Source organism: Shewanella sp. Sh95 (assembly GCF_001308045.1).
GTDB lineage: Bacteria > Pseudomonadota > Gammaproteobacteria > Enterobacterales > Shewanellaceae > Shewanella > Shewanella xiamenensis.
Window position 1 is genome coordinate 1 of sequence record NZ_LGYY01000028.1, and the last position, 49,373, is coordinate 49,373.

The window sequence follows — 49,373 nt, forward strand, 5'->3', positions numbered from 1 at the left end:
GTCTTTGTGTACGTCTTGGGTCGTTGAGGTTTGCGTGCCCAAATTGACATTGCGCCCACTGCTCTGGATCCATCATCTTCATCATAATCGCCTCGAATATTTAGCCCTAGACGATCTGATCACAATGCGGGGAATGAGTTCAAAAAAAATCCCTGAGCATTGTTCAGGGATTTGTGTATGAGAGACAGGCATTTAGCTGGCTTTCAGTGTTTACACGAACACAGATGAGGTATCGATAGGTTAAATATCGTCCATCCGGATAGTGCTGTGAACTAATCGTTGCTGTTGAGTTTTCTCAACTCGAATTAAGCCTTCTAATGCCGCACGCGCATCTTCAGCGGTGGTTGAGTTGACGGTTTTTTCCAATAAGCCAATCAGACGATTTTCCAAGTCGAGATGTAAATTCAACACATCATCTTCGTTCATATTGGCGGGTAACATGGTATCTTGGCAACGCTTAGTAAAATCTTCAAACACAAAGTCTTTATACCAAGTATCGAGAACCCTCGCTGGCGCCTCATCCATATAATCACGCAATTTTTCAGCGACATGCTTTTGATGAGATTCAAAATACTCCAGCATCATCTTTACTCGAGCGGAGTCAGCATGATTGTTCAGTCGGCCATAGAGTTGCGCCATATCTAAGCGGCAGTTCGCCACATACTCAAGTAAATCACGTAATTGTTGAATACGCATATAATGCACTCCAGTGTTAAGCCAACTACTTGGCGCTATTAACTTTGTCTGGATTCATTATGTAAGTAAAAGCGTTACGAATATTTGAACAAGGTCATAATTTAACTTTCGCAACGCCATCTAATTTAGGAAATCTTGAAGAAACAAGGTGCAGATCACGCATTAACCTTGCTGTTTTATTTTTTACAAAATAGAAAACATCATCGACAACAGCCGCAGGGCAGGTAAATCCTGCAACACTTAACCACATTAGTATTAAAAATAACCACGAAAACAAAGGTTAATAAATTGCAGCGATGAACGTGCTCAAAAATGCTTGGAATAATCAACAACGGAACAGACATGTTAAGTGTACAGAAAAGTAAAATAGCGCTATGTCAGTTGCGATAACTTAGTTTGAAATGATGAAGATTTTATGGGGAGACTAACGAGAAAAATTGGAGCGACATATCAGGTTCGAACCGATGACCTATACCTTGAAAAAGAAAGGTATCGCAATATCAAAAGCACAACTGAGCTAATGCTAATTGAGTACTTGATTATGGGGAGATTTAGAAAATTGGAGCGACATATCGGGTTCGAACCGATGACCTATACCTTGGCAAGGTATCGCTCTACCAACTGAGCTAATGTCGCATTTACATTTTAAGACTGTAACCGTCTGAAATTGGAGCGACATATCGGGTTCGAACCGATGACCTATACCTTGGCAAGGTATCGCTCTACCAACTGAGCTAATGTCGCATAATTAGTGCTTCACATTCGCCTTCAACATCGACAAAGGTATCGTCTATCAACCTTTATCAACTGAGCTAATGTCGCATAATTTTGTATTTAATGACTTGGTGAATCACTAAATTTGTATTTGGAGCGACATATCGGGTTCGAACCGATGACCTATACCTTGGCAAGGTATCGCTCTACCAACTGAGCTAATGTCGCATTTTGTATCGCTGCTAAATTTGCCTTCAACATCCACAAAGGTATCGTCTATCCACCTTTGCCAACTGAGCTAATGTCGCATATCCTGCATTTAATGACTTGGTAAATCACTAAATTTGTAATTTGGAGCGACATATCGGGTTCGAACCGATGACCTATACCTTGGCAAGGTATCGCTCTACCAACTGAGCTAATGTCGCCTTTACTTATTTGACTAGACAATCATGCCCGCACCAAAAAGTTGAGGCCGCATTATATGAAAAATTTATGCGGCTGCAACCCCTTCTTGCAGATTTATCTGCTGATCGGTCAAATTTTAAATACTTTGCTGCGGTAATACTGTAATTCAGCGATCGACTCTTGGATATCTTGCAGCGCTTGATGAGTGTTTTGCTTTTTGAAACCTGCCATAGTTTCAGGGCTCCAACGCTTCACTAGCTCCTTAACCGTGCTTACGTCTAGATTGCGATAATGGAAGTAGTCCTCCAATTCACGCATATAACGATTTAAGAAGCGACGGTCCTGACCCACGCTGTTACCACACATAGGCGAGACACCCTTAGGCACGTATTGCTCTAAAAATGCGATGGTTTGTGCAACAGCCTGCGCTTCGTTCACTTGGCTGGCACGCACTCTATCGATGAGGCCCGATTCACCGTGATGTTTTTGGTTCCAATCATCCATGGCCGCCAGTACTTCATCCGATTGATGAATAGCAATCACTGGCCCCTGACCGATAATATTGAGTTCTTGGTCTGTTACTAAGGTAGCAATTTCAATGACCCTATCGACATCGGGTTCTAACCCAGTCATTTCGAGATCGATCCAAATGAGATTATTTGCGTCTGCCGCCATAATTGCGCCTTATCATGTCAGTTAGCCTAAATTCAGGCTTTTTTATTCAAGAGCGTGTATCATACTGCTTTTTTCAAACACAAAATATCACCTAATTGACGAAGACAAACCAGTGAGTAAAAAGAAACCCCTAAGCCAAGGCCAATTACGCCGTATGCGCGCCAATCACGAGAAACGCCTCAATCGTGACAATGGTGATAAAAATGCGCCTGAGTTACAGGATAGCTCACTCGGCCCAGAACAGAGCGGAACCGTGATCTCCCGCTTTGGTCAACATGCCGATATTGAAACCGAAGATGGCCTGATTGTGCGCTGCAACATTCGCCGCACCATTAGCAGTTTAGTGACTGGCGATAAAGTGATTGTACGCTTAGCTATTGAAAGCCAAGCAAATAGTGGTATAGCTGGCATTGTGGAAGCAGTGCATCCAAGACGCTCTTCCCTCTCGCGCCCCGATTTATACGATGGCGTGAAAATTATCGCCTCGAATATCGACCAAATTTTGATTGTGTCTTCCGTATTACCTAGCTTTACCACCCAGATTATTGACCGCTATTTAGTGGCAGCCGAAGACACGGATATTCCGCCGATCATCATTTTGAACAAAATTGATCTGTTAACGCCGGAAGAAGCACCCGCCATCGAAGCTGCCTTAAAGCGCTACGAAGCCATTGGATATCCAGTATATAAGGTCAGCAGTAAGTTAGGCGAAGGCTTAGATACCATTAAAGCCCTGCTGAAAGATAAAGTGAGCGTATTTGCTGGCCAGTCTGGTGTGGGTAAATCCTCTCTGGTCAACGCCTTACTGCCCGAAGCCGAGCTACTGGTAGGCGATGTCTCCGACAACTCTGGGCTTGGACAACACACCACGACCACCGCTAAGTTACTGCATTTACCGAGTGGTGGTGATTTAATCGACTCCCCCGGCGTGCGCGAATTTGCCCTCTGGCACTTACCCGCCCAACGTGTCGGTTGGTGCTTTATCGAATTTCGTGACTTTTTAGGTGGCTGTAAATTCCGCGATTGTAAGCACGGCGATGACCCAGGCTGCGCCTTAAAAGCCGCAGTCGAAGCGGGTAAGATTAGTGAAGATCGCTTTAATAACTACCATCGTATTATCGCAAGCCTTGATGAGCAGCGTCACGCTCGGCAATTTCGCGCCCAAAGCGATGAATAACGAGTACAACAAAGCCATCACAACGAATAGAATTAACGCAAAACAAGTCTCAACCTAAGTTGAGCAACATAAAGGAAAGGAACACAAATTGGATAAAGTTAAAATTGCGCTGCAGTACATGCTGCCAAAGCACCTGTTATCTCGCTTAGTCGGTAAACTTGCCGCTTCCGAAGCTGGCGCATTAACGACTGCCGCGATTAAATGGTTTATCAAGCAATATAAAATCGATATGAGCGAAGCGGCTCAGAGCGAACCTGAGGCTTATAAAAGCTTCAACGACTTTTTTACCCGTGCACTTAAGCCTGGTATTCGCCCAATTAATACTGCGGCCAACATCATGGTGCACCCCGTTGATGGCGCCGTCAGCCAACTTGGTCCCATCAAGGATGGGCGTATTTTCCAAGCTAAAGGCCATCACTATTCTTCACTCACTTTGCTTGGCGACCAAGCCGAAGATGCCAAACGCTTCGAAGGTGGTGATTTTGCGACAATTTATCTGGCTCCTAAGGATTATCACCGCATCCATATGCCGATTAAAGGCACCCTGTCGAAGATGACCTATGTGCCAGGTGAGTTGTTTTCCGTTAACCCATTAACGGCGCGCCATGTACCAGGCCTGTTTGCTCGCAACGAACGTGTTGTGGCGATTTTTGAAACCGAGCTTGGCCCACTGGCTATGGTATTAGTGGGTGCAACTATTGTGGCGAGCATCGAAACCGTTTGGGCAGGCACTATTACGCCGCCAACCGGTAAGCAAGTATTCACTTGGGAATATCCAACGGTAGGCCCTGACGCGATTACCTTAGAGAAAGGCGAAGAAATGGGTCGCTTCAAGCTTGGCAGTACCGTCGTCATGCTGTTTGCCAAAGATGCTATCGATACCTTCGCCGAAGGCGTTGAACCCGAAGCCGTAACGCGTATGGGTCAAGCCTTTGCTAATCTGAAAAACCAGGCGTCAGCCGACTAACTACGGCGACCCAATTGAGCCAGACCAGTAAACCTTCGGGATTAATCGAATTACACTTAGCTGTGCTGATGTTTGGCGGCACAGCGTTGTTTTCAAAGTTAATCCCCTTAAGCGCACTCGATATTACCTTCCTAAGATGTGTCGTCGCGGCGTTTGTGTTGGCATTGCTCATCAAATTCCGCGGTAAATACTTAAGCCTTGCCAGCAAACAGGATTATTTGGTTGCTATCGGCTTAGGTGTGATAGTCAGCTTGCACTGGGTCACCTACTTTGCCGCGATGCAACTCTCATCGGTCGCCATCGGCATGATCGCCTTCTTCACCTATCCAGTGATGACGGTGATTGCCGAGCCATTATTAACGGACAATAAAATCAAGCTGATGGATATTATCAGCGGCATTTTCGTGCTGATAGGTGTTGTACTGCTGATCCCCGAAGCCAATCTTGGCAACGACACGACTTTAGGAATTGCGATCGGTATTCTGTCGGCAATGTTATTTACCGCCCGTAACCTACTGCAAAAACGCTATTTTTCCCAATATAGTGGCCCCCACGCCATGTTTTATCAGACCCTAGTGGCGGCGGTGTTTCTTATGCCTTGGCATAAAACCGAGTTACAGACTATCTCCCTCGAGACCTGGGGCTTGATTGTGCTGCTCGGGGTCGTGTTTACTGCCGCGCCCCATGCGCTGTTCACCTCGGCATTGCGCCAATTAAGTGCTAAAACAGTAGGGCTAGTCTCCTGCCTTCAACCCTTTTATGGGGCCATGTTGGCTTTGCTGATTTTAGGTGAAGCACTGAATGTAAATACTTTGATAGGCGGAACCATCATAGTCGCCACCGCCATCTTTGAAACCCATCAATCCCACCAGTCACAACGGCGAAAAAAGAACATTTGAAACATACCAATCTTGGCCCAAGTTGGCTAAGATGAGTGCGTCTTTCGCCTCTAATTGCTTTTGCCTATATGCCACGTATTTTATTGTTCGTTATTGCTTTTTTGTCTTTTTCTCTCCATGCCAATTCGCCCTTGCAATTGGACAAGCGTCTTGGCCTAAACAACCAAAATCAGCAACAAAATATTAGCATTGACGATCAAATTGTTGAGCTTAAAAACAACATTGACAGACTGGCGGCCAATGCGAGCAGTTTTCAGCAGGCGCAGCTGGATTTTGAAAAAAATAAAAAGGTCATCGATCAGGGCTTAAAAGAGGCCACTAAGCCATTAAAGCTGGATAAAGGAACAGATCTTAACCAGCAAGCCTCGATGGCTTATTTACGCCTATCTGAGTTAAAAGAGAGCGAGGCGGCTCTCGGCAATCAAGTCAACGAACTACTACAGCGGCATAATCTACTGCCTTCCGTCATTGCCAATGCAAGACAAAATGTGCTGCAAAATAAAAAAACGGAATTGGCGCCTATCGATACGCCTGCGGGTGAATTACAACAAATACAGCGGATTTTCTTCGAACAGAGCCTAGCCACACATGAGGCCGAGCTTGCCAGTAGCCAAAAGCGTATCGAACTTACCCAGCTACAGTTACAGTTAGTTCGCCAGCAATTGAGCCAGCAAGAAGCCTTTATTGAAACTATCAATAAGGCGATCAACAAGCAGCGCCAACAACAAACCGATGCCACGCTGGCCAAGAATTTAGTTGATACCACTAAAGTCATCGATCCGATTACACGCAATATCGCCGATACCAATCAAATCTACGGCCAAAAACTGCAAACCTTAACCTTGCAAATCAATAACGTGGTAGAGCAGCAAGAACAGGCTGAGCTCCAATATCAATCCCAAGCCAAGCAACTCGCTAATATCCAAGAGCAAATTACTTGGGTCAAAATGAATTCCGCCTTTGGCGAACGCTTTTTGCAGATGTTGCAATCGCTGCCCAAACCGCCAAACCATGAAAAACTACAAACTCTTATCGCCGATGCGCGTCTCGACAGGTATCACCTAGAGCAACAGCAGGCACTCAACGAACAAGAACTCGAACAAGCCAATCTCTATAATGAGGGGCAGATTAAGTTGCTGCGCTCACAGCAAGCATTGCTGACTCAGCTAATGCAGAGTTATGACCAGTATTTGAGTGAACTAGGCAAGCTTAAAGTGAATTATCAGCAGCTTAGCCAACAGCACCTGACGCTAAAAAACACCCTAAACGAACATCTATTTTGGGTACCTAATGCCGCGAGCATTAACAAGCTCTGGCTCACCGATATTCAACGTAGCGCCCTATGGCTAATCCAACAGGCACAATGGGGACAACTGAGCAAAGCTTGGCAGGAGCAAAACGACTATTGGTCATGGTGGATCATTCTGCTAGTGCTCTGTTTAGTGGTTCAAGATTTAATAAAACCTAAATTCAATCGATTACTCGGCAACTATGCAACCTATGTGGGTAATGTGACTCAGGATAAATTTATTTATACCTTCAAATCCTTAGTCCTTAGCCTAGGTTATGCCTTAATCAAACCGCTCCCCATAGTGGCAGCAGGATGGATTTTCTATCAATCAGACCGTAACTTTGTGCAAGCGGTCGGCATGGGAATTTTAGCAATAGGATTGGTTTACCTATTGTATCGATTGATTTTTATTCTTGCTCTAGATAAAGGCGTATTGGTAGGTCACTTCAAACGCCCCTCAAAACTGATTCAGGCAGGCCAGCTCAGGCTCAAACACTTTGTATTTGTCGCCAGTCCCTTGCTTGGCATTATGGGCTTTACCGAAATACTCGATGCCTCGCTTATCCGCAACAGCATTGGCCGCGGCGCATTTATCTGTTTTTGTGTGGTGTTATTCTTGTTATACAAGGATATTTTGCTATTAAGCCGGCAAAATAGCGTTGCTCAAAAAGAGGGGAAGAACAAACGGCTGATCCAAAAAATGCTCTGGGCATTGTTGATCGCTGTTCCCCTGCTGAGCGCTGGGCTCGCCTTTAGGGGCTACTACTTCACCGCATTCCAAATGCTGTTGCAATTACAGCTATCGATCATATTGGGATTAAGCTTTTTACTTCTCTATCAATTAATTAAACGTTGGATGTTGATTGAGCGCCGCCGCATTGCCTTCGACCGCGCGAAAGCGAAACGGGCTGAGCGTTTAGCCCAACGGGAAAAGGGCGAAACACACCATAGCTCCAATGATGGCTTAGATACCTACGAAGAACCCGTAGTCGACCTCGAAACCATTTCGAGTCAGTCCCTTGGATTGGTGCGTTCCTTATTGCTACTGGCGTTTTTAGCCAGCTTGATTGGCCTGTGGACGCAAACCCATACAGCGCTGTTTTCCTTCTTGGATGGCATCACCCTCTGGACCACCAATACCAGCGTCAATGGTGTCGAGCAGCAGCTCCCCATCACCATGAAATCGCTGTTATTCGGCTTAATCGTCGTTGGCTTCTCGCTGATGATTGCGACCAATTTACCCGGTTTGCTTGAGCTGATGATCCTACAGCGTCTCGACCTGACACCGGGCACTGGCTTTGCTATCACCACAGTAAGTCGTTATTTAGTGGTATTTTTAGGCCTGCTGATTGGCTTTTCAAATCTCGGGATGGAATGGTCAAAACTGCAATGGTTGATTGCAGCCTTGTCACTGGGTCTCGGTTTTGGTTTGCAGGAGATTTTTGCCAACTTTATCTCGGGTTTGATTATTCTATTCGAAAAGCCAGTGCGTATTGGCGATACGGTGACAATCCGCGATCTCACCGGAACTGTGAGTAAAATCCAGATCCGTGCCACCACTATTATCGATTGGGACAGAAAGGAAATTATCATTCCTAACAAGGCTTTTATTACCGAGCAATTGATTAACTGGTCGCTGTCGGACCCTATTACCCGTGTCATTGTTTATGTGTCGGTTGCCCGCGATTCGGATCCAGCTAAAGTGGAAGCAACGCTTTATCAAGCGGTGCAAGAATGTGAAAATGCGCTGCCGAATCCAGAGCCAGAAGTGTGGTTTGCGGGCTTTGGTAAACATACTCAAGACTATGAAGTACGAGCCTATGCAAAAGATATGTCGGCACGCTGGCCACTACGCCACGATCTGCATAAACGCATTACCCGTAAGCTTAAAGAAAACAACTTGGAACTCGCCTATCCGCAAATGGAAATCCATATTAAAAATGGCCAAACTCGCGATCAGGTCGGCATAATCCGCAGTTAATAGGAAAAATCACATGCTTATTTTTGCTCACCGTGGTGCCAGCGGTTATGTGGCAGAAAATACCTTAGCCGCCATGGCCAAAGCGATTGAATTAGGCACCAAAGCCATTGAGTTGGATGTGCACAATGTCGAAGGTGAGTTAGTCGTATTTCATGACCGCAGGCTCGACAATAAAAGCTCAGGCCAAGGCATTATCCATTTAGTAAATAAGGGCTACCTAGAGCAAGTCACGGTTAAAGGCGAACCCATTCCCACGCTTTGGCAAGTGCTCGAACTGGTCGCAGGTCGCGCCACGGTAAACATTGAACTTAAAGGCGTAAATACAGTAACGCCACTCCTCGAACTTTATCCAAAAGCCATCACCGAGCTAGGGTTCAGTACCGAGCAATTACTGATTTCCTCCTTTAATCATCCTTATTTACAGCAAGTTAAACAGGCTCTGCCACAGGCATTAGTGGCGCCCTTGCTCGCCAGTATTCCCCTCGATGGCGCAGCGGTCGTAAGCGAGCTAAACGCATATTCTTTGCATTTAGATGTGAGTTTTATCAGCCAAGCTCTAGTGGATGACGCCCACCAAAGAGGTGCTAAGATTTATGTTTACACCGTCGATCACAGCGATGATATTCATGCACTTAAGCAACTTGGTGTCGATGGCATCTTCAGCAATTACCCCGATCGTGCGATGCAGGCGCTAGCACACCCGACCAATACAGACTATCGCGGTTATTTCGAATAACCGCATTTCACGGACTTAACGCCTTAAGCTTGGCTATTTCGCTGTGCCCAATAGCCGATAAAAATAAACATGGCGACGATCAGCAAAAACATCCAATGGGATGGCATGGCAACGATTTGCCTTGCCACCCAAGGCGTAGCTTTAACGATCAATAGGCCATAACCAAAGGCATTCACAATGATAAAAACCAAGGTTCGCAGGATAAAAGAGTGACCAACTAAATACCGTCTGATGATGCGATTCATATCGGCTGAAAACACTAAAATCAAACACACCACCATGGCCGTGGCGATATCGAAGGACCAAGGACGCAACATATTTCCTAAATGGCCAATAATGGCGACTAACTGATCAAACATAAGATTCAACCTAAATAGCGCTGCAAAAATAAAACAAGACAGCAGCATATTGAAAAATAACGACAACCAAGCATAAAGGGAGACGACATGGGGCACAAGTTACTCTTACTCACTAAGGCGAATGAACAATATCGCCAGCTCATTGAGGCGCAGCAGTTGCCCGGGCTTGAGTTGCTTGATGATAATCCCACCAATATTGCACAGGCCGATATCTGGCTTGCCGAGCCCAAACTTGCCGCGCCACTACTGCCGCATGCAAAGCAGTTGCAATGGCTGCAATCCAGTTTTGCGGGCATTGATGCCCTGATGGGGCCAAGGGCAAGAAAGGATTATCAACTCACCAACATCAAAGGGATTTTCGGCCCCTTAATGAGCGAATATCTATTCGGTTATCTGCTCGCCCACGTGCGAGGACACCATTTCTACCAAGCGCAACAGCGGCAAAAAATTTGGCAAATACAAAGTGCTACGCGCACCAGTTTACAAGGGATGCGATTATTACTCTTAGGCACAGGTTCCATCGCCCAGCATGTTGCCAAGACGGCTAAACAGTTCGGCATGCATGTCACAGGGATAAATCGCAGCGGCCGTGAGGTCGAAGGCTTTGATGTAATTTTGCCGCTCTCACAGCTCGCACAATGCTTAAGCCACAGCGATGTGGTCACTAACTTACTGCCAAGTACACCAGAAACGCGCCAGCTTCTGAATGAGTCAATGATCGCTAAGCTCAAAGCCGATGCTATTTTGGTAAATGTTGGCCGCGGTGATGTACTCGATCTCGATGCCCTCAATGCCCAGCTGATTGCCCAACCTGCGCAGCAAGCCATTCTCGATGTATTCATGCAGGAGCCACTCCCTGCAACGCATCCGATTTGGGAGAGGCCAAACGTCATTATCACGCCCCATATCTCAGCGCCGAGTCAACCTGAGCAAATCGTCGGTATTTTTAGCGATAACTATCGCCGCTATATAGCAGCAGAGCCGCTACAAAATCAGGTGGATTTTACTCAGGGTTATTAATCGAGGCTCAATCCCTATGGCAGAAAAGAAAAGGCAATCAAAGATTGATTGCCTTTTGATTCAAACTTTGGATAGCGACGATACTAAACTTTAAAACTGCGTTTTAAAAACTGCCCAACCAACACGGTATGGGAATCCATTTCGCTAATCACTTCATCATTGAGGTCAACCATTTCACAGCCGAGTTGGTGGCTGGAATGGGTAAACTGTGACACATTAACCACGCTTCGGTTCATCTCATTTGCCACACTCGATTGCTCTTCCACCGCGCTAGCAATATGGTGATTCATATCGGTAATGGTCACTATGGCCTCACGTATGGTACGCAGCGCCGCACCCGCTAAATCCGCTGTGGTAATACATTCGGAGGCAGCTTCAACCCCTTCATGCATACTTTGCACAGCTTTATTTGTCCCCTGCTGCAACAGATTAATCATACTGTGGATTTCCTTTGTTGCATCATGGGTACGTTTCGCTAACGCCCGCACCTCATCGGCAACAACCGCAAAACCACGTCCTTGCTCCCCTGCCCGTGCAGCTTCAATGGCGGCATTTAATGCCAATAGGTTTGTTTGCTCTGCAATGCTTTGAATGACATCCAGCACCCTACCAATATCTTTACTATGCCCTTCTAATTCGCTGATAACTTTCGAGGTTTCGTGCAACTGTTGCGCCATGGCCTGAATAGATTGAATCGTACTCAGCACAGTTTTATCGCCGTTGATTGTTTGCTCTGATGCCATCTGTGAAGCGCTCGCCGCATCGGCACAGTTAGAAGACATATCACCAAGGGTCGCTGTCATTTGCTGCATTGCAGTTGCTACTTGCTCGATCTCAGAAAGCTGTGACTGGCTTGTATTTTGAATTTCTTCGCCTTTTGCCGCTGATACTTTGGCTTCTTGAGTCACCTTATCGCAGGAATCACGGGCACGACCGAGCACAGATTTTAACTCTGAGTTTTGCATTTGCAGTGCAAGTTCTATCGAGCCAACATCATCGGATTGTCCAGTGTAGATATATGCCATTAAAGGGTTATCGTAGATTTTCTTCGCCTTAGCGACCAAAGCCCGATAGCGACCTAAAATCAAATTACCGCCAATAAACAGCACTAAGGCACTGATGGCTAGCGCCATAAATCCCACCACTCCCACTTGCAGCGCCAAATACAGCATGGGCAACAAAGCCGCAAACACTAAAAGCGCTAACTTAGTTGGCATATCCAAGATTCGTTTTAACGCGTTAACATGGCCGCTTTTATTTAACTCGGCGTAGGCCGCCTCTGCTCTGTTGATCTGTTCGCGGCTGGGTTTAGTACGTACCGACTGAAACTCGGCCACCTGACCATTAATAACAATGGGAGATACATAAGCATCAACCCAATAATGGTCACCATTGGCACAGCGGTTTTTAACAATGCCTTTCCAAGGTTCACCTTTACGGATAGTTTTCCAGAGGTCTTCAAACGCTTGAGGGGGCATATCGGGGTGACGCACCATATTGTGGGGTTGCCCCAACATCTCATTGAGGGTATATCCCGCTACAGTGCAAAAGGATTGATTGGCGTAGGTTATATGACTCTGAGTGTCAGTGGTTGACAGTAAAATCCAATCCGCTGGATAGTCATATTCACGTTGTGTTACAGGCAAATTTTTTCTCATGATAACCCTTGGATCTATTATGAATTTATTATTCAGTCATCCATGAGCTATCCTTCCCTGATACCAATTCAATCATCCATTTTGATCTAAACACTCAGCCTTGATTCACGCTCTTTGAGATTAGCTCAAAAAATGTGCTAAAGGTAACAAAATAGAAAATTGAGAAAACAAGACCACCAACAATATTGCATTTGATAAGCGTTTTCATTTAGAATTAGCCCAACTTATGTTGGAGTTCCAAAAATGTACGTTTGTCTTTGTCACGCCATCACAGATACTCAGATCAAAAACGCAGTAAGCCAAGGCGATACAAGTCTTGCTGACGTTAAAAAGCGTTTAGGCGTTGCCGATCAATGCGGCAAATGCGCAAGAATGGCCGTACAAATCATCCAAAACCAACTCGAAATCGAACCTAATTACTACGAAGTCGCTTAACTTAGAATCTTCAACCCCTTTAAGCAAAACATCATTTTTGTGCTCACTGCTATTCCTAATCGCTAACATCCACATCGTTTTGAGATATTGCACAATATCAAGCTTAAAAACAGATATTGCCGCACATCCCCTTAATGGGACATCCCACTCAGTCAACAGCACAAATGCTTGTCGCTCAATGGGATGCACTCTGTTTATCGGCGTTTTAATAAATACGCAGCTTCATTCAACCAAGGGACTTCTTTCTTAACAAACCTCGGGTTGTCCGCAAGCACGTCCTGACAATCCAAGAGCTGGATTTCAAAATCGTCACTTAAATGTGTTTCTACCCAAGTTGGCGACACCGCAAAAGGTGGCCCACTTAAAGCGTCCTGCGGGTAGTCTAAGGTCACCAATAAACCAACACTGCCCGAAGGCAATAACTGCGCTAATTGCTTGGCATATTGCGCCCGCATACTCTCAGGCCAGGCAATCAAGGCCGCGCGATCATAAAAACCACTCACTTGCGCCGTAATAGACTGATGTAAGGTGAAGATATCGCCTTGATACAAACTTATCTGTTCGGTTTGGTAATGCTGATGTTCGCCTTCTGCACTTTGCTGCATTGGCAATTGGTTATCGCTAAAAAACTGTTGCACAGCGAGTTCATTCAACTCACAACCAATCACTTGATGCCCCTGCTCGGCTAAAAAACACATATCCAAAGACTTACCACACAGGGGAACAAAAACCTTGGCATCGGCGGGAAGCGCCAATTGATGCCAATACGTGACGAGGAAAGGATTAACGTCTTGTTGATGAAAACCAATCTGTTGTTGCTGCCACTTCTCGTGCCAAAAACCAGGTTCCATAGGTATATCTCAAAAGGCTAAAGTTATCCTTACTCTAATGGCATTTACGAGTGGATGCAAAATCTCAAATACGGCAAGTTAATCATAGCGATGGAAATAGTTAATGATTAAGACAATGCTTCTTGCACCCGGCGTAACCAAGCACAGTTATCACATTGGCATTGGCGACGGGAAAGATGGTGTGGGCTGAGTGAAGAATCAATAAAGTCGACGGCAATAAGCAATTGTTGCTTAAGCTCGGAGATGGATTTTTGTTCGACGGCCACCAGCTCATCATTCTGGTTCATCCAGATACACTCCATGCCTTGGTGGCATGTTAGACACTGCTCATCGCTATCATTAAAAAATACCGCATGTGGACAATGAGTCACTTCCATTGACTGTAAAATTCGCTTACGCGGAAACTCTAATAACTCGATCAATAAAGCCTTATCTGGGGCGGGCATATGCCCTCCTTAAATCCACTTTGTCCACGGGAAATTTAACAAAAATATATCCCAATCCAATGTGCTTAAGATTACCTAGACTCTATACGATTTAACTTGATATAAATCAAAGTCAGCGACGAAATGATGGGATAGGTGAGCCGCAAACAGTGCGCATTTTATCCTCTTAAAATAAATCTCCGCTCCTATTTGCTTAACATACCCGCTTGCTGTTTAAATAACCCAAACAAGGAGCCTCGCATTGCAAACACCCCAACTACAACATTTTTACATTTCCGAAGAGCAATCGATTTATTTGCTCAAGGCTAACGATGCCCGCAAGCACAAGGCGTGGATCCGTTTATGTAAACAACAGTTAAGTAAGTTGGGTTATCGAGAGATTGAGTTTATCGGTAAGGGGGCTTATGGCTTTGTGTTTGCGGGAATTAATCAGGCCGACGAAGCCCATGTATTTAAATTCTCAAGAATTAATCTGCCGCAGCATATTCAAGACCGCTTAGAGGAAGAAGCCTTTATGCTGTCCTTGCTCAAACACCCCAATATTCCGGGGGCGATCAAATTTGAGCGGGTCGGCAAACAAGGGATTTTAGTGATGGAGCGGGCTAAGGGCGAAGATCTCGAGCAGCTTTGCCGCCGCTTAGGCGCTCTGCCCCCCGCGATGGTAATGAGTATAGCCCGCCAACTCGCCGATATTCTCTACTATCTACGCACTGGCAAACCCTTAGTACATGGCGATATTAAGCCTTCAAACCTTGTCTATGATATTGAAAGCCAACACTTATCCTTAATCGACTGGGGCTCCGCCGTGTTTGCGCAACGGGATGAATATAACAAGGCCGTCGAAGACAATGTGATGACGCTGATGTCGAGCGATCAGCAACACACCAATGCTCGCATGGGAGATGTGTATTTTATTGGCGAAGAACAGCTAAACGGCGCACTCTCCAGCCCACGCTTTGACGAGCAAGGCGTGGCGGCGACCTTGTATGCCTTGGCCTCTGGACAGGCGAGTCGCTTCGGTGCGCAGGTTATCCCGCCCACCAGCATTGGCTTACCGATGGAATTAGCGCGCACCTTGGAAGGCATGCTCAGTAGTGATGCCGTGCAGCGCAATCTAGCGGGAGATTATTTTCTCAAAAGCATGCGCCACAGCCATAGATTGCACTTACCTGAATTGCCAAAAGCAGAGCTGATGGGGGACATCCCCGTCTGGGTCCAATCCCGTGAAAAAGATGTCGAAACCGTCAGTTACAGTTCGCGTAAATCATTCTTAAAAGAACATAATGCTTACGATCCCATCGCCAAGATGGACGATATTCAACTCGAAAAATACTATCGGAACTTCTTAGCTGGCATGGGCGACACCGAAAAAGGCTTTATCGCCGCCGTGGGTCGTCTAGGCCAATATCCGATCGTGGGCGGACTAGCGATTCATTGGCAAGAAACCGGCGTGTTTATTGATTCTAATCTTGCCATTTACGATGCCAAACAAAAAAGCGCGCTCATCATCGCCGTTAATAATATGGTGACCCTCGCACGGGGAATTAAACGGATCGGCGTCTTTAAGGCCTGCTTTTTTAACGCCAGGGATACGCTGCATATCGAGCGTGAAAACATTTACGAACCTTTTGTCGCCAGTGCCGATTTACAACTGCCCTTTGAAGTGGGCGATGTGCCAACCCTCGAGGATAAATCGCGGCTGCATTCTTACTTTGAAGATGGTAAGGATCCGGATGAAAACCTTGAACTACCGAACGAAATTATGGAGGAATTGGCACGCATCAACCAAATCCACCATACGGGTTGCATTATTTTTGAAGCCCTACCGAACCACTTAAAGATCCACAGCTACTTAAAGTTGCTCAACCCGCGTAAACAGGCGGCGTTTCGCGCCAGCCTCGACCGCATTTTGCATTATGTCGGTAAAATTCAAGGTCATGGCGTTTCCGGCTTTATGAAACTGCCCTATAAAAATACCCGTCGCTTTACCCATATTGAACGTAAGCCCGAGTATTTTTATCCTAAAAATCCAAAAGAAATAGGCGCTTAACGATTCTATTCGCTAGCGCCTATTATGCTGATAGCCAAACCAAGACTAGATAGGCGAGCCTGGCGGTAAAGTTAAGGGCTTAGGGATAAGCTTTTTATTAGCATCCAAGAGCCCCGCACTAAGGCCCTGCTCCAAACCGTTATAGTGGGCAGCCACTTTAGCATTGGCTCGGTTAGCTTTGGCTTTGAGCTGCTTTATCACAAATTGAGCACGTTCAAAGAGCGCAGCCTTAACCTCTGGCGCAGTTTGCGGATCATGGTAGGTCGACAAGAGTTCATCGATCACCACCGCATTAACGCGCATCCACACACCTTCAACTAAGCCAAGCTTATCTTCCTGATATAACGTCGCGGCAAACAACTTATTCAGTAGGGTCTCAACCGAGAGTTGCTCATTATCGGCCATCGCCGCTTGGCTCACACGATTTAAGCGTTTTGGCATGAGCAGTAAGCTTACAGTGTGGCGAGCAGACACTTCTGCCATGCCAAGGGGATCGCTCGCCACCCCAAGCCCCGATTCAAACGACTCCCGCGTTGGCTGATAATTACCCGCTTTAGGGACTAAAGTGTCTAACAATGTTTGTGGGACCGTTAGACTGGCTGCATCTAAGGTGCTTAACAACGCATCGAGACCCGACAATTGTAATGGCGGTGCAATATAGCTCCAGCGACCGCCCTCACCGATAGACAAATAGTGATAGTCGGTGCCGCCAATAAATTTTGCGACAGCCTCGATTTGGTAACGATTGAGTAAATAGATAGGTACAAAAGCATCGACCAATTCACCAAGCGGCTCGCCTGGCAATAAGGCCGCTCGACTGAAGCCTTCAATCGCCTTGGCACGAATGCGATTTAGCTCCAATAGTTGAGCGATTGGATCATCACCACTGTCCCACAAACTTGCATAGGCGTGACTGGCATCCTTTTGGCGTGAGTCGGCTTCACCGATGTAACGCAGTCCCTTACGCGCGACCTCGGCCAACAACTGATTTTGCAGCGCCAACTGGGCAGTCACATCGCCTTCATCGCTATAACCGTAGGCGATGGCAAAGTTATCCCACGGCCCGACACCAACGCCATAAGGTGCTGAAATATCAATATCATTGCCTTTCAGCTGGATCTTGGGATGGGGGTAATCCATCACAGAGGCATCCTGATTGGTTGAGGCAGCAAAGTTATGATCTAACCCTAAGGTATGACCGACCTCATGGGCAACAAGTTGCCGAATACGCGCTAATGCCAGCTCATTAGCGACCTTCTCTGCCGCCGCTCTATCCTGCCACCCTGCGGTTAATCCTTTGGCAATCAAATAATCTTGGCGTACCCGTAAGCTCCCTAAGGTCACTTGGCCTTTGATGATTTCGCCAGTACGCGGATCGTTGAGCGCTGCGCCATAGGACCAGCCTCGCGTCGCACGGTGGACCCACTGGATCATGTTGTAACGGATATCCTGCGGATCGGCATCGGGCGGCAACAGTTCAACCTTAAAACCGTTGATAAACCCCGCTTGGGTGAAGGCCGTTTCCCACCAGCGTGCGCCATCGAGCAGTGCCGAGCGAATAGGCTCAGGCACACCGGGGTCGAGGTAATAGGTGATAGGTTTAACCACCTCACTAGGCGCAGGGCCTGGGTTCACCTTTTGCAGGCGGTGGCGCAAAATAAACCGCTGCACCAGAGGCTCAGAAAAATCTGTCGCATAGTCGCGGTACTCATCGGATAGATAGCCGCTCATCGGATGATAGGCGCGAACTTGATAGCCTTCGCCTGGCAATTCAACAAAAGAATAACGCATCCGTACAGACATAAAGGTGCCATCGGGCGTGACCTTAGCGACTTGCTCGCCAGCAACATCGCCCTTAAAGGTCAATTGCACATCTACATCGCTATTGTTTTCAAAGGATTTAACTCCTGCGGGCAAAATCGCCGAGCGGGTTAAGTCGAGACGATAATTGCCCTGTCCCGTCTGTTGCAGCACATGTGAGACACCGTGCAGATCATTAAGCACTAGCTCACTGATCGCCACCATATCCGGCTTACCTTCGAGCAATTTTCCCTGCCACAATACCGAATCGGCAAAGGCTTCCTCTACTGCTCGTTTTTCGGCGGCATCTTGGGTATTGGCGCGATACTGGGTGTTTAGTTGCTTAAGTTGGATATAAGGGCCTTGGCGCTCAAACTGCACCATGCGGGTTTGACCTAACTGGCCACGATCTAAGCCGATATCGTTAGAACCGACCCCTTCAGGCAAGCTAGTCACCAAGAGAAAGGGCTGATTGAGGCGACTCACCTCAAGGTATAACTCCCCTTCGCTCGGTTCATAGTAAAAATTGAGAAATCCCTTGGCTACTTGGCTTTGTTTAACAATTTTAGTGCTTGGCAGAGTAGCGGCAAAGCTAAGGGCTGGCAAACCTAAGAGCAGGATGGCGAGGGCTAGGCTATGGGGTTTCATCTTTCCTCCTGAACTGGCTGTCTACGTGGTCACGCTATGAAACTAACCACGCGGGGCCATCACTGGCCCCGGGCGAACAATTAATGGTGATTATGTTTGTGCTTAATCCAATGGGTTAAGGTTTCAAATAATTCGGATAGCACGATAGGCTTAGTAATATGGGCATTCATCCCTGCGGCGAGACTCTTTTCCCGATCTCCAGACATCGCATGGGCTGTCATGGCGATAATCGGTAAGGCATCAGCGCTGTAACGTTCACGCAGTGCCCGCGCCGCCGTTAAACCATCCATTACTGGCATTTGAATATCCATTAATACCGCATCAAAGGGCCGCGAGTCGATAATATCCAACGCAATTTGGCCATTTCCTGCGACGACGACTTCGTAACCCGCACTCTTTAACAGCTCTGTCGCGACCTGTTGGTTGATAAAGTTATCTTCAACCAAGAGCACTAAACCTGTGTGCTCACCTTCTTCGACAGCCACTTCAGCAATAGGCTGTGCGACATTGAGCCTTGGCTCGTCGGCAAAGGCGGCAATAATCTCATCGAACAAGCTCGAGGCCTTAAAGGGCTTTTGCAACACAGCAAACACATTGGCACTATCGACTTCAAGTTGCAAAGGTTCAGCCGCATAGGCCGTCATCATAATAATGATTGGCCGTTTCGCGATCCGACCTTCGGCCACCATGGTATCGATGGCGCTAATAACATCACTGCCATCCATTTCTGGCATCATCCAATCGAGCAACAATAAATCGATAGGATCACGCGACAACTTGTACAGCGCCTCGGCGCCGCTCGCGGCAGTATCCACCTCAAAGTGGAAATCGCGCATCAACGCTGAGTAAATTTGCAGTGCCGTTGGGTTATCATCCACCACAAGTGTACGTAAATTATTGAGTTTTTCAGGCACGACTAAGGGCTCGACTTTAGCTTCTTCGGCAATTTCAAAACTGATGGTAAAGCTAAAGGTACTGCCGACGCCTAACTCACTCTGCACTTGCATCTTGCCACCCATCATGGAGACCAAATGCTTACTGATCGATAAACCTAAGCCTGTGCCGCCGTATTTACGGGTCGTCGAGCCATCGGCTTGGGCAAAGGCATCGAATAACTTTTCCTGCTGATCTTTACTGATCCCAATACCGGTATCCCGCACCCAGAATTTTAAGGTAATCCGGTGATCACGCTCGCCGACATCTTCACATCCCAGTTCAATCTCGCCGGATTGGGTAAACTTCACCGCGTTCGACAACAAATTGATCAGCACTTGGCCTAGACGCAGTGGATCGCCCTTAAGAATGAGCCCTGCCGTCACTGGCGCATACAGCAATAATTCAACGCCTTGTTCCTGCGCCTTAAGCGCGTTGAGATCGAGGGCATGATCGAGCACTTTATCCAGCGGAAACGGCACCCGCTCCAACTCTAACTTACCGGCCTCAATCTTAGAGAAGTCGAGAATATCGTTAATAATTCGCAGTAACGACTGCGCCGAGAAACCGGCTTTTTCGAGGTAATCCTTCTGCTGCGCCGTCAGCGAGGTACGCTGCGCCAACTGCAACATACCGATAATAGCGTTCATTGGCGTGCGGATTTCATGGCTCATATTCGCCAAAAATTCACTCTTGTACAGGTTGGCCAATTCCGCATCCTGCTTCGCCTCCAACAGCGCCACTTCGTTACTCTTATGACGCGTGATGTCCTTATGGGTACCGACCATACGCTTAGGCTGACCATCGGTGGTAAATTCCACTACCCGTCCACGGGAAAGCACCCAGTGATAACTACCATTTTTACCTAAAATCCTAAACTCGATCTCATACGCATCGACGGGATTTTGCAGATACTGATTACGATATTCTTCGACCCGAATTCTATCGTCGGGGTGTGTTAGCTGGTCGATAGCCGACACTAACGCTGGGAATTCATTGGGTTTATACCCCAGCATCGAATAATAGGATGGGTTGCAAATAATATGTTCCGAATCCAGATACCAGTCCCATAGACCATCCTCTACCGCATCCATCGCTAAATGGTAACGCTCCTCCGACAGACGTAACTGTTCGGCGGACTCGTACTCACGCGTGACATCGCGCCACACGGCAATTAAGCCTTGCAGCTCACCACGGCGGTTATAGAAAGGCAGTTTCAGGGTGTCGAGCAACACAGGTTTGCCCGCTAACTCGACCTTCTCTTGATAACGCAGCGGCGTGCGATCTTTTAGGATCTGCTCATCCTCGGCACGAATACGAATGCCCATCTCTGGCGAGGTTAAATCCTCCGACGACAGACCGATCATCTCACTTTCGGTGTAACCCAACATCCGCTCGGCGGCCTTGTTACAGCCGAGGTAATTGCCCTCTTTATCTTTAAAGACAATGGCTTCTGGGATGGAGTCGAGTAAGGATCGCAATAACGCATATTCACGTTCGCGGCGCTCGGTAGCATCTTTTAACCGCTCAGTACGACGCGCGACCAGTTTATCGAGTCGTTTATTTTGCTCGGCCAGATGGTGAGTATATTGCTTGTTTTCCTCAAAAATGCGGCTGACCAATAGGAACCAAGGCTCCCAACCAGGGGTGATTTTTTCCGGCGGTTTACGCGGTTCTTGGGAGCAGCCCTCTAAGTGGGATAACAGCCGCGATGCAGGGCTCACAAAAGAGCGGCGCGTTTGCCAGTGCACTATGGTCACCAGCACCGACAGAGCGATGACCACAAGGATAAAGGTCAGTTGCAGTTTTTCGACCGAATCTTGGAACAGATCGTCTTCATTTTGCAGATACAACAAGCGCCAAGGCGCATTATGCAGCGCAACCGAGTGGATATAGTAACCGTTACGAATAATGCCTTCGTGGGCGTCGAATAATTCAGACTCAGGCAACGAATGCAGCTCAGAAGGAATGCGCTGGCTGATGTGATACACCCGATTGATATCAGAGCCATCAAAATCACTGTGGGATAAAATATTATTCTGCTGATCGAGCAGGATCACAGTCCCCGGCATTTTGAAGTACACCCGAATTTGCCGCGCCAATGAGGCTAAGGTCATATCGAGGTTTATCGAGCCCATAAACTCATCGTCGAGATAAACGGGCACACCTAAGGTGGTCAATAAGCCTTTACCTGTGGAGTCGACGTAGGCCTCACTCCAAAACACGCTGCGTTGCGGGTTCATCGCTGGCGTCGCGTATTGGAATTGTTTTTTATTGAGCAACTCGTCTCTAAAACGTTGATCATCATTGGTCCAAGGGAAGTAGGACATCATCCGCTGGCGCGATAAATAATAAATCGCCGAGGCTTTAGGTGCCGCTTCTTTGGCGACAGGGAAAGACAGCGACAACTCGAACAGCATTTCAAGCTCTTGGTAGAACTTATCACTGCGACCATCCAGGGAGCCTGCACCTGTGATCCGTCCCATGTTGGTAAAGGGTTTACCGCCCTTGGCGTAGTTAGGCTCTAAGGTAAAATACTGACCACTCTCGTTAAATTTGCCGTATTGGGGTAAACGATCCTTACGCACTAGCTCACCTAAACGTAGGTGATCCACGGCCACATCCCGCAGACTCTTGACCGCGCGGATGCTCGACTCCAACAGCAAGTCAATTTGCAATACGTGGCGCTCGACCTGCTCTTCGCGCTGCTCCATTTGCTGGGTTTTCTGGCGATCGAAAAACATCCACGCCGTCAGCAACGACAGGACAATCACGCCGATATAGGTATAAAAAACGGCGCGGTTATAGTTCTTTTGGATCGGCGATTTTAATTGGAGATCCGGCTCACTCGATTTCATCCACTACCCTTGATTGCAGCGCTTGATTTTAGCCATCGGTGGCAAAAGTGACTGAGTACATTTATGGCTTCATATATTAGCAGGAAGAAACCCCGAGTCGCATCAAATAATTGCCGTACGAAGGCTGTCAAAGTCTATGATTAGTTGCTTGAAAAATCATAGAAATGCGTAAAAACAAAGGTCCCACGAGTGAGACCTTTTGTAACAATAAAGTAAATAACTAGAGATGTTCTTCGGCGTATTCGGCCAAGCGTGAACGCACCACCCCATTCAAGTACAGGTTGGCACTGCCTTCAAAGTCTTTAAAGCGTTCGACTATGTAGGTTAATCCCGAGGTCACTGCGGTGAGATAATTCGAATCGATCTGCGCTAAGTTACCGCAACAAATCAATTTTGTGCCTTCTCCCATCCGAGTGATCATGGTTTTGATCTGCGACGCCGTCAGGTTTTGACATTCATCCAAGAGCACGATGGAGTTTTGGATAGAGCGGCCGCGCATAAAGTTGATCGACTTAAATTGGATATTCGCCTTCTCCATGATGTAGTTCAAACTGCCGGTCGGATTCACATCATTCTTATGTAGCACTTCTAAGGTATCGGTAATCGCCGCCAGCCATGGCATCATCTTCTCTTCTTCGGTGCCGGGTAAAAAACCTATCGATTCAGCGATTTCTGGCGTATTACGAGTCACAATTACCTTATCGTAGCGATTACGCTCCACCACCAGCTCCAATGCCGCCGCCATTGCCAGTAAGGTTTTACCGCAACCCGCTGGCCCCGTTAAGATCACTAGATCGATATCGGGATCGAGCAGCGCCTGCAACGCCATACCTTGGTAAACATTCTTAGGTTTAACTCCCCACGCCTCGAGGTTTTTTAAGCGCTCGCGGCCCAGATCTAAAATATGCAGATGGGTATCGCTACGCTCGGTGACGCGGCCACAAAAATCAGATTCGGTATCAATCAGATACTGGTTTATGTAGAAGGGTTCGTTATCTAAATCTTTCAGTGGGACTTCGTGAATCGTATGTCGACCATGGCGCTCGGTGGATACCTTGTTTAAATGCTCCCAAAAATTCCCTTCGAATTGATAAAAGCCCTTGCTAAGGAAACGAATATCATCGATCAGCTGGTCGGTTCGATAATCCTCAACCAATTGAATGCCCGCGCCCTTGGCCTTAAGACGCATATTGATATCTTTGGTAACTAACACCACGGTACGTGGATGGTGGAGGTTTTGCAGGTGCAGAGCGGTATTGATAATGCGGTTATCGTTGCCATCCCCCGGCAGGGCGCCTAGGGTAAAATCGACAAGATGGTCAGGGAAAATAGACAGCGCCCCTATCGCATCGGCATGCCCTTCTCGACTCGGTAAAGGGACACCATTAATGATTTGTTCCGGTGTAGTATCACCGCCTAAGGTATCTTCCAGCGCCCGTATGGCGACCCTAGCATCCCGACTCACATCACTCTTTCGATCTTTAATCTGGTCTAGCTCTTCTAGCACTGTCATCGGAATGACCACATCGTGCTCTTTAAACGAATAGATCGCCAAAGGTTCATGTAGTAACACATTGGTATCCAGTACAAACAACTTTCTGTCGTCTTGTTCCATGGCGCCTCCAGAGTGCTCGATTATTTTATGTTATATCTCGTTCCCAGTGAGTGGATATGGCTCCTTTACTGATTGGCGTTAGGTTAAGAATGATCTTTAAGTTCAAGCCTCTACCGAATAAAGATAGCTAGCGGCTTACACTAATATTGGCACCATTCTCAATGAATGCCAACCAAATCATCAGAGACTCGAAAGCAGTGTAGGTCCCTCGATATGACAGAAGCATGACAAAACCTCGAGCTGCAACAGAGAATTTTCTTCACTGTTCAATTTGTAATCTGCTGTGTGGAGAATTAGTCTCTAACGGTTGAGAGGGCGATTCAAATATCCCTAGTATTGATATAACATACGCGCCCTTTGTTAGAGTCCGCCCAGAGATGAGAATTTAAGATGCCGTTTGCCTTAGGACAACGTTGGATAAGTGATACCGAGTCAGAGCTTGGTTTAGGAACAGTCGTACAAGTTGAAGGCCGCATGGTCACAGTGTTATTCCCTGCGACTGGTGAGAACCGTATGTTCTCGCGTAACGAAGCCCCGCTGACCCGCGTCATATACAACCCTGGCGATACGGTTGAAAGCCATGAAGGCTGGAGCCTCTCGGTCGAAGAACTCACCGAAAAAGACGGCCTCGTCGTCTACCACGGTATCCACAGCGAAACAGGCGAAAAAGCCAGCCTGCGTGAGACCCTGTTAAACCACAACATTCGTTTTAACAAACCGCAGGATCGCCTGTTTGCGGGTCAGATTGACCGCCTCGACCGTTTCGGCATTCGTTACCAATGCCAGTTACTGCGCAATCAACTGGCGACCTCTGATTTACTCGGCTTACAAGGGCCACGCGTCGGTCTTATCCCCCATCAAATGTGGATCGCCCATGAAGTGGGTCGCCGTTATGCGCCGCGGGTGTTACTGGCCGACGAAGTGGGTTTAGGTAAAACCATCGAAGCAGGGTTAATTATCCACCAACAACTGCTGACAGGCCGTGCCGAACGAGTATTGATTATTGTGCCGGATACCCTGCGCCATCAGTGGTTAGTGGAAATGCTGCGCCGCTTTAACTTGCGCTTCTCCGTGTTTGATGAAGACCGTTGCGTTGAAGCCTTTGCCGACCATGACAACCCTTTCTATACCGAACAGTTAGTGATTTGTTCACTCGAATTACTGCGCAAAAAGAAACGTCTCGACCAAGCACTCGATGCCGATTGGGATCTGTTAGTGGTTGATGAAGCGCACCATTTAGAGTGGACAGAAGACGCCCCAAGCCGCGCCTACCAAGTGGTTGAAGCCTTAAGCGAAGTCGTACCGGGCGTATTATTACTGACCGCAACACCGGATCAACTCGGTCACGAGAGCCATTTTGCGCGCTTGCGCCTACTCGACCCAGATCGTTTCTATGACTACGACGCCTTCCTTGCTGAAGAAAACAGCTACAAAGATGTCGCCATCGCCGCCGAAGCTTTAGCGGGCGAAAGCAAATTATCCGATACCGCTATCAACAGCTTAACCGAATTACTCAGCGAAAAAGACATAGCGCCGAGCATTCGGTTAATTCAAGCCGAAGGCATCGACAGCGAATTGCAACAAGCTGCCCGCAGCGAATTACTGCAAGAACTGCTTGATCGCCACGGCACTGGCCGCGTGCTTTACCGCAACAGCCGCGCCTCGGTAAAAGGTTTTCCGAAACGTATTTTCAACGCCTATCCCCATGCGATGCCTGAACAGTATCTTACCGCTGCACGCGTGAATGAGATGATGGGCGGTCGTAAAACCTTAGAAGCGAAAGCGGCACAAGCCTTAAGCCCTGAAAAACTCTATCAAGAATTTGAAGACAACAGCGCCAGTTGGTGGAAATTCGATCCTCGCGTGGATTGGCTAATCGAGTTTTTAAAGTCGCACCGCAGCAAGAAAGTGCTGATTATCGCCAGTGGCGCCGATACCGCTCTGAGCTTAGAAGAAGCCCTGCGCACCCGCGAAGGCATTCAAGCGACCGTATTCCACGAAGGCATGTCGATCATCGAGCGCGATAAAGCGGGTGCTTACTTTGCCCAAGAAGACGGCGGCGCTCAGGCGTTAATCTGTTCAGAAATTGGTTCTGAAGGTCGTAACTTCCAGTTTGCCAGCCACTTAGTGTTGTTCGATCTGCCATTAAACCCAGATTTATTGGAGCAACGTATCGGCCGTTTGGACCGTATTGGTCAAAAGAACGATATCCAAATTCACTTGCCTTATCTGCAAGATACGGCGCAGGAGCGTTTACTCCAATGGTATCACCAAGGTCTAAATGCCTTCGAGCTTACCTGCCCCGGCGGCCATATACTTTTCAGTGAATTTGCCGAAGATCTGTTAAATGTCCTTGTCGGCGGTGATGAAGATGAGCTAACCAATCTGCTCAACCACACCCAAAGCCGTTACAAAGAACTGAAACACGCCATGGAGCAAGGCCGTGATAAACTGCTGGAAATCAACTCCCATGGTGGCGATAAAGCCAAGGCGATTGTCGAGCGTTTAGCCCAAAGCGATCAAGATACTAAACTGATTGGCTCAGTGATCCGCTTGTGGGACATTATCGGTGTCGACCAGGAAGATAAAGGCGAAAACTCGATTATCCTACGTCCGAGCGAACATATGATGTTCCCGACTTATCCCGGCCTGCATGAGGATGGCGTTACCGTCACCTTCGACCGTGATACTGCACTCTCCCGTGATGATATTGCCTTGATCACCCAAGAGCATCCACTGGTGCAAACCGGCCTCGACTTAATCACCAGCTCGGATACCGGTACTACAAGTGTTGCGATATTAAAAAACAAGGCATTACCTGCGGGCACCCTGTTTTTAGAACTGATTTATATGGCAGATGCCTCGGCGCCTAAATCGAGCCAGCTCTATCGTTATCTACCGCCTACGCCTATCCGTATTCTGCTGGATAAAAATGGCAACGATCTGTCAGCCAAGGTCGATTACACCAGTTTTGACAAACAGTTAAGCGCGGTAAACCGTCATATTGGTAGCAAGTTAGTCACTGCATCACAGCCAATTCTGCATCCGTTATTTGCTAAAGGCGAAGAGTATGCCCAAGTGGCCGTCAATGAGTTAGTGGCTCAAGCGCGCGAGAAGATGACCAGCCAACTCACAGGCGAACTCGAACGTTTAGAGTCCCTCAAAGCGGTCAACCCCAATATCCGTGAGGAAGAATTAGAATACCTACGCAACCAAATGCGGGAGCTGACCACTTACCTCGATGCGAGTCAGTTGCAGCTTGATGCGATTCGTATGGTGCTAGTTAGCCATGTTTAATCTTGATTGGCATTAAACTGAGCCTGATCCGGCTCGCTTAAGCTAAAACACAAACGCCCAGCCAATTGCTGGGCGTTATTATTTTCTCTGTTGTATAAACATTTTTTTCGCATAAGCCTGTCCAGGCGCCGCACTGCGCGGTCGCCGTCACGACCTTAAGCAAAAATTGCTTCTGCTACGCAGCTTAAGGTTATACTCTAGCTAATTGAATTTATAAGACTACACAGGTGGTTATCAATTCTATGGCGCGTATCATTCCCTCGGTATTGAGCCTCACCTTAGCTCTCGCCAGTGCGAGCTTACTCGCCGCCGATCCCAGTAACCAAACTCCCGAGCCTAGCGCCGAAGCCGCTCAGTCTAATCCCAACAAACCGACGCCCGCTAAAAGAGCGAGCAGCTATTTACCCGCCAATGAGATCAAACAAATCACCATAGATGACCAACCACTTGAACTCTTAGTCCGCTCGTGGGAAGGCCGAAAAAAACTCGGTGCAGCCATTATTTTACCCGCCACTAATGGCACCGCCGATGCGCCCGGATTAATGGCCTTTGTCCGACGTAATATCAATGCTGCCGGCTGGGCGAGCTTAAGCCTCACGCCGCCAACAGAACCACCAGCGCCCAATTTTGCCACCCCAGCAACTGAAGTCGCGACTGCGGGGTCAGCGCAATTAACCGCGCCTTCCAATAAACCAAGTCAAAAGGTAAAGCCGGAAGACAGTAATAAGCATCTCCTTGAGCAAGAAGACTTTCTCGTTAAAAGCATGTCACAGCTCGACAGCGTTGGTAGCGATTATCCTGGTAAACGAGTGCTGATCACCGCCGATCAAAGTGCTGGATTATTGATAAGCCTATTAAGCCAAAAGAAAATTGCCGATCCCGATGTATTGATTGTCATCAATCCCTACAGTGAAGACGAAACGCGCAACCAAGCCATAGCCGAGAAGCTCGCTAAACTCACGATGCCGATACTCGATATTCAATCACCCGATGGTCACCCCGCCTCATTAGAAACGGCTGCACAACGTAAAACGCTGGCAGTGACCTTAGAGGCACCCAATTATCGGCAGACAACGCTGGCATTGAATCTGGATAATGAAAGCGCTTGGCAGAATTGTTTAACGGCCATAAGAGGATTCGCCGCCCGAATGAGCGGCGCCTATTGAAATTTGAATCCCCTGATTTTACGAGCACGGCTTGCTAGTACAAAATAAAGCTCGACACATCAACGCTGCCTCAGCATTAAGGAAGTCTTTACCATGGCTTTCTCGCTAAGGGCATCAACTAAGTTACCAGCCAGACTGGCGATCCTTGTAGGGTTTAGTGGGATCTTTTAGCTGGCGAACTGCCGCAATAGTGCGATTTTTGCCTAGCAGCAATCTCACTTGGCTCCATGACTCGCGGCAAAGCAAAGAACGGACCGATGCAGTCCAACTACGGTTAATACTCAACTTAATTGCCGCAGCCGCATCGGGGGAGGTATTGAGGAGTTCTTCCGCCAATTGCTGCGCGCTTAACATTGGGTTATCACTTAACTGAGTGACTAATCCTAAGGCTTTAGCCTCTTCGCCAGAGAGCACTTTTGCCGTGAGACTGAGTAACATCGCTTGATCCTTTGGCATAATTTGCCGCAATGCCACTAGGCCTGCCATATCGGGCACCAGCCCCCATTTGGCCTCCATAATGGATAACTTACTGTCAGGGCTTGCAATCCTAAAATCCGCACCTAAAGCGATTTGCATTCCTCCACCATAACAGCAGCCTTCCAATACCGCGATAACGGGTACAGGTAAACGCTGCCAGCCAAGGGATACTCTTTGGGCTAGGTTGGCATTGCCTGGCAACCCTTTAAACAGCAATTTAACTGCTTGCATCGGCGCAGACATCACGCTTTTGACATCCAAGCCAGAACTAAAATGACCTCCGGCGCCAGATAAAATTACTAGCCGAATACGCGGATCTGATTTAATCCTTTTGATGGTTTTATCGAGTTCGCTAAACATCAAATAATTAATTGCATTGAACTTTTCTGGACGATTAAGCACAACATTTGCGATGCCATTCTCAACCGTAACTTGCACACAACGCTCACCCATGAAATATCCTGCTACTGGTCAGTCCAGACCAAATGTTAACATGTTTGGCATGATTAACCAAAACATGTAACATAAGGCCGAATTTTGACTTTAGTCAAAATATTGTCAGTCACCGTTAAGTATTAGTGTGCGATTATGTTAGGCTGCAATCTAAAACCTAACAAATTCTGATTTATGAAGCTGTTAGAATAAATTTACGATGCTGTTCAGCCCATGCCAGCGTCTAATTTGAACAAAATGCATCTCTAGCAACTCCGCTTACCTACAGCATGTATACCTGTGCAGATAGAGAATCGATACTGTAGACATCTGTTGATGGATTAAGCATATAGATGGTCGCAAAATCGAGGTATTTTTTGCGATAAATAACGAAGTTAACTTAGCTAACCACAATTTTAATCGCACTATGCCTTTAGAATTTAATGGCAAGATAAATAAAATTAGCTAATTAAATCTATAAGTTATATATAGATGATGTAAATCAAACTTGCCCGAAGCACATAATTCGTCACTCAAACATGAAGAATTAGTGTTATCTTCAATAAATGGGCAAATAAGGATCTGTAGTCAGCATGACAATCTCTGTACTCATCTGTGACGATTCCGCTATGGCGCGTAAACAAATGGCTCGCACCCTTCCCAAAGAATGGGATGTCGAGATTACCTACGCGACCAATGGTGCCGAAGGGTTAGATGCCATTCGCGCAGGTAAAGGCGAAGTGGTCTTCCTCGATCTCAATATGCCCGTAATGGATGGTTATGAAGTACTACAAACCGTTCAACAAAACGATCTCCCCGCCCTTATCATTGTGGTCTCGGGTGATATACAAATCAAAGCTCATGAACGTGTTAAAGCTCTAGGTGCATTGGACTTTATCCAAAAACCCGTCAGTGCTGATGCCATCAGTAATATCCTCCAAGAGTACGGCATTCTTACCCTAACGCAGAAAGATCAGGTGGAAGACACGCCGATGATCAAAGTCGATATGCGTGATGCCTGCCAAGAGATCGCTAACGTTGCCATGGGCCGTGCAGCCGATTTGCTCGCCAAATTACTCGACGTATTTGTCCTATTACCTATCCCCAATGTGAACGTGCTCGAAGTCAGCGAACTGACCATGGCTCTGAAAGCAACAGAAGAAAGCTCAACTGTTTCAGCACTTTGCCAAGGATTTATTGGTGCAGGCGTTGCGGGTGAAGCACTGTTGTTATTCCATGATTCAAGCTTTAAAGATATGGCCAAGCTCATGGGGGTTGCAAATCCTGAGGATAAGAATACCGAGATTGAAGTACTGATCGACACGGGGAACGTATTGATTGGTGCATTCCTGAATGGGATCTCAGAACAACTCGATATGAAATTCAGCCAAGCCCATCCTGTGGTGTTGGGCCGTCACTGTACAGTGAATGATCTTATCCATGATAATTCGGAAAAATGGCACAGAACATTAGCGATGGAAATCAACTATCGTATTGAAAATCATAATATTCAATGCGACTTACTGTTGCTCTTTACCGAAGACTCTATTCCGACACTGAGCTACAAACTCGGTTATTTACTCGATTAATCAGTTGGACTTTACCTTATGTCAAACGATCAAAGCGCAATGAACGAACTCCATTGGCTAATCGATATGGTACAAACCATAGAAGTGGGTCTTGTGGTATTAGATCGCGATTATAATATCCAACTGTGGAACGGCTTTATGGAAAACCATAGTGGCGTTTCACCCAATTCTATTAAAGGTCAAAACCTGTTTAGCCGCTTCCCAGATTTGCCAGCTACTTGGCTAAAGCAAAAAATGGAATCGGTTTTTATGCTTAAAAATCGAGCATTTATTAGTTGGGAACAAAGACCTTACGTGTTTCAGTTTAAAAACTATCGCCCAATTACTGGGCGCGCCGATTTTATGTACCAGAACGTGACTTTGCTGCCTCTCGCTTCATTAACCGGCAAAATTACCCATATCAGTGTGATTATTTATGATGTCACCGATATCGCCGTGAATAAGTTGCAGATCAAGGCCGCCAACGAACAGTTAGAGCGTCTCAGTCAAACCGATGGATTAACGCAACTGCATAATCGCCGCCATTGGCAACTATGCTTGGAACACGAGTACGATCTCTATGCCCGTTATTCCGGTGTAGCAAGCTTGGTGATGATTGATATTGATCATTTCAAAAATATCAATGACACCTACGGCCACCTTGCAGGTGACAAAGTTATTCAACATATCGCCCATCTTCTGAGTCATTCATTGCGGGAAACCGACTGTGTCGGTCGCTATGGCGGTGAAGAGTTTGCGGTAGTCATGCCCAATACCAGTGGCACCGATGCCCTCAACTTTACCGAGCGTTTGAGGGAAAAGATCGCTGAATCCACCGTAGTGTATGAGGGGCTGAAGATTAAAGTGACTGTCAGCCTTGGCGTATGTGAAATAGGCAAACATATTACGAGCAGTTCAAGTTGGATTTCCTGCTCAGACAAAGCGCTTTACGAGGCCAAACAGAAAGGCCGAAATTGTAGCGTCCTACATGCAGCACCAATTTCCACTTAATTAGGCTTAATAAAGTAAAAGCCCATCATTGATGGGCTTTTACTTTATAAGAATTATGACAACGTATTAATGTGGAAAACCATCGTCCTGTTCGTCATCTTCTTCGTCTTCATCTTCTTCATCGCCAACAAAGTAAGTACCCCAACCGTCATAATCCACTTTTTGCTTGGCTGCGAGTTGCAATAACTGTTCAGTCGCTTTGTCTAATAATGGAATTTCTAACTTGTGATAAGCAACAGCGTCAAAACAGAAAATCACCGAACCATCTTCCAATTCCATTTCTTCAGCATCATTGACTTCAAATCCAAGTTTGAATGCATCAACCGCAGCCTTTTCTAAGCGCTCAAAATTGCTCGATGAAAAATGGTGCTCAATGGTGTATTCAGCATCTGGCTCTGAGCCATCGTCGAGCAAGGCTTGCACTATGTCACGATTCTCGGCGAATTGGGCTTTTAACTGACTTTCAATAGACATGGACTTGTCTCCGTTAAGATAAAACTGGCTCAAATTGGCGTTATTATACGTCATCAGCCGGGATAGTTTTACCCATTAATGTTGCCGCTTCGCGATTTATCTCGTTAAATTTTGCCGACATAATCTCGTGCACCTGAGCCGAAAAGGCTTTGGCATCAGCTTTATCCAAACCTTCAGTCGGGATTGGCGCCATCATCTCAATAATCACCACACCATTATCCCAACGGTTCAAATCAATATGGCTTTGGCATGACGTCAACACGGGTACGACTGGCACACCAGCCGCAATCGCAGTGTGGAAAGCTCCCGCTTTGAAGGGCAACAGTCCGCGCCCCCGTGAGCGCGTACCCTCAGGGAAAATCCACACGGAAAGACGATTCTGCTTAATTTTTTCCGCCGTTTTCGCCATGGTATCAAAAGCACTATTGCGATTTTTTCTATCGATCAGAATATTACCTGACAACCAATAGATCTGGCCAAACAAGGGGATCCACACTAAGCTCTTTTTCCCTAAGCTCACAGTGCCTTTAGGTACGGCTTTAGTATGTGTGAATAAATCGAAGTTATTTTGATGATTTCCAAGAAATATATAGGGGCCATCCTGCACTTCCTTAGGCCGACGCACTATGACTTTAAGCCCTAAAATCGGCGCTGCGGATGAAAAGATCTTGGCGAACATATGTACATTGTCACGGTGACGAGGTCGTAATAGGCAAACCAAGCCACCAAAAATAAATGCAAGTAACAATGACACCGCCAACAACACAGATCTGACAATTAATAGCACGACATACTCCAAGGGTGAAAGTGGCGACAGTATAGCCACCCAGCCCTAGGGACTCAATATAATGTTTACATCTGTTAGCTGAGTTGCTAACAATCAAACAAAAGCCCATCGTTGCTCACGCAATAAGCGTATCGATGGGCTTTTAAATCAATATCAACGCCTAACACTCAGCATAAAACCTAGCGTTAGATCTGACTCACTGTAGCCATTTTGCTTAAGCCTACACGAAATACCAGTGCACTGACTGCCAAGGTTGCGACTATCGCCGCCCCACTCGGTAAATCCATGGTTGCCGATAATACCAGACCAAGTAAGTAACCCATAAGGCCGACCAGATAGGCGTAAAACAAGCCGTTTTTACCTTGGTATTTATTCAGAGCAAGTGCAGGTAAAATCAAGGTACTAAATACTAAATAGACGCCCACCAGCTCAACCGACAACGTAATAACTAGGGCAAACAGGAGATAGAATCCGGCACCATTTAATATTTGTGGCCGCCAAAAAATCAACGCCAACACCCCAGCATAAACCACTGTCGGTAACACTAATTGCGACCAACTCACCCAAAGGATCTGGCCCGACATCAATTGTTTTAGCAGCTCTGCACCATGGGGATCGTTCGCCAGCAATAGCATAGCAGCCACGGCCGATAGCACATAAAAACAACCGATCATGGCTTCTAACTCACCCGCCATTCGCTTAGATAACCAAGCGATAAATCCCGCCCCCGCAAGGGCGAACAAGGCCGGCATCCACACATTAGAAAATGGCATGTCTTCTAACCTGTGGTCCATGTGGGCGACAATTGCTCCCAACGCGGCGACTTGCGCAATGGCTAAATCAATAAAGATAATCCCACGCTTAAGCACTTGTTTACCAAGTACAATGTGCGTTGAGAGCACTAAGATCCCCGCTGCCAGCGCTGGCAGCAGGATCGACATCAGTTCCAGATCCAACATAGGCTTATTTCACCCCGTTTAAGAGGGAAATCGCGCTGTCGTAGAGGCTAAAGAGATCTTGGCTGCTATCATTTCCACCTACAGACATAGGTAACATCAGTACTGGAAGATTCGCTTTTTCACCCAACCACTTAGCACCACGTTCGTCCTGATAGGACGCCACAACCACCGCAAGAATATCACCCTGCTCGGCACGGCTGAGCAGGCTTGCTAAATGGCCACTGGTCGGCGCTAGACCGGGTTTAGGCTCAAGATCAGCGGCTTGTTCAATCCCCAACCAGTTGAACAGATATCTAAAACTAGTGTGATAGGCGATGACCTTTTTACCCTTTAACGCTTTGGCTTGCTCTTCCCAACGAGGGATCGCCGCCTGCCAACGAGTGCTAAAGTCCGCTAAGGCCTTTTGATAATTAGCCGCTTCACTCGGATCAAGTTGGCTCATCTTAGCGCTGAGCGCATTCGCGACGCTAAGCAAACGATGCGGATCGAAGTGGATATGCGGATTTCCCTGAGCATGCACGTCGCCCATGCTGCGATCCACACTCGCTAACTTATCTAAGGTATCGATTTGATCGGCGGCGAAAAATAGCCCTTGATCGGTAGAGCGAACCTTAGCGTTAGCTGACTTCATTTGCAGCATTGGCAGCCAACCGACTTCTAAATCGGCACCTGCACAGACTACCAGATCCGCTTGGCGCATTTTCGCAATCAAACTCGGACGCGCCTGCACTTGATGCGGATCCTGTAAGGCCGTGGTTGCCGAATAAATGCTGGCGTTTGGAGCCAACTCTTTTGCCAATGCGGCATATTCGGGTTCACAGGCAAACACATTCAGCTCTGCGTGGGCAAAGCCTGAACAAGCGAAAGACAGGGCCGCTGCGGCCGCTTTAACAACATTAGAATTGATGCGCACCGTGAGCCCCCAGAGACATAATGTATTGAATAGTGAAAACATTGTCGTCTTCGATTCCATCGAAGTTAGTTCCCTTCTGATTGGTGTACTGGAAACGTACTGTCGAGAAATGGCTCGAATGCCACGCTAGACTCACCTCAGATTCCTTTAACTTCTGTCCATGAAAATGCTCGCCATGGAGCTCTTGGGTATCCACCTCGCCGTAACGCACACCCGCAGACCAGCTAGGCGTGAACTGATACACACTGCTCAGATACCAACCTTGATGATAGTCCTTGCTCGGTGCATCTTCGGGATGAAGATCAGTAGGCACAAAGTCAGTCACGCGGTAATACTCACCGCTTAACGTCAGGTTTTGGTATTTATAGTTACCATTTGGTGCCCATTTATACACAAAATCAGCACCATAGGTGTTTTTACCAGTGTAAGATGCCGCATGGCTGTGGTCATGACCTTCCTCGGCAGTTTCGTCTTCGTGCTCATCGCCTTCTTCATGGGCTGTGACTTGACCGTTTTCGTTACGTAAGTAACTCAATCCCGCCTGCCATGAACTGTTATCCCCTATATCGCCACCGATTTTTGAATATAAGGTGTACACACCGACATTTTTAAACTCACGTTCGCCATGTTCATCGGCGGCGCGCATGCTGTCGCCCTTGAACGCTTCAGCGCCAATGGTCCAATACAGATCAGTTGGAGCAACAAAGTTTAAGCGCACGCCATCATCGAAGTAGTGGCCGCCGAAAAATGCACGGTAAGCAATCGGGCGGTCGGTGAATGAATCGGTATGTAAATGCTGGTTATTTAGATAACCGATATCCGACAGGAAACGTCCGCCACGGATGGAAAAACCCGCAGGCATTGCCATGGTTTGGATAAAGGCTTCTTCAAGATTAAGCTCGGTTTCACCATCATGCATCTCAACGACGGCGGTCACTTTGCCGTAGAACATGTCGTCAATATTGGCACTCATCGCCAACTCAGTTTCACCTAAACCAAATCCTTCGGCGGTTTCTGCCAATGGGCGTTCAGCCGTTTGATAATAGCCATTCAGCACCGCACTGATCGCTGGATTGGTTAAACTTGAGTCAGCGGCAAATAACGTCGGCGAAGCAAATGCGCACGCCAAGGCCACCAAAGAAATTCGGTTGTTAAAAACAGTCATGATATCTCCAAAATACAACTAGCACTCGATGACTAAGTTAAGTCATCAAGAAATACAATAAGTTAAAATATTAAAGTTGATTTAATGGAGAACAGGCGGCGCACGGCTTAGGTAAACACTGACGTGTTTGAAGAAGGTAACGGGTAAGACAAACTCACAAACATCAAATCGCTGTATCGCTAAATTTAACGTCTGCGGAGCTGTGAACAGAATTTTATTTAGCTGATGTTGATGGAAGCAGAGCGTACAGTGCGTCTTCGCCCCATCATCAAGGTGAGTCACACTATGGGCTGAGGCAACAAAAGACAGCAGTATCAATACGGCGGCAAGCCATATCGAAATTGTGCGTCTTAAGTGACTATCTAGTCTCACTCAGTCGTCCCCATAGTAAAAAGTGGCACAAGTTTAAGTCAGGCCGCTAGTAAGTTGCAATAAGGTAATGGTCAAGCAATGCGTTACAAGATATTTACCATTGCAACTGATGGCGCCTTAAAAAGAGCACATTATTGGCAAAAAGAGTTATTTAAGATTAGCTTAAGTCAGTGAATCTATTATGTGCCCAGTGTTATACAGGCTAAATATTTAATTCTATTCAACCCAGCAAAAGGCAACCAAAATGCTAGCATTCTTTCGTGAAAACTTAGGATTAATCTTAGGGATAGTGATTTTCGGCGCAGTCATTTTGGGCGGGATTTATTACGTAGAACACTCATTAGAGAGTCAAGAACAGGTTATTCAATAACAGGTTCACCCTGTAAAACAATGTCGAGCCTCAGTGGTAGGCCCCTAAACGGCTCGACAGGGTTAAACCAGTGTCATCCCATCTCTAGCGATACTTTTGCCGTTGATCGCTATCGTCTTCCTTCTCTGGTGCCTCAATCGTTTGCAGTTGATCCATAAAATGGCTCACCAGCAGCAACATCACACAGAAGATCATCACAGGGATCAAAAAATGCCGCGTCGAGGCATCGAAGTAACTGTATAAGCCCGTCAGGGCACTCGCATAAAAACCAAACAATTTTAACTTCAATAATTTAGGACTATGACCAAGCCACGCTGAACAATGGGGACATTGGACTTGGGCGTGAAAGCCCTTTCCGCGCTGCTGGGTAATTTGGGCAATTTTAATCGACTGATGACAATGGGAGCACAGCATGTAAAGTACATTCCTAACTATGGGGCGCTAAGTTTATCAGATCCTTATCCCATTCAGTCGAACTAATTAGCGTCGTAGTTTCAGAGCTTCATTCTATGGCCTAAAGCTGTAAACTGGCGCACAAATTTTAAACATTGTTAGTCTATTATGCTGTTGATATTTTACAGGGTTTAGCTCGACACCTATCATATACCTACCTCTTTTTGTCGAAGATAACGTCTATGCGCCGCTCGCTAATATTGATACTTGCCCTAAGCTTTCCACTACTGATGAGTGCCAAGGTATTCGCTGCAGATCCAGACCCTATTACGACCAGCCCAACCGCTTCGGCATCAAACGAAACCCAAATTGAATTAACCACACTTCAGACCGCCATTAAAGAGGACATTGCGCGCTTAGCTCAATACCAAGGTGAATTACGCACCATTGTTGAATATCGCATTCAAAATAAGACCTTACAGTTACGCAATAAGATTAAAGCACTCTTGGATGATAATACTTACGATAAAACTTTTATGCTGGCTCTAATCCAAGAGCAATTGCAGTTTAATCTGAAAATTAACGACTACTTTAATGATCTCATCACCAAGTTGGCTCAAAAACTTGGCACGGCGGATGATGAAGCCACCTTACTCGAGATCTCAAAACGTGAACTCGACAAAGACAATAACTACAAGCAACGGCTTGAGACCTTAAACTGGCTAACCCAAATTGGCCAAGATGTAACAGCTGAAAAAACACAGCTCACCCAACTCCTGCTTAACCGCGCCGATAACTTCGACAGCTTTGTCACTTATACCCAGCAACAATTACAAAATGCGGTGAATGACGCCACCAATGCGGGGAAAAATGTTACCTCAGCGCAAACCAGTCGTGTGCTACAACTAAAAGACCGTTTAGCGCAAAACAGCCTTAGCCTCAGCATAGATATCGAACTACTTGATGCACTAGGGCAAAACACCGCCCTGCTGAAAAAGACCTTGTTTAGCATCTCCGGTGATATTACGCAGGATGTGTTAAGCATTGATGTGGCATCGAGCTTAATCGAGCAATGGCTAAATACCGCTAAAGATCAAGCTATTAACCACGGACCAACATTGGTCTTTAAGTTATTTATCTTCTGTCTGCTCCTATTTGTCGCTAACCTTGTGGGCAAACTGGTGAAAAAGATAGTGAGTAATACAGTTAGCAATTCTAAGTTAAATTTCAGTAAGTTACTGCAAGACTTTTTTACCTCACTCTCGGGCAAGGCTGTATTTACTATCGGTTTGCTGATTGCTTTATCCCAGCTTGGTATCGAACTAGGCCCCCTGCTGGCAGGTTTTGGTATTGCCGGTGTGATCATCGGTTTTGCCCTGCAAGACACCCTTTCCAACTTTGCTTCAGGCATGATGATTTTGATCTATCGTCCGTATGATGTCGGCGATTTGATTAATGCGGCTGGCGTATCGGGGCGCGTTAGCCATATGAGCCTAGTCTCTACCACCATTAAAACATTAGATAACCAGAGACTTATCATTCCCAACAATAAGATTTGGGGGGATACCATCAACAATATTACCGCCGAGCACCAGCGCCGAGTCGATATGACATTTGGCATCGGCTATGGCGATAGTATTGAGCAGGCCGAAGCGGTACTAAAATCGATTGTTGAGGCGCATCCGAAAGTGCAAAAAGTACCTGCACCACTGATTAAGTTGCACGTATTAGGAGAATCCTCGGTCGACTTTATCGTCCGCCCTTGGGCAAAACCAGAAGACTATTGGGATGTATATTGGGATATCACCCGTGAAGTGAAAATGCGCTTTGATGCTGAGGGTATCAGCATTCCTTTCCCACAGCGCGATGTGCATATTTACCAAACCAGTAAATAGTCTTTCGTCAAAGCGAATTCTTAACAAAAGGCGCAATCTTTGATTGCGCCTTTTCATCTTTACATTCAAATGGCTAACAAACTAACCTAATCCAGTAATCTCACCATCAGCGGTGATATCTATCTTTAAATAACCAGGGGTTAACCCAAGCCCTGGCATAGTCATCACATTACCTACCAATGCCGTGATAAACCCAGCCCCCGCATGCAGTACCAATTCACGCACGGGTACCATAAAGCCTTGAGGGACACCTTTAAGCTGAGGATCGTGGCTAATGGATAAGGGTGTTTTCGCCATGCAAACAGGTAAATGCCCATAACCAAGCGAGTTGAGCTCCTGTAATTGCAGCTTAGCCGCATCGGATAAGCTCACCCCTGCGGCGCCATAACCCACTTCAGCTAAGGTCGATAATTTAGCTTCTAAGTCCATATCATCAGGATATAACAACCGAAACTCGCTTGGCTGCTCACAGGCACGGATTACGGTTTGTGCGAGGCTAATGGCGCCTATTTCACCTTGGCTAAAAGCCTCGCTAAGTTCGCAACCAAATGCCGCGGTAGCACTTACAGCCTCAATTAACCAGTTAAGCTCGGCGTCCGTATCGGTGGCAAAGCGATTAATCGCCACCACAACGGGAATACCGTAACGCGCTACATTGTTGATATGCCAGTTTAAGTTGGCAAAACCCGCCTCGAGACGGACTTGGTCTGGTGCATTAATATCTGCATCGGACGATAGGCCACTATTGGCCTTTAGTGCTTTCAAAGTAGTCACTAATACCGCGGCGCTCGGGGTTAATCCCGACTGACGCGCCTTGATATTACAGAACTTTTCAAAACCCATATCGGAGCCGAACCCACCTTCGGTCACCACAAAATCGGCCAGTTTTAAGGCGATATCATCGGCAATGACTGACGAGTTACCATGGGCGATATTCGCAAAGGGTCCCGCATGGATAAGACAAGGCGCGCCGTTTAAGGTCTGCATTAAAGTGGGTTTTACCGCCTCCGCCATAATCGCCGTCATTGCGCCTGCAACGCCAAGCTCTTGCGCGCTAATGACCTCTCCTTGGCGATTAAGGGCTAGCACTAACTTACCTATACGTGCGCGCATATCCGCCAGATTGCCGCTCAGCGCTAAAATCGCCATTAACTCAGAAGCGGCAGTAATATCAAATCTTGAATGATAAGCGGGACCGTTGTTTTCACCCAATCCCACCTCAATTTCCCGCAAGCAACGGTCGTTATGATCAACCACTCTGTGCCAACGAATACCCTTAGGATCAATATCTAAATACCTTAATCCCGATTGACGCTCATATTCCGCCCGCCCCAAACGCATCTCATGGTAAAGCCGAGAAGCAATCGCCGCCGCACCAAGATTATGTGCGCTACTCACAGCATGAATGTCGCCTGTTAGGTGCAAATTCAGCTCCTGCATGGGCACCACTTGGGCGTAACCACCGCCTGCGGCGCCACCTTTCACTCCAAATACAGGCCCCATACTGGGCTGGCGAATACAGGCACAGACTTTGTTGCCGAGCGCCTTGAGCGATTGCGTTAAACCAATAGTCGTCACGGTTTTGCCTTCACCATGGGGCGTTGGCGTCACTGCGGTCACAATAATCAGCTTCCCCTTTGGTTGCCCGGCTAAACGCTGCTGTACTTGTGGCTCCACCTTAGCTTTGGTATGACCAAATAGCTGCATCTCTTCGGGCAACAACCCAAACTCTGCACCAAGTTGTGCGATATCTTTTAGATGCGCGCGGCGCGAAATCTCCATATCGGTTAGCATGGGTAATATTTTCCTCTGGAACTTTGGTATACAAACTTTTATAGGAAATGAGTATACGGAACAAAAGCGTGCAAACAGTTTGTATCAGCCACCGCTGATTGAATATGGCGGATAGTAGGTGATTAGCTTTAAGATATATAGCCATCGAAAAGGTTAATGAGCGATTCCTTAATCTGCATCAAATAAATCGACCAAGGCCCTTCACCCTACAAAATTCAGATTCCCAAAAGAGAAACAACATGAACGGATCCCCTTTTACTTTTTCAGAGTTTGTTGCCGGCTTTTGGCGAATGCACAGTTGGCAAATGTCACCCGCCGAGCGACTTAACCTGATAGAACAATATTTAGACCTAGGTGTGACCACTATGGACCACGCCGATATTTACGGCCAATACCAGTGCGAAACCCTGTTCGGCGAAGCATTAGCGCTAAAACCAGCATTAAGACAGCAGATGCAATTAGTGAGCAAATGCGGCATAAAACCCGCCTTCAATTGCCGTCCCGAGCGCTACGTGAACCATTACGACACCTCCAAAGCGCATATTATTGCCAGCGTGGAGCAGTCACTAAAGTCGCTTAAAACCGATTATTTAGATCTGCTGCTGATCCACAGACCCGATCCTTTAATGGACGCCGATCAAGTGGCCGATGCCTTTGCTGACTTAAAACAAGCTGGGAAAGTGCAACATTTTGGGGTATCTAACTTCACCAATGCGCAGTTGTCATTATTGCAGTCGAGATTAACTGAACCCTTAGTCACTAATCAGCTGGAGATCTCTCCGCTAATGATGGCGAGTTTACACGATGGCAGTCTCGATTTATGTCAGGAGCGGCGCATTCGGCCGATGGCTTGGTCCTGTTTAGGCGGCGGAAAAATCTTTGACAATAGCCATCCACAGGCCATTCGCTTGCAACAAACCTTAGCAGTCATCGCCGATGAGATTGGCGCCCAAGATATCAGCCAAGTGATTTATGCTTGGGTGCGGATGTTACCGAGTCGACCCGTACCGATTATTGGCAGTGGTAATATCGCGAGGATAAAAACCGCGGTGGCCGCACGGACGCTCACATTAGACCGGCAGCAATGGTTTAGTATCTGGCAAGCATCAACCGGACACAGCGTGCCTTAACCCCCGCAAATCCCCCTCAAACAACACCAACAATAACGGCGCACTTGGCGCCGTTATCTTGATCATGCTTAAAGCTGTACTTCACCACTGAGGTGTGGTCTGCGACCTTTACTGTCTCGCAGCTCAAACACCCACTTGTCTGGCGACTTTTCGTAACCAAATCCCACTTCGGCGGGCATCAGTAACGGCAGCTTAAAGGCAACATCGACCACAAAGGGGCGCTCACCAATCTCAGGCATCAATTCCGCTAAGCAGCGCGCCTTAGACCACATACCATGGGCTAGCACTCGGTCAAAACCAAAACGTTTCGACAACACGGGATGCAAGTGGATCAGGTTATAGTCACCCGACGCTTTGGCATAACGACGACCTAAATCTTCACTCAACTCCCAAGATTGAGGCGAGTCCCAGGCCATTTCAAGTGCCTTTGGTGGACGGACGCGACGACCGGCAGTCTCTATGCGATAGAGATAAGTCGACAGCGATTCCCACACCAATTCTTCGCCCACAAAGGCCTTAGAAACAAACTCAAACTCTAAGCCCGAATCAGTTTCACGGCTGGTTGTTAGCGCGCATTCCAGGGAAAACACGTCATCGACCATTGTCGGGCGATAGACTTGAATACGGTTCTTTAAATGGATCATCCCAAGTAACGGGAAGGTAATGCCATCATGGGTAAAAATCACCGCGTGCAGGCGAAATGCCATCACATAAAGGTAGGTGGGAGGTAATATTTTACCGTCGAAATCAAAACCACACACTTGCGCATATTGGCTGACTTTTGCCTCGGACACCTTCACATTGGGCGCGCTCACCTTGATATAAGGCAGCGGCTGTTGATCCCAACCGGGTTTACGGCCAAAGAAAATCTTGCGATAAAGAGAAAACAGCGACGGCATCGCGTTCAATTCAACACAATATGCATTATTCAAGTCTGAGTACCTTTTAATTAACTATCCCTATGCACGGATAGCCAGCAATACCCCCGGACAGATGCATAACATCTGGAAAATCAAAAAATCACGAGTGTAAAACAGGCAACACAGTGTCTTAAAAGGGCTGATGCTGACTCTCCGAATGGACAATTATACCCAAACAACCTGAAGATGAGGATTCAGCGGGAATGTAACGCTCTTTAGGCAAGGCGGTTATTTGCGGACCTAGTGGACTAAGTTAAAAATAACCAACACAGCATAAAGAGCGTTAAAACCCGCCGAGACGGAGCGCCTAGGGTACTCCACTTCGGTGTTGCATCAATTCACAAGGTGTTCACATTCCTTCATTGATGCGCCTTGAATTGAAGCCCCCTAGACGCTCTGAAACTCATATCTTCAGGTCGCTTGGGTATATTAGAGTCAGGTTTATCGAAAACGGCATGATTATACCCTAGAGGATCGAGTTCTGGGTATCCCTAAGTAAAGTAGGATTTTTTACTACCTTTAAAATCAAAAAGTTACACTCAACCCCTAAAGCAACAATCATCGCAGCTACAGGAAAAGTGCGAAAATATGCCGCCTGTGCGACACTATCACCCCCAGTCTTTAACTTAGTTAACCCGTGCAAGATAAGAATTTCGATAAACTCGCGCAAAAATTCGCGAAGAATATTTATGGCACGCCTAAAGGTGAAATCCGTGCTGCCGTGCTATGGCGCGATCTTGCTCCTGCATTAGCGCAATTTGGCAATAAAAAATTACGAATTTTAGATGCCGGCGGCGGTTTTGGTTACTTCAGCCAAAAGCTAGCACGCCTCGGACATGAAGTCGTACTGTGCGATATTTCCGCCGAAATGCTCGCCCAAGCGAAAGAGCAAATCAATGCCAGCGACACGCCATTGGCCATCAGCTTAGTACATTCGCCCATTCAAGCCTTATCGATTGCTGAACATGGCATGTTCGATCTTATCCTTTGTCATGCCGTGGTTGAATGGCTAGTCGATGCCAAGACCACCATGGAAGGCTTATTGACCATGCTTAAGCCCAATGGGCTGTTTTCGCTGATGTTTTATAATAAAGAAGCGATGCGATTCCATGCGCTCGTGTCGGGTAATTTCGACTATGTGGCCGCCGATCTAAAAGTGAAGAAGAAGGTACGCCTCACGCCAACGCACCCGCTTTATATCCATGATGTTAAACAATGGTTTGCCGAATGGCACATGACCCTGCAGCGCGAGTCGGGCGTGCGAGTCATTCACGATTATTTGAAAAAACAGCAAGCTGCGGATTTTGACTATCAAAAACTGCTGGCGATGGAGCTCGAATATTCGCAACGCGAGCCCTATATTTCGCTCGGTCGTTATGTGCATTTTTTAGGGCAAAGCGCCGTAACATCCCAAGCATCTGAGTAATATCGCGAAATAATACAGGACGCCATGGCGTCCTATATTATTAAATCACCCGATGATTTGCTCCTAACTCAGTGCACCAAGTGCGTTAAAATTCAGAGTCACAAGCACAATCCCAGTCAAATCACTAAATATCAGTATGATAAGTCACATTGCTCACGCCAACAGGCGGTTACTGTCGCGCCCTTCTGCTTAAGGAGTTGCACCACACTCTTATCGCCAACCACATGGCCCGCTCCCACCACCACAAATAAAGGCTCGCTAGCAGTTACTGAACCCATTAATCTTATTATCCCATCAGCCATGACTTTATTACGCTGCCAGAGAATTTTATCCAGCATCTGTGTATCACCCTCGCCACCCAGTTGCTCCTGCATTAGCGTATCCAGCGCGGCTTCATCACCACTGCGCCATGCATCAACCAGTGAGAGCAGCTCAGCATCCGGCGCATCAATAGCTTCACGTACCATTGCCCACTGGATTTGACTATCAAAGGAAGCAAGTAATTGAAACTGTGACTCAGCCGTCTCTAACTCATAAACGGGCTTATCCCCGCGCCCAAGCAACTGCATGTCGACACCATAATCGGTGCTAAAACCTAAGCCATTGTAGCGTAATAGATTAAGTTGAGATGCCTGTAGCCAAGGCGCGAAAGCTTGAATTGACTGACATAAACTCGCTTTATCCCCACAATATTGGTTCATTGTAGTGACTGTTTGTTTATCTCTACTTTGCCAATCAAGCCCTTGCGCTGAATTTGCCATACCGTATTTTTGCAATAAGGCGCGGCTATCAACCTTATTCATATCGATTTCGACAACAAGTCCTTTGGATTTGGCGAACGCCGCCTCAACTTGTGCAGGCATAGGATAAAAATCAGCACGACCAATATGAATAGAGCCCAGCAGATAAGCAGATTTCCCCTGCCATTGCACACGATAAAATGGCGGCTTATCCGAAGGCGCAGCCCAAGTTATCCCACTTGCAAACAGCGTAACACTTAAGAGTACGAGTAATAGTCGCCACCGACTTGTTGCCATATCCTTTGCCCCTTATAATTCCTGCAAATTTTGCAATGAGACGCTGTTATGCCACACACTAAGGTTATAGAGCAACTGAAAGAAAATCTTCAAATCGCCTATCGCCAAGCCATCGATGCCGACGCTAAGTTAGATGAATTGAAAAAAGCTGGCCATGGAAAATTCACGAGTATCTTTACAGCCGAACAAGGGTTTATGGTTTCAAGCAATCGCTTTTTGCCATACGTGCAAGAACTGGTCGATGACTTAACTAAATTGCAGCAACACAGTAGCCTTGACCCCGTCGCACTCGAAACCTTAGTGCGTCAACTGGCCGCGCTGCTGCAAACGCTGCACGCCTTTAAAAAGCAAAGTTAATTCCATTTCCACGAGTGGATTTTCAGCCGCACAAATTGTCATCATTTTGTCATTTCTAAGTCATAGACTCCGCAAACATTGTTGCGGGGGCAGAAGTAATGACGAGTTTAGATCTAGCACAAGAGCTTGATAAGATAATTGCGAAGGGGGCAATCAGCCCCCTATTTCAGCCCATTTTCAATATATTGGAACATAAGATCCACGGCTTTGAGGCGCTCAGTCGTGGGCCAGAACACAGCCCACTATATTCACCCGTTCCCCTCTTTAAAACCGCCGAGCATCAAGGCAAGTTGAGTGAGTTAGAAACCTTATGCCGCCGTATTGCGCTGGAGCAATTTAAGCTACGTCAGTTTCAAGGGCGTTTGTTTATCAATATTTCCCCAAAAGCCCTGCTCGATCCGGCTCACCCTAAAGGTATGACGCTGCAACTGTTGCAACAACTCGGGATTTCACCCTCACAAGTGGTAATTGAGCTGTCGGAGCAATATCCCGCCGATGACATTGATTTACTCAAATCTTGCCTGAATCACTATCGTAGCCAAGGATTTATGACGGCTATTGATGATTTAGGTGCAGGCTATTCGGGTTTACGGCTATGGTCAGAGTTATCCCCCGACTATGTAAAAATCGATCGGCACTTTATCCACCAAATTGATTCGACCCCAGTTAAACAAGAGTTTGTGCGCTCGATTGTCGAACTCTGTCAAAGCCTTACTTGTAAAGTGATTGCCGAAGGAATTGAAACCCAAGAAGAACTAGCCGTACTTAAACAGCTAGGAATTGTTTATTGCCAAGGTTATTTGCTTGGACGTCCAGAGGCACAACCAAGTCGCGCAATGAAAGCGACCTTAGTCCCTAACAACACCCAAATTCAGCCAAGATATAGCGAATCCGCTGAAAGCCTCTGTACCAGTGCAATAACAGTGGTGCCGACACTCAAGCTGAAGCACCTAAGCGACACCTTTAGCGCCCAACCCACCTTACAAGCTGTCGTTGTGGCGCAAGATCAACTGCCGCTGGGGATTATTATCCGAGCCACTCTGCTCGAACTTTTCAGTACCCCCTATGGTCGGGCGCTTCATGAAAATCATGCGGTTAGCGAGGTGATGGATCACCAAGTGCTACAAATTGAAGCTAACGAACCGCTCTCCATTGTGAGTCAGTTATTGACCTCAGAGAGCGCCAATACCGTCGCCCAGCAATTTATTATTCTGCGCCGTGGCAAGTTGCTCGGCATTGGCCACACCAAAGATTTGCTCCAGCGGATCACAGAGCACAGGATCAAAATGGCAAGGCATGCAAATCCCTTAACGGATTTACCCGGTAATGTGCCGATCCAAGAAGAACTAAAACGTCTCAGAACTCAACAAAAGCCTTTCTACTTGGCCTATTTTGATCTCTGTCAGTTCAAGCCTTATAACGATATTTACGGCTTTTGCCGCGGCGATGAGGTGATCTGCGAGGTCGCCAACCTATTAGTGAAATACAAGACGGACAACTGCTTTATTGGCCATGTGGGCGGCGATGACTTTGTGGTGATCAGTACCTGCAATCAACTTATCGATCGTTGCCAACGGATATTGACGGATTTTGAAACCAATAAACCTCTCTTCTATAGTGCCGAACATTGGCAAGCCCAAGAAATGCTGGCAGATGACAGGCAAGGACAAGCTTGTTATCACAAGTTGATCAGCCTATGCGTTGGCGTACTCACACCAGCCCATACCTTTAACTGCAATGAACACAGCCTATCGACCTTAAGTGCCAAGGCAAAAAAACAGGCAAAATCGGCAAATAACGGATTTTGCCTGTTAGAAGAACGAGAAGAGACTCTTCAAGCCTTGAGTGCTTAGATGGGACTAATGCCTACAACTTAGGCGCAACGGTTTTTTTCAACCAATCGCTGAGCATTTTTGTTTCATACATAAATGGCTTGTCATTCACTGACTGAATGCCGGACATAAAGCCCATGTCGGAGAGTTTTTCATCCCCCGCGATGATCACTTTGTCATTTTCAAGCACTTGATAACTAAAGGTTATACGGGGTGGGTAAAGATCTTTTATCACCCGTAAATCATCAGCTGTCGCCCCAAAGGTTGGACGCATATCGCCCGCTAAGTCGACATCAGTAACTGTCATCTCCAACTTTTGGTTCGGTTTTAAGACTTTTATGGCTTCTTTATTGATATTTGTGGTTAAGGTATCGAATAAACGCTTTTCATAACGGGACTGAATTTCGCCCGAAGATTTAATATCACGAAAATCTTTTGGATTTTGCCAAACAATCTTCACCACTCCGTCTTCAGTCACAGGGTCAGTTTTCGCCTCATCGGCGGCCCACACACTACTGCAACTCAACACACCGGCGAGTAATAGGAACTGGACTTTCATATTTGCCTCCTAGGCCTAATAGTTTCTGCGTTATACCGTACAAAATCTAACCTGAACTCGAGCTTAATGCAAAACGCTCCCCTTAACAGCACATAATCAGTAAGCTTTTGTATAAATTAGTAAATATGATAGAAAATTTCAGATGATATCGTATCTTTTTGTATCCAATACCCAATAAGGGATAAAGTTATTAATTTGTGACTTTTTAACGCGCATATTACCTAAAAAAGTATTATCCTTCGCACACTGTTTTATGACCTCTAATTAAAAATGAAATTCCCCGTTGTACCTGTATTTGTATTGATCCTACTTTCCTGTTTTGCCAGCGCGATTTGGTTTATCTCCTCAGGGGAGAAAGACACGCGCCCAGAAACTTGGTCATCTTTTATTTATACCCATGGTTATGATTCTGGTAAGTATAAAAAAACTGATAATTTCAACAGCTATGAGGCCTGTCGAGACTTTGCCAAAGAGCAATCATCTTTTTACGATAACGTGCCTTGGGAATGCGGTCTAAAATGTGGTTTTGACTCCCGTAAACAGGGATTTCAATGCCAAGAGATGCGTAACGAGCAGTAAGGTTATGGTTCAGCCAAGGTTCAAGATATCCTAGGTAAGCTTAATTTCTAAGCAATACCTTTGGTTTTGTTGGTCATGGATAATGGAATGGACCCATCCACTTTAAATCGGCCTCGCAATGGGCCACGATGTAGTCGCTAAAACTCATCAGAAAGAGGACGGGTCCACCTATGAAGATTACTACAATCGGTTTAGATATCGCAAAGTCTGTTTTTCATGCTGTTGGCGTCGATAAAGCAGGCA

Annotated in this window: 40 protein-coding genes and 4 tRNA genes; 19 read left to right on the forward strand and 25 right to left on the reverse strand. The window is 46.8% G+C overall.

What is annotated here, in order from left to right; all coding sequences use genetic code 11:
* Positions 1-240: 240 nt before the first annotated feature.
* The 6 genes from AEA42_RS02250 to orn all read right to left on the reverse strand — a co-directional run bounded on the left by AEA42_RS02250 (position 241) and on the right by orn (position 2,493).
* Positions 241-696, reverse strand: a complete 456-nt coding sequence (locus AEA42_RS02250) for a hypothetical protein (protein WP_037426974.1) — start codon at positions 694-696, stop codon at positions 241-243.
* Between the two features lie 560 nt (positions 697-1,256).
* A tRNA-Gly gene (locus AEA42_RS02255) sits at positions 1,257-1,332 on the reverse strand.
* Positions 1,333-1,364: 32 nt separating this feature from the next.
* A tRNA-Gly gene (locus tag AEA42_RS02260) sits at positions 1,365-1,440 on the reverse strand.
* Positions 1,441-1,562: 122 nt separating this feature from the next.
* Positions 1,563-1,638 (reverse strand) — tRNA-Gly (locus AEA42_RS02265).
* Positions 1,639-1,762: 124 nt separating this feature from the next.
* Positions 1,763-1,838: transfer RNA gene (locus AEA42_RS02270), tRNA-Gly, on the reverse strand.
* Between the two features lie 109 nt (positions 1,839-1,947).
* A complete protein-coding gene (gene orn / locus AEA42_RS02275) occupies positions 1,948-2,493 on the reverse strand; it encodes an oligoribonuclease (RefSeq protein WP_037426972.1) in 546 nt (181 codons plus the stop codon).
* Between the two features lie 112 nt (positions 2,494-2,605).
* On the opposite strand from orn, the gene rsgA reads away from it, so the two are divergent.
* The 5 genes from rsgA to AEA42_RS02300 all read left to right on the forward strand — a co-directional run bounded on the left by rsgA (position 2,606) and on the right by AEA42_RS02300 (position 9,544).
* Positions 2,606-3,670, forward strand: coding sequence for a small ribosomal subunit biogenesis GTPase RsgA (rsgA, locus tag AEA42_RS02280; RefSeq protein ID WP_037426969.1), 1,065 nt, complete (start codon positions 2,606-2,608; stop codon positions 3,668-3,670).
* A gap of 88 nt (positions 3,671-3,758) precedes the next feature.
* Positions 3,759-4,637 (forward strand): archaetidylserine decarboxylase, encoded by an 879-nt coding sequence (gene asd / locus AEA42_RS02285; RefSeq protein ID WP_055646843.1) that lies wholly within the window; start codon positions 3,759-3,761, stop codon positions 4,635-4,637.
* Positions 4,638-4,651: 14 nt separating this feature from the next.
* Complete coding sequence (locus AEA42_RS02290) at positions 4,652-5,536, forward strand: DMT family transporter (RefSeq protein ID WP_082389599.1); 885 nt, start codon at positions 4,652-4,654, stop codon at positions 5,534-5,536.
* 68 nt (positions 5,537-5,604) lie between these two features.
* Positions 5,605-8,808 carry a mechanosensitive ion channel domain-containing protein gene (locus AEA42_RS02295; protein ID WP_055646863.1) on the forward strand — a complete coding sequence of 1,068 codons (3,204 nt, stop codon included), beginning with the start codon at positions 5,605-5,607 and terminating at the stop codon, positions 8,806-8,808.
* Between the two features lie 13 nt (positions 8,809-8,821).
* The gene (locus tag AEA42_RS02300; protein WP_055646844.1) at positions 8,822-9,544 is read left to right on the forward strand and encodes a glycerophosphodiester phosphodiesterase; all 723 of its coding nucleotides are present in this window, start codon (positions 8,822-8,824) and stop codon (positions 9,542-9,544) included.
* 23 nt (positions 9,545-9,567) lie between these two features.
* Here the strand turns inward: AEA42_RS02300 and AEA42_RS02305 are convergent, their stop codons facing one another.
* Entirely contained in the window at positions 9,568-9,903 is a 336-nt protein-coding gene (locus AEA42_RS02305) for a DUF3392 domain-containing protein (RefSeq protein ID WP_047534684.1), read from the reverse strand.
* A gap of 87 nt (positions 9,904-9,990) precedes the next feature.
* Between AEA42_RS02305 and AEA42_RS02310 the strand changes: the two genes are divergently transcribed.
* Complete coding sequence (locus AEA42_RS02310; RefSeq protein WP_055646845.1) at positions 9,991-10,923, forward strand: D-2-hydroxyacid dehydrogenase; 933 nt, start codon at positions 9,991-9,993, stop codon at positions 10,921-10,923.
* An 83-nt stretch (positions 10,924-11,006) separates the two neighbouring features.
* Here the strand turns inward: AEA42_RS02310 and AEA42_RS02315 are convergent, their stop codons facing one another.
* Positions 11,007-12,581 (reverse strand): PAS domain-containing methyl-accepting chemotaxis protein, encoded by a 1,575-nt coding sequence (locus AEA42_RS02315; protein WP_037414119.1) that lies wholly within the window; start codon positions 12,579-12,581, stop codon positions 11,007-11,009.
* A 243-nt stretch (positions 12,582-12,824) separates the two neighbouring features.
* Here AEA42_RS02315 and AEA42_RS02320 point away from each other — a divergent pair, with 243 nt between their 5' ends.
* Positions 12,825-13,016: a bacterioferritin-associated ferredoxin gene (locus tag AEA42_RS02320; RefSeq protein ID WP_037414050.1), complete on the forward strand. Its 192-nt coding sequence runs from the start codon at positions 12,825-12,827 to the stop codon at positions 13,014-13,016.
* A gap of 194 nt (positions 13,017-13,210) precedes the next feature.
* Here the strand turns inward: AEA42_RS02320 and AEA42_RS02325 are convergent, their stop codons facing one another.
* Positions 13,211-13,867 (reverse strand): thiopurine S-methyltransferase, encoded by a 657-nt coding sequence (locus AEA42_RS02325; protein WP_055646846.1) that lies wholly within the window; start codon positions 13,865-13,867, stop codon positions 13,211-13,213.
* A gap of 107 nt (positions 13,868-13,974) precedes the next feature.
* Complete coding sequence (locus AEA42_RS02330) at positions 13,975-14,313, reverse strand: hypothetical protein (protein WP_037414054.1); 339 nt, start codon at positions 14,311-14,313, stop codon at positions 13,975-13,977.
* A 241-nt stretch (positions 14,314-14,554) separates the two neighbouring features.
* Between AEA42_RS02330 and AEA42_RS02335 the strand changes: the two genes are divergently transcribed.
* Complete coding sequence (locus tag AEA42_RS02335) at positions 14,555-16,363, forward strand: protein kinase (RefSeq protein WP_055646847.1); 1,809 nt, start codon at positions 14,555-14,557, stop codon at positions 16,361-16,363.
* Between the two features lie 45 nt (positions 16,364-16,408).
* On the opposite strand, the gene AEA42_RS02340 is transcribed toward AEA42_RS02335, so the two are convergent.
* The 3 genes from AEA42_RS02340 to AEA42_RS02350 all read right to left on the reverse strand — a co-directional run bounded on the left by AEA42_RS02340 (position 16,409) and on the right by AEA42_RS02350 (position 24,217).
* Positions 16,409-18,811, reverse strand: coding sequence for a zinc-dependent metalloprotease (locus tag AEA42_RS02340; protein WP_055646848.1), 2,403 nt, complete (start codon positions 18,809-18,811; stop codon positions 16,409-16,411).
* Between the two features lie 80 nt (positions 18,812-18,891).
* A complete protein-coding gene (locus AEA42_RS02345) occupies positions 18,892-22,602 on the reverse strand; it encodes a response regulator (protein ID WP_055646849.1) in 3,711 nt (1,236 codons plus the stop codon).
* Between the two features lie 220 nt (positions 22,603-22,822).
* Positions 22,823-24,217: a PhoH family protein gene (locus AEA42_RS02350; protein WP_011627270.1), complete on the reverse strand. Its 1,395-nt coding sequence runs from the start codon at positions 24,215-24,217 to the stop codon at positions 22,823-22,825.
* 390 nt (positions 24,218-24,607) lie between these two features.
* On the opposite strand from AEA42_RS02350, the gene rapA reads away from it, so the two are divergent.
* Positions 24,608-27,514 carry an RNA polymerase-associated protein RapA gene (rapA, locus tag AEA42_RS02355; RefSeq protein WP_055646850.1) on the forward strand — a complete coding sequence of 969 codons (2,907 nt, stop codon included), beginning with the start codon at positions 24,608-24,610 and terminating at the stop codon, positions 27,512-27,514.
* Positions 27,515-27,756: 242 nt separating this feature from the next.
* Positions 27,757-28,680, forward strand: coding sequence for a DUF3530 family protein (locus AEA42_RS02360; RefSeq protein ID WP_055646851.1), 924 nt, complete (start codon positions 27,757-27,759; stop codon positions 28,678-28,680).
* Between the two features lie 123 nt (positions 28,681-28,803).
* Here the strand turns inward: AEA42_RS02360 and AEA42_RS02365 are convergent, their stop codons facing one another.
* Positions 28,804-29,610, reverse strand: a complete 807-nt coding sequence (locus tag AEA42_RS02365) for a crotonase/enoyl-CoA hydratase family protein (RefSeq protein WP_037430144.1) — start codon at positions 29,608-29,610, stop codon at positions 28,804-28,806.
* 572 nt (positions 29,611-30,182) lie between these two features.
* Here AEA42_RS02365 and AEA42_RS02370 point away from each other — a divergent pair.
* Both AEA42_RS02370 and AEA42_RS02375 read left to right on the forward strand, forming a co-directional pair.
* Positions 30,183-31,178: a response regulator gene (locus AEA42_RS02370; protein ID WP_037414066.1), complete on the forward strand. Its 996-nt coding sequence runs from the start codon at positions 30,183-30,185 to the stop codon at positions 31,176-31,178.
* Between the two features lie 18 nt (positions 31,179-31,196).
* Positions 31,197-32,168 (forward strand): sensor domain-containing diguanylate cyclase, encoded by a 972-nt coding sequence (locus tag AEA42_RS02375; protein ID WP_047536047.1) that lies wholly within the window; start codon positions 31,197-31,199, stop codon positions 32,166-32,168.
* Positions 32,169-32,234: 66 nt separating this feature from the next.
* Here the strand turns inward: AEA42_RS02375 and rraB are convergent, their stop codons facing one another.
* From rraB to AEA42_RS22810, 6 genes are all read right to left on the reverse strand, one after another.
* On the reverse strand, positions 32,235-32,642 hold the full coding sequence (gene rraB / locus AEA42_RS02380; protein WP_037414069.1) for a ribonuclease E inhibitor RraB: 408 nt from the start codon (positions 32,640-32,642) through the stop codon (positions 32,235-32,237).
* Between the two features lie 43 nt (positions 32,643-32,685).
* Positions 32,686-33,429 carry a 1-acylglycerol-3-phosphate O-acyltransferase gene (locus AEA42_RS02385; protein ID WP_037414070.1) on the reverse strand — a complete coding sequence of 248 codons (744 nt, stop codon included), beginning with the start codon at positions 33,427-33,429 and terminating at the stop codon, positions 32,686-32,688.
* A 185-nt stretch (positions 33,430-33,614) separates the two neighbouring features.
* Positions 33,615-34,388 carry a metal ABC transporter permease gene (locus AEA42_RS02390; RefSeq protein ID WP_047536041.1) on the reverse strand — a complete coding sequence of 258 codons (774 nt, stop codon included), beginning with the start codon at positions 34,386-34,388 and terminating at the stop codon, positions 33,615-33,617.
* 4 nt (positions 34,389-34,392) lie between these two features.
* The gene (locus tag AEA42_RS02395; RefSeq protein WP_055646852.1) at positions 34,393-35,301 is read right to left on the reverse strand and encodes a zinc ABC transporter substrate-binding protein; all 909 of its coding nucleotides are present in this window, start codon (positions 35,299-35,301) and stop codon (positions 34,393-34,395) included.
* Positions 35,285-36,466 carry a membrane protein gene (locus tag AEA42_RS02400; RefSeq protein ID WP_047536036.1) on the reverse strand — a complete coding sequence of 394 codons (1,182 nt, stop codon included), beginning with the start codon at positions 36,464-36,466 and terminating at the stop codon, positions 35,285-35,287. The genes AEA42_RS02395 and AEA42_RS02400 overlap by 17 nt, the downstream gene beginning before the upstream one ends.
* Before the next feature lie 81 nt (positions 36,467-36,547).
* Entirely contained in the window at positions 36,548-36,838 is a 291-nt protein-coding gene (locus AEA42_RS22810) for a hypothetical protein (RefSeq protein ID WP_037430153.1), read from the reverse strand.
* Between the two features lie 244 nt (positions 36,839-37,082).
* Between AEA42_RS22810 and AEA42_RS23005 the strand changes: the two genes are divergently transcribed.
* The gene (locus tag AEA42_RS23005; protein WP_011621366.1) at positions 37,083-37,208 is read left to right on the forward strand and encodes a hypothetical protein; all 126 of its coding nucleotides are present in this window, start codon (positions 37,083-37,085) and stop codon (positions 37,206-37,208) included.
* A gap of 84 nt (positions 37,209-37,292) precedes the next feature.
* Here AEA42_RS23005 and AEA42_RS02405 read toward each other — a convergent pair whose 3' ends face one another.
* Positions 37,293-37,622: a hypothetical protein gene (locus tag AEA42_RS02405; RefSeq protein ID WP_055646853.1), complete on the reverse strand. Its 330-nt coding sequence runs from the start codon at positions 37,620-37,622 to the stop codon at positions 37,293-37,295.
* 221 nt (positions 37,623-37,843) lie between these two features.
* On the opposite strand from AEA42_RS02405, the gene AEA42_RS02410 reads away from it, so the two are divergent.
* Positions 37,844-39,496, forward strand: a complete 1,653-nt coding sequence (locus tag AEA42_RS02410) for a mechanosensitive ion channel family protein (RefSeq protein ID WP_055646854.1) — start codon at positions 37,844-37,846, stop codon at positions 39,494-39,496.
* A gap of 81 nt (positions 39,497-39,577) precedes the next feature.
* Here AEA42_RS02410 and AEA42_RS02415 read toward each other — a convergent pair whose 3' ends face one another.
* Complete coding sequence (locus tag AEA42_RS02415; RefSeq protein WP_055646855.1) at positions 39,578-41,290, reverse strand: formate--tetrahydrofolate ligase; 1,713 nt, start codon at positions 41,288-41,290, stop codon at positions 39,578-39,580.
* Between the two features lie 239 nt (positions 41,291-41,529).
* On the opposite strand from AEA42_RS02415, the gene AEA42_RS02420 reads away from it, so the two are divergent.
* On the forward strand, positions 41,530-42,420 hold the full coding sequence (locus tag AEA42_RS02420) for an aldo/keto reductase family oxidoreductase (protein ID WP_055646856.1): 891 nt from the start codon (positions 41,530-41,532) through the stop codon (positions 42,418-42,420).
* A gap of 68 nt (positions 42,421-42,488) precedes the next feature.
* Here AEA42_RS02420 and AEA42_RS02425 read toward each other — a convergent pair whose 3' ends face one another.
* Positions 42,489-43,319 (reverse strand): MaoC/PaaZ C-terminal domain-containing protein, encoded by an 831-nt coding sequence (locus AEA42_RS02425; protein ID WP_082389600.1) that lies wholly within the window; start codon positions 43,317-43,319, stop codon positions 42,489-42,491.
* A 658-nt stretch (positions 43,320-43,977) separates the two neighbouring features.
* Here AEA42_RS02425 and AEA42_RS02430 point away from each other — a divergent pair.
* A complete protein-coding gene (locus AEA42_RS02430) occupies positions 43,978-44,766 on the forward strand; it encodes a methyltransferase domain-containing protein (protein ID WP_055646858.1) in 789 nt (262 codons plus the stop codon).
* A gap of 131 nt (positions 44,767-44,897) precedes the next feature.
* Here AEA42_RS02430 and AEA42_RS02435 read toward each other — a convergent pair whose 3' ends face one another.
* Complete coding sequence (locus AEA42_RS02435; RefSeq protein WP_055646859.1) at positions 44,898-45,803, reverse strand: TraB/GumN family protein; 906 nt, start codon at positions 45,801-45,803, stop codon at positions 44,898-44,900.
* 48 nt (positions 45,804-45,851) lie between these two features.
* On the opposite strand from AEA42_RS02435, the gene AEA42_RS02440 reads away from it, so the two are divergent.
* Together AEA42_RS02440 and AEA42_RS02445 are read left to right on the forward strand one after the other, a co-directional pair.
* Entirely contained in the window at positions 45,852-46,160 is a 309-nt protein-coding gene (locus tag AEA42_RS02440; protein WP_047536014.1) for a hypothetical protein, read from the forward strand.
* 98 nt (positions 46,161-46,258) lie between these two features.
* Positions 46,259-48,013 carry a GGDEF domain-containing protein gene (locus AEA42_RS02445; protein WP_055646860.1) on the forward strand — a complete coding sequence of 585 codons (1,755 nt, stop codon included), beginning with the start codon at positions 46,259-46,261 and terminating at the stop codon, positions 48,011-48,013.
* 13 nt (positions 48,014-48,026) lie between these two features.
* Here AEA42_RS02445 and AEA42_RS02450 read toward each other — a convergent pair whose 3' ends face one another.
* Positions 48,027-48,551: a DUF3016 domain-containing protein gene (locus AEA42_RS02450; RefSeq protein ID WP_055646861.1), complete on the reverse strand. Its 525-nt coding sequence runs from the start codon at positions 48,549-48,551 to the stop codon at positions 48,027-48,029.
* A gap of 270 nt (positions 48,552-48,821) precedes the next feature.
* Between AEA42_RS02450 and AEA42_RS02455 the strand changes: the two genes are divergently transcribed.
* Complete coding sequence (locus AEA42_RS02455; RefSeq protein ID WP_037414101.1) at positions 48,822-49,130, forward strand: hypothetical protein; 309 nt, start codon at positions 48,822-48,824, stop codon at positions 49,128-49,130.
* Positions 49,131-49,373 lie beyond the last annotated feature (243 nt).

Bases quoted from the DNA above. Each gene is read 5' to 3' on its own strand.
- AEA42_RS02415 (WP_055646855.1), bottom strand. From the start codon at position 41,290: ATGCTAACCGATATGGAGATTTCGCGCCGCGCGCATCTAAAAGATATC.
- rraB (WP_037414069.1), bottom strand. From the start codon at position 32,642: ATGTCTATTGAAAGTCAGTTAAAAGCCCAATTCGCCGAGAATCGTGAC.
- AEA42_RS02330 (WP_037414054.1), bottom strand. From the start codon at position 14,313: ATGCCCGCCCCAGATAAGGCTTTATTGATCGAGTTATTAGAGTTTCCG.
- AEA42_RS02390 (WP_047536041.1), bottom strand. From the start codon at position 34,388: ATGTTGGATCTGGAACTGATGTCGATCCTGCTGCCAGCGCTGGCAGCG.
- AEA42_RS02445 (WP_055646860.1), top strand. From the start codon at position 46,259: ATGACGAGTTTAGATCTAGCACAAGAGCTTGATAAGATAATTGCGAAG.
- AEA42_RS02250 (WP_037426974.1), bottom strand. From the start codon at position 696: ATGCGTATTCAACAATTACGTGATTTACTTGAGTATGTGGCGAACTGC.
- AEA42_RS02345 (WP_055646849.1), bottom strand. From the start codon at position 22,602: ATGAAATCGAGTGAGCCGGATCTCCAATTAAAATCGCCGATCCAAAAG.
- AEA42_RS23005 (WP_011621366.1), top strand. From the start codon at position 37,083: ATGCTAGCATTCTTTCGTGAAAACTTAGGATTAATCTTAGGGATAGTG.
- AEA42_RS02420 (WP_055646856.1), top strand. From the start codon at position 41,530: ATGAACGGATCCCCTTTTACTTTTTCAGAGTTTGTTGCCGGCTTTTGG.
- AEA42_RS02320 (WP_037414050.1), top strand. From the start codon at position 12,825: ATGTACGTTTGTCTTTGTCACGCCATCACAGATACTCAGATCAAAAAC.
- AEA42_RS02305 (WP_047534684.1), bottom strand. From the start codon at position 9,903: ATGTTTGATCAGTTAGTCGCCATTATTGGCCATTTAGGAAATATGTTG.
- AEA42_RS02435 (WP_055646859.1), bottom strand. From the start codon at position 45,803: ATGGCAACAAGTCGGTGGCGACTATTACTCGTACTCTTAAGTGTTACG.
- AEA42_RS02450 (WP_055646861.1), bottom strand. From the start codon at position 48,551: ATGAAAGTCCAGTTCCTATTACTCGCCGGTGTGTTGAGTTGCAGTAGT.
- AEA42_RS02455 (WP_037414101.1), top strand. From the start codon at position 48,822: ATGAAATTCCCCGTTGTACCTGTATTTGTATTGATCCTACTTTCCTGT.
- AEA42_RS02405 (WP_055646853.1), bottom strand. From the start codon at position 37,622: ATGCTGTGCTCCCATTGTCATCAGTCGATTAAAATTGCCCAAATTACC.
- AEA42_RS02315 (WP_037414119.1), bottom strand. From the start codon at position 12,581: ATGAGAAAAAATTTGCCTGTAACACAACGTGAATATGACTATCCAGCG.
- AEA42_RS02340 (WP_055646848.1), bottom strand. From the start codon at position 18,811: ATGAAACCCCATAGCCTAGCCCTCGCCATCCTGCTCTTAGGTTTGCCA.
- AEA42_RS02295 (WP_055646863.1), top strand. From the start codon at position 5,605: ATGCCACGTATTTTATTGTTCGTTATTGCTTTTTTGTCTTTTTCTCTC.
- rapA (WP_055646850.1), top strand. From the start codon at position 24,608: ATGCCGTTTGCCTTAGGACAACGTTGGATAAGTGATACCGAGTCAGAG.
- AEA42_RS02300 (WP_055646844.1), top strand. From the start codon at position 8,822: ATGCTTATTTTTGCTCACCGTGGTGCCAGCGGTTATGTGGCAGAAAAT.
- AEA42_RS02440 (WP_047536014.1), top strand. From the start codon at position 45,852: ATGCCACACACTAAGGTTATAGAGCAACTGAAAGAAAATCTTCAAATC.
- AEA42_RS02325 (WP_055646846.1), bottom strand. From the start codon at position 13,867: ATGGAACCTGGTTTTTGGCACGAGAAGTGGCAGCAACAACAGATTGGT.
- AEA42_RS02365 (WP_037430144.1), bottom strand. From the start codon at position 29,610: ATGGGTGAGCGTTGTGTGCAAGTTACGGTTGAGAATGGCATCGCAAAT.
- AEA42_RS02350 (WP_011627270.1), bottom strand. From the start codon at position 24,217: ATGGAACAAGACGACAGAAAGTTGTTTGTACTGGATACCAATGTGTTA.
- orn (WP_037426972.1), bottom strand. From the start codon at position 2,493: ATGGCGGCAGACGCAAATAATCTCATTTGGATCGATCTCGAAATGACT.
- AEA42_RS02375 (WP_047536047.1), top strand. From the start codon at position 31,197: ATGTCAAACGATCAAAGCGCAATGAACGAACTCCATTGGCTAATCGAT.
- AEA42_RS02400 (WP_047536036.1), bottom strand. From the start codon at position 36,466: ATGACTGTTTTTAACAACCGAATTTCTTTGGTGGCCTTGGCGTGCGCA.
- AEA42_RS02410 (WP_055646854.1), top strand. From the start codon at position 37,844: ATGCGCCGCTCGCTAATATTGATACTTGCCCTAAGCTTTCCACTACTG.
- AEA42_RS02360 (WP_055646851.1), top strand. From the start codon at position 27,757: ATGGCGCGTATCATTCCCTCGGTATTGAGCCTCACCTTAGCTCTCGCC.
- AEA42_RS02425 (WP_082389600.1), bottom strand. From the start codon at position 43,319: ATGCCGTCGCTGTTTTCTCTTTATCGCAAGATTTTCTTTGGCCGTAAA.
- AEA42_RS02310 (WP_055646845.1), top strand. From the start codon at position 9,991: ATGGGGCACAAGTTACTCTTACTCACTAAGGCGAATGAACAATATCGC.
- AEA42_RS02370 (WP_037414066.1), top strand. From the start codon at position 30,183: ATGACAATCTCTGTACTCATCTGTGACGATTCCGCTATGGCGCGTAAA.